Origin of the sequence: Brevibacillus sedimenti (assembly GCF_020923495.1) — a bacterium.
Lineage (GTDB): Bacteria > Bacillota > Bacilli > Brevibacillales > Brevibacillaceae > Brevibacillus > Brevibacillus aydinogluensis.
In genome coordinates this window covers 1,142,501-1,197,733 of sequence record NZ_CP064048.1, presented here as the reverse complement: position 1 = coordinate 1,197,733, position 55,233 = coordinate 1,142,501, and the positions used below count along the sequence as shown (strand labels likewise).

The 55,233-nt window shown below is 55.3% G+C and carries 63 protein-coding genes, 2 tRNA genes, 1 other RNA gene, 1 pseudogene and 2 other annotated features (2 of these 69 only partly in view); of the genes and pseudogenes, 19 read left to right on the top strand and 48 right to left on the bottom strand.

Annotation, left to right across the window (positions count from 1 at the left end):
- The 5 genes from IRT44_RS05690 to IRT44_RS05670 form a co-directional block, all read right to left on the bottom strand.
- Nucleotides 1-80, bottom strand: the start of a protein-coding gene (locus IRT44_RS05690) for a small, acid-soluble spore protein, alpha/beta type (protein WP_029098035.1). 103 nt of this gene lie to the left of the window's left edge; 80 of the gene's 183 nt are visible here — the first part of the coding sequence; the start codon lies at nucleotides 78-80; its stop codon lies beyond the left edge, outside the window.
- Nucleotides 81-251: 171 nt separating this feature from the next.
- Nucleotides 252-524, bottom strand: coding sequence for a biofilm formation stimulator Veg (gene veg / locus IRT44_RS05685; protein ID WP_029098036.1), 273 nt, complete (start codon nucleotides 522-524; stop codon nucleotides 252-254).
- Nucleotides 525-787: 263 nt separating this feature from the next.
- Nucleotides 788-1,690: a 16S rRNA (adenine(1518)-N(6)/adenine(1519)-N(6))-dimethyltransferase RsmA gene (gene rsmA, locus IRT44_RS05680; protein WP_230077605.1), complete on the bottom strand. Its 903-nt coding sequence runs from the start codon at nucleotides 1,688-1,690 to the stop codon at nucleotides 788-790.
- Nucleotides 1,687-2,241, bottom strand: a complete 555-nt coding sequence (gene rnmV / locus IRT44_RS05675) for a ribonuclease M5 (RefSeq protein WP_171567358.1) — start codon at nucleotides 2,239-2,241, stop codon at nucleotides 1,687-1,689. The genes rsmA and rnmV overlap by 4 nt, the downstream gene beginning before the upstream one ends.
- A 151-nt stretch (nucleotides 2,242-2,392) precedes the next feature.
- Nucleotides 2,393-3,478 (bottom strand): resuscitation-promoting factor, encoded by a 1,086-nt coding sequence (locus IRT44_RS05670; RefSeq protein WP_230077604.1) that lies wholly within the window; start codon nucleotides 3,476-3,478, stop codon nucleotides 2,393-2,395.
- Nucleotides 3,479-3,539: 61 nt separating this feature from the next.
- Here IRT44_RS05670 and IRT44_RS05665 point away from each other — a divergent pair, with 61 nt between their 5' ends.
- A complete protein-coding gene (locus tag IRT44_RS05665) occupies nucleotides 3,540-3,920 on the top strand; it encodes a hypothetical protein (protein WP_230077603.1) in 381 nt (126 codons plus the stop codon).
- A 5-nt stretch (nucleotides 3,921-3,925) separates the two neighbouring features.
- On the opposite strand, the gene IRT44_RS05660 is transcribed toward IRT44_RS05665, so the two are convergent.
- Nucleotides 3,926-4,705, bottom strand: coding sequence for a TatD family hydrolase (locus IRT44_RS05660; protein WP_171567361.1), 780 nt, complete (start codon nucleotides 4,703-4,705; stop codon nucleotides 3,926-3,928).
- A 20-nt stretch (nucleotides 4,706-4,725) separates the two neighbouring features.
- Nucleotides 4,726-6,756, bottom strand: coding sequence for a methionine--tRNA ligase (gene metG, locus IRT44_RS05655; RefSeq protein ID WP_212132618.1), 2,031 nt, complete (start codon nucleotides 6,754-6,756; stop codon nucleotides 4,726-4,728).
- Nucleotides 6,757-6,800: 44 nt separating this feature from the next.
- Nucleotides 6,801-7,054, bottom strand: a binding site (T-box leader).
- 446 nt (nucleotides 7,055-7,500) lie between these two features.
- Here metG and IRT44_RS05650 point away from each other — a divergent pair.
- The gene (locus IRT44_RS05650; protein WP_029098042.1) at nucleotides 7,501-7,752 is read left to right on the top strand and encodes an AbrB/MazE/SpoVT family DNA-binding domain-containing protein; all 252 of its coding nucleotides are present in this window, start codon (nucleotides 7,501-7,503) and stop codon (nucleotides 7,750-7,752) included.
- 472 nt (nucleotides 7,753-8,224) lie between these two features.
- On the opposite strand, the gene rsmI is transcribed toward IRT44_RS05650, so the two are convergent.
- The 12 genes from rsmI to IRT44_RS05590 all read right to left on the bottom strand — a co-directional run bounded on the left by rsmI (nucleotide 8,225) and on the right by IRT44_RS05590 (nucleotide 16,953).
- Complete coding sequence (gene rsmI / locus IRT44_RS05645; protein ID WP_212132619.1) at nucleotides 8,225-9,109, bottom strand: 16S rRNA (cytidine(1402)-2'-O)-methyltransferase; 885 nt, start codon at nucleotides 9,107-9,109, stop codon at nucleotides 8,225-8,227.
- Nucleotides 9,106-9,411, bottom strand: coding sequence for a GIY-YIG nuclease family protein (locus IRT44_RS05640; protein ID WP_171567364.1), 306 nt, complete (start codon nucleotides 9,409-9,411; stop codon nucleotides 9,106-9,108). Before IRT44_RS05640 ends, rsmI begins: the two co-directional genes overlap by 4 nt.
- Nucleotides 9,362-10,129 carry a tRNA1(Val) (adenine(37)-N6)-methyltransferase gene (locus tag IRT44_RS05635; protein WP_029098045.1) on the bottom strand — a complete coding sequence of 256 codons (768 nt, stop codon included), beginning with the start codon at nucleotides 10,127-10,129 and terminating at the stop codon, nucleotides 9,362-9,364. The genes IRT44_RS05640 and IRT44_RS05635 overlap by 50 nt, the downstream gene beginning before the upstream one ends.
- Nucleotides 10,130-10,243: 114 nt before the next feature.
- Complete coding sequence (gene yabA, locus IRT44_RS05630) at nucleotides 10,244-10,609, bottom strand: DNA replication initiation control protein YabA (protein WP_171567365.1); 366 nt, start codon at nucleotides 10,607-10,609, stop codon at nucleotides 10,244-10,246.
- Between the two features lie 49 nt (nucleotides 10,610-10,658).
- A complete protein-coding gene (locus tag IRT44_RS05625; protein ID WP_171567366.1) occupies nucleotides 10,659-11,474 on the bottom strand; it encodes a PSP1 domain-containing protein in 816 nt (271 codons plus the stop codon).
- Nucleotides 11,475-11,477: 3 nt separating this feature from the next.
- A complete protein-coding gene (holB, locus tag IRT44_RS05620) occupies nucleotides 11,478-12,458 on the bottom strand; it encodes a DNA polymerase III subunit delta' (protein ID WP_171567367.1) in 981 nt (326 codons plus the stop codon).
- A 10-nt stretch (nucleotides 12,459-12,468) separates the two neighbouring features.
- Nucleotides 12,469-12,915: a YaaR family protein gene (locus IRT44_RS05615; protein WP_171567368.1), complete on the bottom strand. Its 447-nt coding sequence runs from the start codon at nucleotides 12,913-12,915 to the stop codon at nucleotides 12,469-12,471.
- Nucleotides 12,916-13,005: 90 nt separating this feature from the next.
- Nucleotides 13,006-13,335, bottom strand: coding sequence for a cyclic-di-AMP receptor (locus IRT44_RS05610; protein ID WP_029098050.1), 330 nt, complete (start codon nucleotides 13,333-13,335; stop codon nucleotides 13,006-13,008).
- A gap of 140 nt (nucleotides 13,336-13,475) precedes the next feature.
- A complete protein-coding gene (gene tmk, locus IRT44_RS05605; RefSeq protein ID WP_171567369.1) occupies nucleotides 13,476-14,117 on the bottom strand; it encodes a dTMP kinase in 642 nt (213 codons plus the stop codon).
- A gap of 7 nt (nucleotides 14,118-14,124) precedes the next feature.
- Entirely contained in the window at nucleotides 14,125-15,612 is a 1,488-nt protein-coding gene (locus IRT44_RS05600) for an aminotransferase class I/II-fold pyridoxal phosphate-dependent enzyme (protein ID WP_230077602.1), read from the bottom strand.
- 105 nt (nucleotides 15,613-15,717) lie between these two features.
- A complete protein-coding gene (locus tag IRT44_RS05595; protein WP_171567371.1) occupies nucleotides 15,718-15,894 on the bottom strand; it encodes a sigma factor G inhibitor Gin in 177 nt (58 codons plus the stop codon).
- A 48-nt stretch (nucleotides 15,895-15,942) separates the two neighbouring features.
- On the bottom strand, nucleotides 15,943-16,953 hold the full coding sequence (locus IRT44_RS05590; protein ID WP_230077601.1) for a Rossmann-fold NAD(P)-binding domain-containing protein: 1,011 nt from the start codon (nucleotides 16,951-16,953) through the stop codon (nucleotides 15,943-15,945).
- 427 nt (nucleotides 16,954-17,380) lie between these two features.
- Between IRT44_RS05590 and IRT44_RS05585 the strand changes: the two genes are divergently transcribed.
- Nucleotides 17,381-17,899, top strand: a complete 519-nt coding sequence (locus tag IRT44_RS05585) for a hypothetical protein (protein WP_230077600.1) — start codon at nucleotides 17,381-17,383, stop codon at nucleotides 17,897-17,899.
- A 4-nt stretch (nucleotides 17,900-17,903) separates the two neighbouring features.
- Here IRT44_RS05585 and IRT44_RS05580 read toward each other — a convergent pair whose 3' ends face one another.
- The 10 genes and pseudogenes from IRT44_RS05580 to hmpA form a co-directional block, all read right to left on the bottom strand.
- Nucleotides 17,904-18,170 carry a pro-sigmaK processing inhibitor BofA family protein gene (locus IRT44_RS05580; RefSeq protein ID WP_171567375.1) on the bottom strand — a complete coding sequence of 89 codons (267 nt, stop codon included), beginning with the start codon at nucleotides 18,168-18,170 and terminating at the stop codon, nucleotides 17,904-17,906.
- Between the two features lie 3 nt (nucleotides 18,171-18,173).
- Complete coding sequence (locus tag IRT44_RS05575; protein WP_171567376.1) at nucleotides 18,174-18,410, bottom strand: DUF2508 family protein; 237 nt, start codon at nucleotides 18,408-18,410, stop codon at nucleotides 18,174-18,176.
- Nucleotides 18,411-18,425: 15 nt separating this feature from the next.
- Nucleotides 18,426-19,400 carry a CPBP family intramembrane glutamic endopeptidase gene (locus IRT44_RS05570; protein ID WP_171567377.1) on the bottom strand — a complete coding sequence of 325 codons (975 nt, stop codon included), beginning with the start codon at nucleotides 19,398-19,400 and terminating at the stop codon, nucleotides 18,426-18,428.
- Nucleotides 19,401-19,508: 108 nt separating this feature from the next.
- Nucleotides 19,509-20,105: a recombination mediator RecR gene (recR, locus tag IRT44_RS05565; protein WP_171567378.1), complete on the bottom strand. Its 597-nt coding sequence runs from the start codon at nucleotides 20,103-20,105 to the stop codon at nucleotides 19,509-19,511.
- A 13-nt stretch (nucleotides 20,106-20,118) separates the two neighbouring features.
- The gene (locus IRT44_RS05560) at nucleotides 20,119-20,430 is read right to left on the bottom strand and encodes a YbaB/EbfC family nucleoid-associated protein (protein WP_212132622.1); all 312 of its coding nucleotides are present in this window, start codon (nucleotides 20,428-20,430) and stop codon (nucleotides 20,119-20,121) included.
- Nucleotides 20,431-20,463: 33 nt separating this feature from the next.
- Nucleotides 20,464-22,160: pseudogene (dnaX, locus tag IRT44_RS05555) on the bottom strand (DNA polymerase III subunit gamma/tau).
- Nucleotides 22,161-22,285: 125 nt separating this feature from the next.
- A complete protein-coding gene (locus IRT44_RS05550; protein ID WP_171567381.1) occupies nucleotides 22,286-23,719 on the bottom strand; it encodes a PAS domain-containing sensor histidine kinase in 1,434 nt (477 codons plus the stop codon).
- 199 nt (nucleotides 23,720-23,918) lie between these two features.
- An RNA gene (gene ffs, locus IRT44_RS05545) (signal recognition particle sRNA large type) lies at nucleotides 23,919-24,184 on the bottom strand.
- Nucleotides 24,185-24,254: 70 nt separating this feature from the next.
- A complete protein-coding gene (locus IRT44_RS05540; protein ID WP_171567382.1) occupies nucleotides 24,255-26,000 on the bottom strand; it encodes an HD-GYP domain-containing protein in 1,746 nt (581 codons plus the stop codon).
- Nucleotides 26,001-26,247: 247 nt separating this feature from the next.
- Nucleotides 26,248-27,468 (bottom strand): NO-inducible flavohemoprotein, encoded by a 1,221-nt coding sequence (hmpA, locus tag IRT44_RS05535; RefSeq protein ID WP_230077599.1) that lies wholly within the window; start codon nucleotides 27,466-27,468, stop codon nucleotides 26,248-26,250.
- A gap of 262 nt (nucleotides 27,469-27,730) precedes the next feature.
- Between hmpA and IRT44_RS05530 the strand changes: the two genes are divergently transcribed.
- Both IRT44_RS05530 and IRT44_RS05525 read left to right on the top strand, forming a co-directional pair.
- On the top strand, nucleotides 27,731-28,039 hold the full coding sequence (locus IRT44_RS05530) for a DUF4870 domain-containing protein (protein ID WP_171567384.1): 309 nt from the start codon (nucleotides 27,731-27,733) through the stop codon (nucleotides 28,037-28,039).
- Nucleotides 28,040-28,176: 137 nt separating this feature from the next.
- Nucleotides 28,177-28,407, top strand: coding sequence for a hypothetical protein (locus IRT44_RS05525; protein WP_230077598.1), 231 nt, complete (start codon nucleotides 28,177-28,179; stop codon nucleotides 28,405-28,407).
- Between the two features lie 383 nt (nucleotides 28,408-28,790).
- Here the strand turns inward: IRT44_RS05525 and IRT44_RS05520 are convergent.
- Nucleotides 28,791-28,882, bottom strand: a tRNA-Ser gene (locus IRT44_RS05520).
- A gap of 142 nt (nucleotides 28,883-29,024) precedes the next feature.
- On the opposite strand from IRT44_RS05520, the gene IRT44_RS05515 reads away from it, so the two are divergent.
- Complete coding sequence (locus IRT44_RS05515) at nucleotides 29,025-29,759, top strand: pseudouridine synthase (RefSeq protein WP_171567386.1); 735 nt, start codon at nucleotides 29,025-29,027, stop codon at nucleotides 29,757-29,759.
- Here the strand turns inward: IRT44_RS05515 and tadA are convergent.
- Together tadA and IRT44_RS05505 are read right to left on the bottom strand one after the other, a co-directional pair.
- A complete protein-coding gene (tadA, locus tag IRT44_RS05510) occupies nucleotides 29,756-30,235 on the bottom strand; it encodes a tRNA adenosine(34) deaminase TadA (protein ID WP_212132637.1) in 480 nt (159 codons plus the stop codon). The genes IRT44_RS05515 and tadA overlap by 4 nt on opposite strands.
- Nucleotides 30,235-30,831 carry a nitroreductase family protein gene (locus IRT44_RS05505; protein ID WP_230077862.1) on the bottom strand — a complete coding sequence of 199 codons (597 nt, stop codon included), beginning with the start codon at nucleotides 30,829-30,831 and terminating at the stop codon, nucleotides 30,235-30,237. The genes tadA and IRT44_RS05505 overlap by 1 nt, the downstream gene beginning before the upstream one ends.
- Before the next feature lie 130 nt (nucleotides 30,832-30,961).
- On the opposite strand from IRT44_RS05505, the gene IRT44_RS05500 reads away from it, so the two are divergent.
- From IRT44_RS05500 to IRT44_RS05475, 6 genes are all read left to right on the top strand, one after another.
- Entirely contained in the window at nucleotides 30,962-31,465 is a 504-nt protein-coding gene (locus tag IRT44_RS05500) for a DinB family protein (protein ID WP_230077597.1), read from the top strand.
- A gap of 166 nt (nucleotides 31,466-31,631) precedes the next feature.
- On the top strand, nucleotides 31,632-32,132 hold the full coding sequence (locus IRT44_RS05495; protein ID WP_171567388.1) for a ribonuclease H-like YkuK family protein: 501 nt from the start codon (nucleotides 31,632-31,634) through the stop codon (nucleotides 32,130-32,132).
- A 249-nt stretch (nucleotides 32,133-32,381) separates the two neighbouring features.
- The gene (gene glcT, locus IRT44_RS05490) at nucleotides 32,382-33,239 is read left to right on the top strand and encodes a glucose PTS transporter transcription antiterminator GlcT (protein WP_212132628.1); all 858 of its coding nucleotides are present in this window, start codon (nucleotides 32,382-32,384) and stop codon (nucleotides 33,237-33,239) included.
- A gap of 147 nt (nucleotides 33,240-33,386) precedes the next feature.
- Nucleotides 33,387-33,884, top strand: coding sequence for a PTS sugar transporter subunit IIA (locus IRT44_RS05485; RefSeq protein ID WP_171567390.1), 498 nt, complete (start codon nucleotides 33,387-33,389; stop codon nucleotides 33,882-33,884).
- Between the two features lie 330 nt (nucleotides 33,885-34,214).
- Complete coding sequence (gene nagE, locus IRT44_RS05480) at nucleotides 34,215-35,657, top strand: N-acetylglucosamine-specific PTS transporter subunit IIBC (RefSeq protein WP_171567391.1); 1,443 nt, start codon at nucleotides 34,215-34,217, stop codon at nucleotides 35,655-35,657.
- 107 nt (nucleotides 35,658-35,764) lie between these two features.
- On the top strand, nucleotides 35,765-36,679 hold the full coding sequence (locus IRT44_RS05475; RefSeq protein WP_171567392.1) for a DUF7916 family protein: 915 nt from the start codon (nucleotides 35,765-35,767) through the stop codon (nucleotides 36,677-36,679).
- 64 nt (nucleotides 36,680-36,743) lie between these two features.
- Here IRT44_RS05475 and IRT44_RS05470 read toward each other — a convergent pair whose 3' ends face one another.
- On the bottom strand, nucleotides 36,744-36,938 hold the full coding sequence (locus IRT44_RS05470; RefSeq protein ID WP_171567393.1) for a hypothetical protein: 195 nt from the start codon (nucleotides 36,936-36,938) through the stop codon (nucleotides 36,744-36,746).
- A 62-nt stretch (nucleotides 36,939-37,000) separates the two neighbouring features.
- The gene (locus tag IRT44_RS05465; RefSeq protein ID WP_171567394.1) at nucleotides 37,001-37,219 is read right to left on the bottom strand and encodes a helix-turn-helix domain-containing protein; all 219 of its coding nucleotides are present in this window, start codon (nucleotides 37,217-37,219) and stop codon (nucleotides 37,001-37,003) included.
- 164 nt (nucleotides 37,220-37,383) lie between these two features.
- On the opposite strand from IRT44_RS05465, the gene IRT44_RS05460 reads away from it, so the two are divergent.
- Complete coding sequence (locus tag IRT44_RS05460) at nucleotides 37,384-37,740, top strand: helix-turn-helix domain-containing protein (protein ID WP_230077596.1); 357 nt, start codon at nucleotides 37,384-37,386, stop codon at nucleotides 37,738-37,740.
- 105 nt (nucleotides 37,741-37,845) lie between these two features.
- Nucleotides 37,846-38,382: an ImmA/IrrE family metallo-endopeptidase gene (locus IRT44_RS05455; RefSeq protein ID WP_212132630.1), complete on the top strand. Its 537-nt coding sequence runs from the start codon at nucleotides 37,846-37,848 to the stop codon at nucleotides 38,380-38,382.
- A gap of 128 nt (nucleotides 38,383-38,510) precedes the next feature.
- Here IRT44_RS05455 and IRT44_RS05450 read toward each other — a convergent pair whose 3' ends face one another.
- Entirely contained in the window at nucleotides 38,511-38,843 is a 333-nt protein-coding gene (locus IRT44_RS05450) for a winged helix-turn-helix transcriptional regulator (RefSeq protein ID WP_171567396.1), read from the bottom strand.
- A gap of 105 nt (nucleotides 38,844-38,948) precedes the next feature.
- Between IRT44_RS05450 and IRT44_RS05445 the strand changes: the two genes are divergently transcribed.
- The 4 genes from IRT44_RS05445 to IRT44_RS05430 all read left to right on the top strand — a co-directional run bounded on the left by IRT44_RS05445 (nucleotide 38,949) and on the right by IRT44_RS05430 (nucleotide 41,854).
- The gene (locus tag IRT44_RS05445) at nucleotides 38,949-39,101 is read left to right on the top strand and encodes a hypothetical protein (RefSeq protein ID WP_230077595.1); all 153 of its coding nucleotides are present in this window, start codon (nucleotides 38,949-38,951) and stop codon (nucleotides 39,099-39,101) included.
- A gap of 172 nt (nucleotides 39,102-39,273) precedes the next feature.
- A complete protein-coding gene (gene pdaA, locus IRT44_RS05440; RefSeq protein WP_171567398.1) occupies nucleotides 39,274-40,065 on the top strand; it encodes a delta-lactam-biosynthetic de-N-acetylase in 792 nt (263 codons plus the stop codon).
- 976 nt (nucleotides 40,066-41,041) lie between these two features.
- Nucleotides 41,042-41,275: a hypothetical protein gene (locus tag IRT44_RS05435; protein ID WP_230077594.1), complete on the top strand. Its 234-nt coding sequence runs from the start codon at nucleotides 41,042-41,044 to the stop codon at nucleotides 41,273-41,275.
- Between the two features lie 6 nt (nucleotides 41,276-41,281).
- A complete protein-coding gene (locus IRT44_RS05430) occupies nucleotides 41,282-41,854 on the top strand; it encodes a hypothetical protein (protein WP_230077593.1) in 573 nt (190 codons plus the stop codon).
- Nucleotides 41,855-41,929: 75 nt separating this feature from the next.
- On the opposite strand, the gene IRT44_RS05425 is transcribed toward IRT44_RS05430, so the two are convergent.
- The 13 genes from IRT44_RS05425 to guaB all read right to left on the bottom strand — a co-directional run bounded on the left by IRT44_RS05425 (nucleotide 41,930) and on the right by guaB (nucleotide 54,235).
- Nucleotides 41,930-42,535, bottom strand: a complete 606-nt coding sequence (locus IRT44_RS05425; protein WP_230077592.1) for a hypothetical protein — start codon at nucleotides 42,533-42,535, stop codon at nucleotides 41,930-41,932.
- A gap of 50 nt (nucleotides 42,536-42,585) precedes the next feature.
- Nucleotides 42,586-43,206 (bottom strand): hypothetical protein, encoded by a 621-nt coding sequence (locus IRT44_RS05420; protein ID WP_230077591.1) that lies wholly within the window; start codon nucleotides 43,204-43,206, stop codon nucleotides 42,586-42,588.
- Nucleotides 43,207-43,294: 88 nt separating this feature from the next.
- Complete coding sequence (locus IRT44_RS05415; protein ID WP_230077590.1) at nucleotides 43,295-43,768, bottom strand: hypothetical protein; 474 nt, start codon at nucleotides 43,766-43,768, stop codon at nucleotides 43,295-43,297.
- A 305-nt stretch (nucleotides 43,769-44,073) separates the two neighbouring features.
- A tRNA-Arg gene (locus IRT44_RS05410) sits at nucleotides 44,074-44,150 on the bottom strand.
- Nucleotides 44,151-44,240: 90 nt separating this feature from the next.
- Nucleotides 44,241-45,521: an isocitrate lyase gene (gene aceA, locus IRT44_RS05405; protein ID WP_171567399.1), complete on the bottom strand. Its 1,281-nt coding sequence runs from the start codon at nucleotides 45,519-45,521 to the stop codon at nucleotides 44,241-44,243.
- 16 nt (nucleotides 45,522-45,537) lie between these two features.
- Nucleotides 45,538-47,148: a malate synthase A gene (gene aceB / locus IRT44_RS05400; protein ID WP_230077589.1), complete on the bottom strand. Its 1,611-nt coding sequence runs from the start codon at nucleotides 47,146-47,148 to the stop codon at nucleotides 45,538-45,540.
- Nucleotides 47,149-47,243: 95 nt separating this feature from the next.
- Nucleotides 47,244-47,396, bottom strand: a complete 153-nt coding sequence (locus IRT44_RS05395; protein WP_230077588.1) for a hypothetical protein — start codon at nucleotides 47,394-47,396, stop codon at nucleotides 47,244-47,246.
- A 192-nt stretch (nucleotides 47,397-47,588) separates the two neighbouring features.
- Nucleotides 47,589-48,878: a serine--tRNA ligase gene (gene serS / locus IRT44_RS05390; RefSeq protein WP_171567402.1), complete on the bottom strand. Its 1,290-nt coding sequence runs from the start codon at nucleotides 48,876-48,878 to the stop codon at nucleotides 47,589-47,591.
- A 109-nt stretch (nucleotides 48,879-48,987) separates the two neighbouring features.
- Nucleotides 48,988-49,217: a binding site (T-box leader), on the bottom strand.
- A 113-nt stretch (nucleotides 49,218-49,330) separates the two neighbouring features.
- Nucleotides 49,331-49,921: a pyridoxal 5'-phosphate synthase glutaminase subunit PdxT gene (pdxT, locus tag IRT44_RS05385; protein WP_171567403.1), complete on the bottom strand. Its 591-nt coding sequence runs from the start codon at nucleotides 49,919-49,921 to the stop codon at nucleotides 49,331-49,333.
- A gap of 10 nt (nucleotides 49,922-49,931) precedes the next feature.
- Nucleotides 49,932-50,816: a pyridoxal 5'-phosphate synthase lyase subunit PdxS gene (gene pdxS, locus IRT44_RS05380; RefSeq protein WP_171567404.1), complete on the bottom strand. Its 885-nt coding sequence runs from the start codon at nucleotides 50,814-50,816 to the stop codon at nucleotides 49,932-49,934.
- 105 nt (nucleotides 50,817-50,921) lie between these two features.
- Complete coding sequence (locus IRT44_RS05375; RefSeq protein ID WP_230077587.1) at nucleotides 50,922-52,226, bottom strand: D-alanyl-D-alanine carboxypeptidase family protein; 1,305 nt, start codon at nucleotides 52,224-52,226, stop codon at nucleotides 50,922-50,924.
- Between the two features lie 180 nt (nucleotides 52,227-52,406).
- Nucleotides 52,407-52,583 carry a hypothetical protein gene (locus tag IRT44_RS05370; protein ID WP_230077586.1) on the bottom strand — a complete coding sequence of 59 codons (177 nt, stop codon included), beginning with the start codon at nucleotides 52,581-52,583 and terminating at the stop codon, nucleotides 52,407-52,409.
- 191 nt (nucleotides 52,584-52,774) lie between these two features.
- On the bottom strand, nucleotides 52,775-54,235 hold the full coding sequence (guaB, locus tag IRT44_RS05365; protein ID WP_230077585.1) for an IMP dehydrogenase: 1,461 nt from the start codon (nucleotides 54,233-54,235) through the stop codon (nucleotides 52,775-52,777).
- 169 nt (nucleotides 54,236-54,404) lie between these two features.
- On the opposite strand from guaB, the gene IRT44_RS05360 reads away from it, so the two are divergent.
- Nucleotides 54,405-55,233, top strand: the 5' portion of a protein-coding gene (locus IRT44_RS05360) for a YaaC family protein (protein ID WP_230077584.1). It continues 176 nt past the right edge of the window; 829 of the gene's 1,005 nt are visible here — the first part of the coding sequence; it begins with the start codon at nucleotides 54,405-54,407; its stop codon lies off the right edge, out of view.

Below are 55,233 nucleotides of genomic sequence, written 5' to 3'. Positions count from 1 at the left end.
TTTACCGTGTCGTAAAACCCCAGCTCTTTGGCCAACTCCATCTTGAACGCTTCAGACATGATGCCTCGTCTGCGACCCATAACATCCTCCCTTTCTCGTTGACAGCCTTAGTATGCGCGAGGTCGGACAAAAAAACCCCGGCCATCCTCTCGATTCAGCCGACACAACGATGGCGCCGAATGGATATAATATCGAGTACCAAGCCAGGGAACAGCAGGAGAAAAAAACAAAACAGCAGAGCCGCCAGGGCCCTACTGCTGTACAAAAGTAATACGAATGTGCTCGTTGTCACGGCACACTGTCAATTCTACTGTCTCCGTCAAGATGTCAGCATAGCTGTATGAAACTCGCTCAAACAATTGGTCGTCATCAAGCTTTACTACGAATACAGAGGGGTATGTTTCTTCGAGGATGCCCGTCCGTTCGACGGTTTTGCGGCGACCGCCATTGGCTTTCAGCAGGATGCGTTCGCCAATGTGCTCGTCTAAACTGCGTTTAATGTCAAGTAACGCGTTTCTTGCCATTATCTCATCCACCTCGCTTGATTCCATTATAACAGCCTATGCTTATTTTGTCAAAGAAATAAAAAATTATAGCAACCAACATCAACTCTTGTCAACGGTGTTTTTTTCGTGAAATCAGCAGATTTTTGTCACATGGTTTGTCCAAAAAAACCACGTCCGGCTACTAAAATTCCTAGCCGCTTTCGTCCTCTGATTATCATTTTCCCAAATGGTTGAGACTGTCCCAAAAATACCAAACGCCCCTTGTATCCAAGGGGCGTTCCTCATGGTCGATGCGTAAGAAGATTGCTGCGGCCAATGGCGTTGGCGAGCCGGGCAAATTCCTCGATGCTCAGCGTCTCACCGCGGCGGCCGGGGTCGATGCCCAGCTCAACCAGCAGTCCAACCACGTCTTCTTTTTGCGTTTTGTCAAACAAGCCGTTCATCAGATTGTTCAGCAGTGTCTTTCTCCGCTGCGCAAAACAAGCCCGCACCACGCGGAAAAACAGCGCTTCGTCGTCCACCTCGACAGGCGGCTGCTTGCGGATCGTCAGCTTGATTACAGCCGAGTCCACATTGGGCCGGGGAATGAACACGCTGGCCGGCACCACCATCGCCACTTCCGTCTCCGCGAAAAACTGTGCGGCGACGCTGAGCGAACCGTAGTCCTTTGTACCCGGCTTGGCTGCGATTCGATCCGCCACCTCTTTCTGGATCATCACCACGATATGCTCCAGCGGCAGCCGTTCCTCCAGCAGCTTCATCAGAATGGGCGTCGTCACGTAGTACGGCAGGTTGGCCACGACGCTCACCTGTTCGTAGCCGGCCAGCTTGTCCGCCAGGAGCGCCCGCAGATCCAGCTCCAGCACATCCCCGTGCACCACTTCCACGTTTTCATAGGGAGCCAGTGTTTCCGCCAGGATGGGCAGCAGCCGTTGGTCGATTTCGACCGCCACGACACGGCCGGCCGCTCTGCCCAACTGTTCGGTCAGCGCACCGATGCCAGGGCCGATCTCCAATGCCCCCTTCCCCTTGTCCAGTTCGGCCGCTGCCACGATGTTGTGCAGAATGTTGGTGTCGATCAAAAAGTTTTGTCCCAGGCTTTTTTTGAACGAAAAGCCGTACTTCTCCAGGATTTCCCTGGTCCGCGTTGGCGTGGCGATATCTTTGCCGACGGCTCGGGTCATGGCTGCTCCCCTCCTTCGTCAATGGCCTTCATCGCGGCGAGAAACTCCGCCCGACTGATTTGAAAGGCGTTCAGGCGTTGCAGCATCTGTTTGGCATTGGCGTACCCGATGCCCAGCCGTTCACCCAGTTTGATGCGCCGCTGTTTGGAATCCGGACCCGAGGTCAACCCGTAGGCGATCATGTCGTCGGGCGTGATCTCCCCAGCCTGATCCGCCATATCGGTACGCACCTCGGAAAGCGCGCGAACGATCACTTCGGGAGAGGCGTTTTCCACGCCGATGTCCCCTTTTTTCGTCCCGTCTTCCTGGGTGATAAATGCGTGCTTGCAGCCCGGCACCGCCCGGCTGATGATCTTGCGGATTCTCTCCCCCTGATAATCGGGGTCGGTAAAAATAATAACGCCGCGTTTTTGCTGGGCCAGGCGAATCTTTTCGATCGTTTTCGCGTTGATGGCAGACCCGCCCGTCTCGATCGTGTCCGCCTGCACGGCCCGCTTGATGGCGGCCGTGTCGTCCCGCCCTTCCACGACGATGACTTCTTTGATCTTCATGTCGCTGCTCCCGCTTTCCTACCGTGTTGACATGGTATTAGTATACCAAAATCACGTACTGTTTCTGTGCGTGCGGCTGAAACGTTTCCGTTCCCCGCCCGTCATAATGGTAAGACGGCAAACAGAAGACAGGAGCGCAGGCTCCTGTCCATTAAGGCTTGTGTGGTCCGATAATGTAAACCGTGCGATTTCGCTTGCGGCCGAATCGGATCGCTTCCGCTTCTGTGCTGACAAACACGTCAATCTTGTGACCTTTTATCGCACCGCCTGTGTCCTCTGCGCGACGATACCCGATTCCGTCGATATACACCCACCATCCCAGCGGAATGACTTTGGGATCGACGGCTATGGTATGCCCGGCTTCTGCCTTGACACCGGTAGCCGTGCGGCCATAACCCGGCGATCCGACAGGCTTGCCTCCCCCTGCCGGAGAGTAGGCGGTCAAGGTAACCCCGTTCAGTACCTTTTTCGGCCGGAACACTTTGCCACCGCGGGAGACCAACCCCGCTGCGGCAACGACCCGTTTTGACGTGTCGGCTTGAACGGATGCGGCCGTTCCTACCGCGACAATACGGTCTTTTTTCGGTGTGATGACATCTCGTTTTACCAGTTCACGGGATACTTGTTTTCCGTTTTCCGTAACCAGTCTGTAGTGCGCGATGACTTTCCCTTCCTGCCCGCTTTGCAGTACGCGGGTCTGTCCCTTTGTCAGAGAAGCATCGCCTTTGCGAATTTCCTGATATGGTACGCGCTCCTTAACCTTGACGATCTGTTCGCTGACCCGCGTGACAAAGATCGTCGAGTCTTTGGAGAGAGACGCTGTCAGTGCCGGTTCCACCCGGTCCTGTTTGCCCAGTGTAATGCCTGCGTCCTTCAAGACACCGGCCACATCACGGCTGAGCGTTTGCACGAGTTTTGTCTGCCCGTCCACGTGGACAGGGATTGCCCAGCGTGTATGTAAGGTGATGTTTATTCCGTCGGAAATTTTGGTGTCTGCTTCTGGCTGCAAGTTATCGTTATCTGTCACCGCAATCTGTCGTTCTTCCAAGAACTCTTTAACGGTTTTCGCCTTGGTCGCCACCTTTTTGGTGACACCGTCCAAGGTAAACGTGACCTGCTTCGGTTGCTTTGCTTGGGCAGATAAATAGCCAATCATGGGCACCAGCACCAGAGCGAGACAGCCCAGTATGGCAATTGCTCGCTTCTTTTGCCGTTCCCATATCGTGCGTAACTCCATTTCCCACACTCCTTTTTCCTGGAAAAGCACGAGGCTTTTCCCGTCTGGTCAGGCAAGGGTGATGAAATCGCACCAATATTTTGGAAATTGGCCAGTTCTGAACAAGGTCGGTCTTGATTGTATGCTACTTTCTCCGGTTTGTCAAATTACCCCCTTCCTAGAACCAAATAATCGCTACCAGCCTAGCAAAAAGCTCATGGCGAATGGAAGCACGTTTGTGTCGAGCAGTTCTGTCGAGAGAAATGGAATCGTTCGACACATGGACTATGGTATGCAGGAGAAAACTGCGGGAGAACCTGGCTTGGCAGAAAATACTCGGCCACCTGCCGGAAAAACGCCGCCGGATGTGCGCAATCAACAAGCCGGAATTGGCAAAAAAGCCCTTTTGCGATGCGCTGATGCGCGTTCACAGAAGGGCTTTTGTCATAATAATGAGCTTTGAAGGCGCTATTCGGTACGGGCTTCCAGCCGGAACAGCCGGCGGGCGTTCTCGGCCGTGATCCGGGCCATTTCCTCGCAGGACAGACCGTGGATGTCGGCCATCGCCTCGCAGACGTAGCGGACGTATCCGCTCTCGTTTCGCTTGCCGCGATACGGATGCGGGGTCAGGTACGGGCAGTCGGTCTCGATCAACAGCCGATCGAGCGGCACCTTGGCCGCCACCTCTTTCGGCTGCTTTGCGTTCTTGAATGTGAGCGGACCGCCGAACGAGATGTAGAAGTTCATGTCGAGCGCCATTTTGGCCGTCTCCCAGCTCCCGGAAAAGCAGTGCATGATGCCGCCCACTTCAGCCGCCTTCTCCTCCCTCAGAATCGTGATGACGTCCTGATGAGCGTCCCGGTTGTGAATGATGATCGGCAGGCCCAGCTTTTTGGCCAGGCGAATCTGCTTGCGGAACACCTCCGCCTGCACATCCCGCGGCGAGGTGTCCCAGTAGTAATCCAGACCCATTTCTCCCAGTCCGACCACTTTCGGGTGGCGGCTCAGCTCCTCCAGCCACTCCAGATGCTCGTCTTTCATGTCCTTGGCGTCCTGCGGGTGCCAGCCGACCGCGGCATAGATGAAGTCGTAGCGCTCTGCCAGCTCCAGGCAGGTGGGGATCGTCTCGGCGTTGAAGCCGATGTTGACGATGGTGCTCACGCCGTTTTCCCGCGCGCGGGCAATCACCTCTTCTCGATCCTCGTCAAACTCCCGGGCATTGAGGTGTGCGTGCGTATCGAATAACACGGGATCTACCTTCCTTTCCCCTACTTTACGACCGCTCCGTTCGGCATGCTCGGGTCAACGGTCGCCAGCGTCAGTTGATCGCCTGCGGACGCGGCCAGGATCATGCCCTGCGACAGTTCGCCGCGCAGTTTCACCGGTTTCAGGTTGGCCACCAGGATCACCTTTTTGCCGATCATTTCTTCCGGCGTGTAGTACTTGGCGATGCCGGAAACCACCTGGCGCTTCTCATAGCCAAGGTCCAGCTGGAGTACCAGCAGTTTGTCGGCGTTGGGGTGTTTCACGCATTCGACGACTTGCGCCACGCGCAGTTCCACTTTGGCAAAATCGTCGATCTTGATTTCCTCTTTTACGTCCGCCGGTTTTTCGGCTGCCTGTGTTTCGGTTTGGTTCGCGGTTGTCTCGTTCACAGACACTTCTCCTTTCAATGCTTCCTGTTTTCGCTTGTTCTCTTCTGCCTGACGGCGCGCTTCCGCCGTGGATTCGTCGATGAACGCCAGCTCCGCCTGCACGTCCAGACGCGGGAAGAGCAGCTCCTTGCGGCTGACCGTGCTGCCGACCGGCAGACCTCCCCAGACGCCAGCCGACTCCCAGGTCAGCGCTTCCGGCTTGTCGAGGATGCCCAATTGGTCCCAGATTTTCGCCGGGGCTTTTGTCATGAACGGCTGAATCAGGATGGAGGCAATGCGGATGCTTTCCGCCAAATTGTACATGACCGTAGCCAGGCGGCCCCGGGTCTCTTCCGATTTGGCCAGGTTCCACGGCATGGTCTCGTCGATGTACTTGTTGGTCCGGCCGATCAGCTCCCAGATGTGGGCCAGTGCATTGCTGAAGCGCATTTCGTCCATGTGCTCCTCCACCAGTGCTTTCGTCCTGGTGGCCAGTTGGATGAGGCTGTCGTCCGGTTCGCCCGCCTCCTGCGGAGCAGGCACGATGCCGTCAAAGTATTTTTCAATCATCGTCGTGGTGCGGCTCAGCAGGTTGCCGATGTCATTGGCCAGGTCATAGTTGAGCCGTTGGATGAAAGCCTCCGGCGTAAAGACCCCGTCCTGACCAAAGTTGATTTCCCGCAGCAGGAAATAGCGCACGCCGTCGGAGCCGTAGCGGTCGATCAGGAGCTTCGGATCGATCACGTTGCCTTTAGATTTGGACATCTTTCCGTCCGGCATCAGCAGCCAGCCGTGGCCAAACACTTTTTTGGGCAGAGGCACGTCCAGCGCCATCAGCAGAATCGGCCAGTAGATGGTGTGAAAACGGAGGATATCCTTGCCCACCAGATGGACGTCTGCCGGCCAGTATTTGCGAAACTTGCTGTCGTCGTCAGACAGGTAGCCCAACGCGGAGATGTAGTTGGTGAGCGCGTCAATCCAGACGTAGACGACGTGCTCGGGATCGTTCGGCACCTTGATGCCCCAGTCGAAGCTGCTGCGAGAGACGGAGAGGTCCTGCAGTCCCGGCTTGAGGAAGTTGTTGATCATTTCATTGCGGCGGGACTCCGGCTGGATGAAGTCCGGATTTTCCTCCAGGAACTTCAGCAGCTTGTCCTGATACTTGGACAGGCGGAAGAAGTAGTTTTTCTCCTTCACCTTTTTCACTTCGCGGCCGCAGTCCGGACAGAAGTAGCCTTTGTCCGTCTTGCACTGCGTCTCGGTCCAGAACGCTTCGTCCGGCACGCAGTAGTAGCCCTCGTACTCACCCAGGTAGATGTCTCCCTGGTCCAACAGCCGTTTGAATACTTTTTGCACGACTTCCTTGTGGCGCGGCTGAGTCGTCCGGATAAAATCGTCGTAGGAGATGTCCAGCTTTGCCCACAAATCCTTGATCCAGTCGACAATCGGGTCGATAAATTCAAGCGGCTGCTTGCCGTCTTCGGCCGCACGCTCCTGCAGCTTTTGCCCGTGCTCGTCCGTACCGGTCAGGTAGTAGACATCGTAGCCGCGCAGCCGTTTGTAGCGGGCCATGGCATCGGCTGCAATAGTGGTGTAGGCGTTGCCAATATGCAGTTTGTTGCTCGGATAGTAAATCGGCGTGGTAATGTAGTACGTCGGTTTCATGCAGCAAAACCCTCCTGACATACAAAAAATAAAAGCCCGCCCCAGATTGGGACGAGCATACTTCTCGTGGTACCACCCAAATGCTCCGCCTTCTCACGAACAGCGGACTTGTCGAGTCAGACTGCTGCTGACTCACCCGTAACGCAGGTTTGCGTCGCGAACTACTTGGCGCCGGAAAAGGCGGTTCATCCGCGAAACTCAGGGGCCATGTTCGGCTTGATCGCTTATACCGGATCGCAGCTACCCCGGCTCTCTGTCATAAGGATGGCAAGCCTACTCTTCCCGTCATGGTCGTTCGCTATGAAATACCTGATTCATCCTCTATTGTACACAACCGCCTCGTTTTGTAAACCACCCGCCTGCAACTTTGCGGAAGGACAGACGGAGCTTGAATAGACGGGACCAGGTTGAGGGGGAAAAAGGAATCGGTAGAAAAAAAAGCCACATTTGTCGAATCACCTCTCTATCATTCGACATAAGGTGTCGAATTCGACCTTCCATGCTTCCAGTTACTTTTTTCCAATAATTCGATGCACATTAAGATAAAGCGCACCCAAACAATGGTCCTGTCATATCTACTAAATTCGCACCAGATGCAAATTCAAAGAATTGTAAAATTCATATTGACACCTTTGGGAATCGCTGGTATGATGGGAACAACGGAAATTGTCGAATATTGACGATTTATGATCCGATTTGCACAATAAACGACACTGGGCAACATTGTGAGAGGAGAGACGATTTATGATGAAATCGACGGGGATTGTACGTAAGGTGGACGAGCTGGGCCGCGTGGTGATTCCGATCGAACTGCGCCGCACCCTGGGCATCGCCGAAAAAGACGCGTTGGAAATTTACGTGGACGGAGAGCGCATCATCCTGAAAAAGTACGAGCCTGCTTGTATTTTCTGCGGTAACGCTGACCGTGTTTCCTATTTCAAAGGCAAAATCATTTGCCAGGACTGCCTGAACGAACTGCCTGCGGTCAAGCGCTAATCGTCCGCTCAACCATATAGCGCCGCTTTTCGTTGAGCAGATTGCTGCCATAAAAACGAAAAAGGCCGGGGATGACTCCCCGGCCTTTTTAGACTGAAGACAAAATGTACTTCGTTATTAATGAGATTCCGCAAGGAAACCATTCCATCATTGTCAGGCCGAAAGGCCTGCATATTGATCAACCGAAGGTGGAGATAAAGTACAGGCATGGAGTGATGGGCCAAGCGAGCTCCTTTGACGACCTGCTCAGCGGAAAAACGAAAGACGCGGGAAAAAACAGGGGGCACAAGTCTCACTTCATTGAAATACCCAGATGTTTGCCCCCTGCCCGCGTCGCGTTTTTGAGCGGACATCTTCCACTTCTTTGCTGGTCGTCAAGAGAGCGAGCGGGCCCGATCACCCATGCGCCACGGACTTTGTCTACACGCTGAAAGGTCGGGGATGACCCCCCGGCCTTTTTTCATGCGTGCGATCACGCTTGCGGATCGCGGTGGTATTCATTGTAGACGTCCCGCTTTGACAGGCCGCGATCCTCTGCTGCCTGTTTGATCGCTTCCTTTTTGCTCATGCCTTGCTCGCAGTAGCGGTCGACATGCTCCCGGATGTCAAGCGGCTGCCACCAGGCCGCTTCTTCTTCCGGAACGACCGGCTCGCCGCGGTATCCTTCCACGATCAAGCAGTACTCGCCTCGCGCCTCCCCCGCCGCCAGCAAGTCAATCAGATCGCCCAGCGTGCCGCGGGCAAACTCTTCGTAGCGCTTGGTCAATTCCCGCGCCAGCACGGCACGGCGATCGCCCCAGGCTTCCCGGATGGCCTGGAGCGTTTTCACGATACGATGGGGCGCTTCGTAAAACAGCAGCGTCTCCGGATAGCGCTCCAACCGCTGCAGTTCTTCCCGGCGCGCTTTGTTCTCGCGCGGCAAAAAACCGCAAAACACGAAGCGGTCTGTCGGCAGGCCGGAAGCAATCAGCGCGGTCAGCGCGGCGTTTGCGCCGGGGACAGGAATTACGGGAAAGCCGGCCGCCACAGCATCCCGCACCAGATCGGCCCCCGGGTCGGAGATGGCGGGCAGTCCGGCGTCACTCACCAGAGCAATCCGCTTTCCTTCCGCCAGCCATTGCAAGAGACCGCTGCCGCTGGCCTCCTTGTTGTGCTCGTGGTAGCTGACCGTCCGCTTCTCAATCTGAAAATGGTTCAGCAGCTTGCGGGTTTGCCGGGTGTCTTCGCAGGCGATCACATCGACAGTCCGCAGCGTTTCCAGACAGCGAACCGTGATGTCGTCCAGGTTGCCGATGGGCGTGGCCACCAGGTAGAGGACCCCTGTATGTTCGTCGGTGAAACTGCGCTGGACGTTCATGACGTACGACCACCTTCCTCGATCAGTTCTTCCTTTTGCGAGCGGGTCAGGCGTTTGATCGCTTCCTCCCGCCTGATTCCCCACGAGCGGTCCGTTCCTTCTTCCCAATACATCAGCTCCACCGGCCCTCGGCCCCGCGTGTACTTGGCCCCTCTGCCCTCATTGTGCTCCCGGATGCGGCGGGCCAATTCCGTGGCATACCCGGTGTAATAGGTCCCGTCCACGCAGCGCAGGATGTAGACAAAGTGGCTTTTATGCGAGGGAATCTCGCTTTCCGAAATAGATTTCCTGCAGTTCTTCACAGTATTCCTCTCCGTTTTCGTAGACAATCAACGGCGGCTGAATGCGTAGTTCCGGTCTGCCGTTGCGCATTCCCTCGATCAGCAGCATGTTGGGCTCAGCGTCGCGGCGCGGGTAGACCAGCCGCATCCGTTTGGGCTCGATACCGTACTGGCGCATCAGTGTGATAATGTCCACCAGTCGCGTCGAGCGGTGCACCAGGGCGATTTTCCCGCCGTTTTTCAGCAATTGGCTGCCCACCCGAATGACGTCTTCCAGCGACAGCAAGATTTCGTGGCGAGCGATGGCAAAATGTTCGCTGACGTTTTTCTCGCCGCTGGTGGCCGGCATGTACGGCGGATTGCAGGTAATCAGGTCAAACTTGCCGTGCCCGAACAACTGCACGGCGTCCTTCACATCGCCGTGGTGCATCGTAATGCGCGATTCCAGCCTGTTCAGCTTGACGTTTCGACTGGCCATGTCATACAGCCGCTCCTGGATTTCGATGCCTTCAAATACGGCTTCCGGCGACCGCGTCGTCATGATCAGCGGGATGGCGCCGTTGCCCGTGCACATGTCGAGCACCCGTCCCCGTTTGGGCACCGATGCAAAGCGGGCCAGCAGCACCGCATCCATGGAAAAGCAAAACACTTCACGGCTTTGGATGATTTTCATCTCATGGGTGAGCAGGTCGTCAATGCGCTCCGTCTCGTAGAGCGGCACGTTGATTTCCGGTTGCATCCGTTGTTCCAAACTCCTTTTTTCACTATCAGTCTCAAACGGCCTCTGCCCGTTGTCTGCAAAAAGCGACCTGCCGCAATGCTCAGGTCGCTTCGGTACAGGCCGTGTATCCTGTTATTTGTGAACACCACCGCTGAGGAAGGAGAGGCAGAACAAGCAATCTCCTTCTTTGCGCAAGCTGCCGAAATGAACGTTGCAAATGTGAAAACCTTCCGCATACAGCCGCGCCAGATTGTCATAGCCTTCTCCGACCACTTTCTTTTTGGCGGTTTCCTGCTTGTGTGTTTCTTTTTGTTTCGGCGGCGGACTGGCTGGCTTCTTGTCCAGCCGATTGCGAAGGTGTTGGTTCTCCACGAGTAATTGGGCGTTTTCCTCCATCAAGACAACAATGACGTCTTTCAGTTCGCCAATTTCCCGATACAGATCGCCAATTCGTTCCTCGATGCTGGCCATCTTGACGAAGATTTCCCGTTTGTCCACTTGCTCACCTCATCCCCGCTACCCAAATCTAACCTGCTCTGTCCTCTCGTCAGTCAAACGTCGGATGACCTACGACAATCTCATCGAGCGCAAATTCGATGGTGTGCTTGTTTTCCAAAAGCTCTACCTGAACGGACTGGTCGAGCACGTTGACGGAAACGACACGCCCCTCGCCCATCGGCGTGGTTACCATCGCGCCAATGTCCGGCATTTCATCCCGGGTGCTTTCGTAGTTGTCGTTTTCGTATTTCAAGCAGCACATCAACCGGCCGCAGAGACCGGAGATTTTGGCCGGATTCAGCGAAAGGTTTTGGTCTTTTGCCATCTTGATCGACACCGGCTCGAAGTCGCCCAAAAACGTAGAGCAGCAGAGCAGCCGTCCGCACGGGCCGATGCCGCCCAGCATTTTCGCTTCGTCGCGCACGCCGATCTGGCGCAGTTCGATACGAGTGCGGAAGACAGAGGCCAGGTCCTTGACCAGTTCGCGGAAATCCACCCGCCCATCCGCAGTAAAATAAAAGATGATTTTGTTGCGGTCAAACGTGTATTCCACGTCGACCAGCTTCATCTCCAGATTGTGTTCCTTGATTTTGGTCTGACAGATGGAAAACGCGTTCTTGGCAGCCTGTTTGTTCTCCTCCACCTGCTTGGCATCCCGCTCGTTCGCCATCCGGATTACCTTCTTCAGCGGCAGTACGACATCCTTATCGGCCACTTGCTTGCGGCCGATCACCACTTTGCCGTATTCGACCCCTCTCGCGGTTTCCACGATGACATGCGAATCCTTTTCGATCGGCAGTCGGTCGGGGTCGAAGTAATATATTTTGCCCGCTTTTTTAAAGCGGACGCCCACAACCTCGTACAAAGGTTATCCCTCCTGGATTTGAAGAACCAACCGCTCAAGGGCCAACTGTGCGTTGGCGTTTCGCTCTATCCGATTTTTCGTTTCCATGACCAGATCGATCCCATGCAAGAGCTCGGATTTCGTCCAGACCAGGGCTTGTCCTTGCAGCACATCCTGTTGGTCGCTGTTGATGAGATGGGCATGCCTGTCTACTTGCACGTACAGGATATCGCGCAGCCAAAGGATGAGCAAATCCAAAAAGAGGGGCAGTTCCTCCTTTATTTTGTCGCTTTTTTGCAACAAATCATGAATGGTATAGAGTGCAGCAGCATTGCGCTGTTTGCACTCCTGCACCAATTGTATCACTACATTTCTCAGCTGTGCAAACCAATCTGCCTGGCTGAGCGCACGAGCTTCTTCCAGATTTGTCGTGATATAGGAAGCTGCCCGAGCGATCCCGGCCGGCACGCCTTCTGTTTGCAGCTGCTCGGCGATGACGTCTGCGGACAGCGGCGTAAACGAGACAATCTGGCAGCGCGACAGAATGGTCGGCAGCATGGCGTGACTGTGTTCCGTCAAAAGCAGCGCGACCACTCCAGCCGGCGGTTCTTCCAAAAACTTGAGCAGACTGTTGGCAGCCTGGACGGTCATCCTGTCCACGTGCTCGACGATGTACACTTTGTGGGTCGATTCCACCGCCCGCATCGCCATTTCCTTTTGCAAGGCACGGATCTGGTCGATCTTGATCGAGGCCCCGTCCGGCTCGATCAACAGCACGTCGGGATGGTTGCCTGCCTCGATGCGCCTGCATGTGAGACAGGCCCCGCAGGCGTCCGCCTCCCTTTCTGGACAAAAAAGAGACTTCGCCACATGCAGGGCCATCCGTTTTTTTCCTGCACCTTTGGGGCCGGCGAACAGGTAGGCGTGCGCCAGCCGCCCGTTTTGCAGACTATGATGCAGCAGTTCCGCTGCACGCGGCTGCTGCGCAAACATCTCCCATGTCATCTTGTTCCACCTAAAAGTACAAGTTGATCAGCATGCCGCGAATTTCGCCGATGCGGGCCAACAGGTCGATCATTGGCGCCTGATCGCTCAACAGTTCGTCGGCAAGCTTGAGCAGTTCCGCGTCCACTTCCTTGACAATCTTGTACAGCCGGCTGCGACCCCGGCGGTTTACACCCCGTCTGTCGTCCAGCGCGATGCCGTGCTTGACGGCCTCTTCCATAAACTGCTTGACCAGATTTTTATAATGGTAAAAGTCGCGGATGGAGCGGGAACGGGCCAGAATCTGTCCCTGTTTGTCTATGTCCTGCAAAAGCCGGGTCAGCCGCTCCTGCGACATGCGTTGGTCTTCGCCTTTGATCAATTCCCCGAAATTCGCCTTTTCCACCTGCGGCCCTTTGCGCATGTCGGCCGCTTTGAGCAGATCTACCTTTGGCCTAAGCCCTTCTCCGATTTTCATGCCGCTCCCTCCGTCCCTGTCCGATCGTGTTTCTTCCTTACAGTATAAACGAAAGCAGGCTGAAAAAGGAGGGGGCTCTCCATCTGACGCCTAGAACGAATGGAATTGCTCGACGTCCAGCACAAACACGGCGGCACCGCCCACCTGCACCTCGAGCGGATACGGCATAAACGAATCGACGGCATTGCTCAACGGCGAGACAGGTGTGACCATCTGTTTGCGGGACTTGCAGTGCTGCTGAATGATCTCGATCACTTCCGGCACGTTTTCGTCGCTCGTTCCGATCAAAAACGTCGTGTTGCCGGCACGTAGAAAGCTTCCCGTACTGGCCAGCTTTGTAGCGCGAAATCCTTTTTTCACCAACTGCTGCGACAGACGACCACTGTCTTTGTCCTGAACAACAGCAACCACCATCTTCATCGGCTCTCACCCTTTCCGCACGCATATGGTATCTGGGGGTACCTGTCTTTCTTCATTGTATGAAGGAAGGCTGGACGGTGTAACGATATTCTTCTTAATCATAGTATACAGCATGTACGTACCCGGACGGTACCTAAACCTTACAGACGCGCCTCCAGCGCAGCCAGCGCCTCTTCAAAGACGCGCTCCATCGGCTGTTCCGCGTCAATGACGACAAACCGCTCGGGAAAACGTTCCATCACCAGCCGGTAGCCTTCCCGCACTTTTTCGTGGAACCGCAGGTCTTCCATGTCGAGCCGGTTTACCTCCCGCCCCTTGGTCGCGTTAATGCGGGCCAGGCCTACTTCTGGCCGCACGTCGAAAAACAGCGTCAGGTCCGGCATGCAGTCCTCCACGGCAAAGCGGTTGATGGCAAACACTTCGTCGATTCCCAGGCCGCGTGCATACCCCTGGTACGCCAGGCTGCTGTCGATGAAGCGGTCGCACAAGACGAGCTTCCCCGCTGCCAGTGCCGGCAGCACCTTTTCCACCAAATGCTGCCGCCGTGCCGCCGCGTACAGCAGTGCCTCCGTCCGCTTGTCCATGGTGACGTGCTCCGGATCGAGGATGATCGACCGGATTTTCTCCGCGATCTCGATGCCGCCCGGTTCGCGGGTAAGGATCACGTCCCGTCCCCGTGCCCGCAGTTCGTCGCAGAGGCGGGCGATGACGGTAGACTTGCCCGCTCCGTCGCCTCCCTCGACGGTAATAAACCGGCCTGTTCCCTTCGTAGCCACACACATGCTCCTTTCACTCTTGTTGTCTTTCATCAATTACCCGTATCGTTTGCAGCCGGGCATCCTGCACCCCGTGGAAGCGGGTCTGTCCCTTGCGAAGCTCCAGCAAAAGCTCCAGCAAATCGGCATCAATGCGCTCACCTGGCACCAGCAGCGGGATTCCCGGCGGATAGGGGATCACCATTTCTGCGGCAATCCGGCCAAGCGCCTGTTCCAGTGCCACCGTCTCGCAGGGAGCGTCTATCGCTGCGTGCATCGGCATCGCCTGTTCGCGCAAAAAGCTGGAAGCCACCACACCCGGCTCCACCATACGCACTTTTCCCGATCGTCTCTCGGGGGAGACGGATTCCAGCAGCCTGGCCAGTGCGTCGAGATCGTCCGCTGAGGTCCCGGCAGAAGCCGCCAACAGCACGAGTCCGTTCTCGGCCAGTTCGGGATAGATGCCTTGTTCTTCCATCAGCCGCATCAGTTCAAAGCCGTCCGCGTCGGCGGTGCGCAGCACCAGCAGCAGTTTGAGCGGGTCCCATGTCGCACAGACGCTGTTTGGCACTGGTCCCGCCAGCTCCACCCACGAGACGCGATCCAGCCGTTCGCGAAGCTTGTCCAACTGCAGCAGCAGCCGTTCCCACTCCCGGGATGCTTCCATCACCAGGTGACGGCGCGCCAGGTCGAGCGAAGCCATCAGCAGATAGGACGGGCTGGACGACTGGATCATCGCCAGATTGCGCGCCAGACGTTCCCGGTCGATCCGCTCGCCCTGGATATGCAGCATGGACGACATGGTGAGCGCTCCGGTCATTTTGTGGGTGGATTGCACGGCGGCATCTGCTCCGCTCTGCATGGCCGAACAGGGAAACGCAGGATGAAAGCCGAAGTGGGCCCCGTGTGCTTCATCGACGAGAAGCGGCACACCAAACCGGTGGACGGTCGCCGCCATCTTGGCCAGATCAATCCCCATGCCGTAGTAGGTGGGGTTGGTCAAAAAAACCGCTTTGGCATCGGGATGGGCCTGCAGGGCGCGTTCCACGTCCTCCCGCCGCAGTCCGACGGCAGTGCCGGTCGCCGGGTCCACCGCCGGCACGATGTACACCGGCGTTGCCCGGGCCAGGATGATGCCGTGAAATACGGATTTGTGGCAGTTGCGCTGGACGAGAATCTTGTCTCCCGGACGGCAGACGGTCATGATCAGCGCGATGTTGCCCGCCGTGCTTCCGCCGACGAGAAAACGCGTCTCCTCCGCGCCAAACGCTTCCGCTGCCAACGCCTGCGCCTCGGCAATCACACCATCCGGCTGATGCAGGTCGTCCATGCCGGTAATCTCCGTCATGTCCAGTTCGAGCACAGGCCCGAACCGCTCCCTGCCGTGATGGTCAAAACTTCGACCCATCTTGTGACCGGGCACGTGAAACGGGTGGGGACGGCGCATGGCGTGCCGTACCAACTGTTCGTATAAGGGTGCCTGCCGCTGCCTCTCCCAGAAGTCGGCGCTTCTTTCCCGCACGGTCATTCACGTCCTTTTTTCAGAGTACCTCTTATTGTAACACGATTTGCACCCGCAAAACGGAAAAAGGCATCGGGGGTGTCGATGCCTTTTGGCCGAACGTGTCTAATCCGTGAGCCAGATGCGCCGCATCTGATGAATAAAGAACGTGTATTTTTTATCCTGTACATCCGTGTTGACCATTTCCTGTTCGCATTGCTGGCAGATAAACTGCTCACAGATGGCGATTCCGTCCGTCCGTTCTTCTTCACAGACGATACATCGCTGAGCAACTCTTTCCATTGTACAAACGCCTACCCTTTTCCTCAATCTACCAACCATTATACCCCATTATAATCCACTCCATTCCCAAACGTTCGTCTTTTCCCCGATGGTTCGGTAGATCATTTGCAGCGCCTCCGCTTCCGGCAGCGGAAAGCAGCCGCAGGCATCGACGACAATGGGTTGGCGCATGTGCCTGATCAACTCGGACAGGGGGAGTTCCATGAGTTCGGGGTCAGGCGAAGCGACGACCAGCAGATCGGCTTCGGCAAGCGCTGTTTGCCAGGTGGTGCACCGCTCCCCCAGGGTACCTTTACCGTTCGGAATTTGCTCGTCCCGAGGAACGTACAGCCGCACCTCTTTGTCCGCCATCCAGCCTGGCGGCATCTGCTTCCACAGGCTCGGCGGCCCCCACAAGGCGACGCGGCGCACGTTCGTCTTTCGCATGACAAAGCGACACTGGCGGACCAGCCATCTTCGCAGCGCTGCCCGCTCCATTCGCTGCGGGTCCAACCAACCCTGTCCGATGCGGCTGTCCATGCCCAACGCACGCGCGACCGTTTGCAGACGGACGCCGCGCCGGTCACAGCTCTCTCCCAGACGGAGGTAAAACCGCTCCTTCCAGGCCAGATACCGCGGCAGCTGGCGGATGACCTCCTCCGCTTCGCGCATCCCGCACACCATCGCGACCACGTCATGCTTCGCCAGTTGGCGGCTGATGATGCGGGTCCAGGGGCTGCGGAGATTACCGCCGACCAGCGCCCGCTCGCCGCCGGCAAAGCGATACAGACGGACAACTTCCCAGCCGGGATGCCGGGCAGCCAGTGCTTCTGCCGCTGTGCCCGCAACCCGGTCGCCGTATACGAGCAACAGTCCGGGACGGTCCCACTCGGCCAGGCTCGTCGACAGCCGTCCTGTATCCGACTCTCTTGCGATCAAAAAACCGCACGCCCCGTCCGCTTGTTTACGGTCTTTGGCCGGCACGACGGATATGCCGATTTCCTCCAATTCGCCCGCCAGTGTGTCAGGGAACGGTGCCTCTGACACCTGTACGATCACTTTCACATCTGTGCTGGACACCTCATGCACTGCCTCCTCTTTTCGCCGCCTGCTCCTGTTCGACCGCGCCTGTAAGCCCCGGCCATGCCTTTTGATTACGCGTCAGTCTGACGGGGAGAGACGGCCGGCGCGTCAGCATCTGCAGCGCAGTAAACAGGTAATTGCCAAGGCGGCGGTTCCAGTTCCTCCCTTTTATCGTGCCCATAAATCAGGGGCCCATGACGTAACGGGCTCTCCGCACCGGCAGCGTCGCGAATCGCCGCACACGGGCAAACGCGCGTCCGGTTGACAGCTTTTCCGGCGCCAGTAGATTGTGCGATAATCATCTCAGCGGGAAAAACATAGGGAGAACCCTGCCCCTGTCCATTGGACAAAGCCAGGTTCTCCCCAGACACGGATCGGGTCTAGCCCGCTTGTACACATGTAATCGCAAGAGGTCATAGACAAGATGAAAGAGCAAACCATTTACAGCTACAAACTGCTTCGCCGCTTTCGCTGGCGATTGGCGGGCTGGCTGTTCCAGCTCCTGCTGATCTGCCTGTTTCCGCTCGCCGCCTCTGTCTGGCTGAAGATTCCGGCTGATCGCCTGGTGGTGACGCTGGCCGTAATTCCGGCCATCGCCGCAGGTCATCTCTGCCTGTTCCGGCTTTACGCCGGCCTGCGCTCACACCACCCGCATACCACGCCGGACCTGCTCGTCTCTCCCTGGTGGGGTGCCGGTTCCCGCCATCCTGTTCCGCTCCGGGCATACCGTGGAGCGGAGGCGACCGTCCTCGCCGGCAGTCTGTTTTTGGCCGCCGCTGTCTTCGTCTGGGTGCCGCTGCCGTACGGAATGGCGCTGCTCTGGGGGACAGCCGTGCTGGGCTTGCCCCGGCTGCTGGCGCTTATCGCTTCACTGCGCCAGCCTCTGCACTGCCGGGTCAAGTACGAAAGCGGCAGTGTCGCCTTTTTGCTGACTGACGGCTAACCGCCTACATCACCCACAGCTTGATGATGATCAGCGCGGCCAGACCCGGCAGCCGCAGCAGCCCGGTCAATAACGCCGTTACCGGATTAATCGGGATGTGGAAGTCGGCCAGTTCTCCGACCAGATTGGCGAAAAACAGCAGCACCGCGCCAATGACCAACTGCATGGCGACAAACCCCGCCCAGCGGATCGGCCCCATGACCGACCTGCTGGCGGCAATCACCAACAACAGACCTGTGACAATCAAGGCGATGACCCATCCCGTATTCATTACTCATCCTCCCTGCGCGTGCCGACGTTCCCGCTCCCGTTTTGCTTGCGCGAGCAGGAACATGTAACGTTTTTCCGTCAATTGCAGATAGTAAATGGCATCCTCCAGCCCGTCGTCCGGTTCGCTGATATCCATGAGATGACGGGCGTGCTGCCAATCCAACCGCGCGCGGTCGACAGCTTTATCCAGCGCCTCCGGCCCCCAATGCACGGCCGCTCGCGGTTTTCCCCACAATCTCACTTCTCCCACGCCCCTTCAGTGAAAGTAGTGCAGCACACCGGTCAGATTGTTGATCACATGCAGCACGACAGCCCCCCAGATGGACTGAAACCGATGCCGCAGGTAGCCCAGACACAGGCCGATGACAAACAGCGGAGCCAGCAGGGCGACATCCACATGCATCAACGCAAACCAGAGGCTGCTCAGTACAATGCCGACAAACGCTCCCAAACGCTGAACCAGAATCGTCTGAAACACACCGCGGAACAGCAGTTCCTCGGCAATCGGCACCAGGATGCCGATGACCAGCACGGATGCAGCGACGGCCCAGATATCGCGGTCTTTGGCCTGAATGATTCCCTGTTCGATTTGCCGCTCCCGCTCCGAGTCCAGCGACAGGTGGAACCAGTCAGCCAGCGGGGTGGTGACGACCGCATCCAGCACCCACATGATCAGCAGAAACATCACCGCCAGCACGGCAATCATGCGCCCGATGCGGCGGGGACGGCACACGCCGATCTCGTCCATCCGGCCATGAAACCAAAGCGGCACCGCGATCAGGATAAACAGTTGAAGCGACGCCGACTCAAAAAAGCTGCCGACCGAGCCCTCGACAAACAGAGGGTACGGCAGTATCAGGCCGTACAGCAGCAGCGTGCAGGCGTGAAACACCTGCAGCCAGGCGACGACATGCAGCAGATCCGACCACGTCGGTGCGTCGTCATTGAGCAGCCAGGCCGTCCGCTGCCTGTCCCGCCAGACGTTGACAGCAAAGCCGATAGCCGCGACAAAGCTGATGACCACCACAGCCAGCACCGTCAGCGACAGCCACAGTTCAGGAACCTCCGCAGTCGACACGATCCACCGGCCATCCGGTCCGCGATCAAAGCGGAGCATCATCAATTCGGCGGCAAACACGATCCAGTATCCGACAAACAGCGGGATCGCCCAAGGCGCAGACCTGCGCTTCTCCGTCCCGCCCCGCAGCGACATCCCCGGTCCTGTCAGCATCTCCTCACACTCCTACTTCAATCTATGTCTTGTCCGGACAAAAAAGTCCTCCTGCTCCCATCTCCTGCAAACACAAAAAAGACAGGGAGTCCCCGTCTTTTTCTTGTCCTACAATTCCCGGCGACCTTCCAGGGCTTTTGTCAGCGTCACCTCGTCGGCGTACTCCAGATCGCCGCCCACCGGCAGTCCGTGCGCAATCCGCGTCACGCGAATGCCGAACGGCTTGATCAGCCGGGAGATGTACATGGCGGTGGCCTCGCCCTCGATGTTCGGGTTGGTCGCCAATATCACTTCTTTTACTTGATCGTCGCTCAACCGCTTCAAGAGGTCAGGGATGCGGATGTCCTCCGGCCCGATGCCGTCCATGGGAGAAATCGCTCCGTGCAGGACGTGGTAGTACCCGTCGTACTCCCGCGTCTTTTCCATCGCCACCACGTCCTTGGGCTCCTGCACGACGCAGATGACGGAAGCGTCACGCCGCTTGTCCCGGCAGATGTGGCAGGGGTCGATATCCGTGATGTTGTTGCAGACGGAGCAGTAGTGGAGCTGCCGTTTGGCGTTGACCAGCGCTTTGGCCAGATCCAAAACGTCGTCCTCTTTCATGTTGAGCACGTAAAACGCCAGACGGCTGGCCGTTTTCGGCCCGATGCCCGGCAGTTTCATAAAGCCTTCGATCAGTTTTGATACCGGTTCGGGATAAAACATCGGCTCGTACTCCTTAGAACAGACCCGGGATGTTCAATCCTCCGGTGAATCGGCCCATTTCCTTGGCGATCATCTCATCGGCCTGGCGCAACGCATCGTTGACGGCGGTCAGCACGAGGTCCTGCAGCATTTCCACGTCATCCGGGTCGACCACTTCCGGCTTGATCGTGATGTCGACAATCTGCTTGTGGCCGTTTGCCTTAACGGTAATCGCACCGCCCCCTGCAGAACTTTCCACCACTTTTTCCTTCAGGGCCTCTTGCGTCTTTTGCATTTCTTCCTGCATCTTTTTCACTTGTCGCATCATTTGTTGCATGTTTTTCATCGGGGTGTCCTCCTTCTTTTTTGCCGGTTCAGCTTATTCTTTCACTTCAATCAGTCCCTCACCGACCAGCCGAATCGCCTCGGCGACAAACGGGTCCTGCTCTTCCTGGGCGGGCTGTTCTTCCTGCCCGGCCTGCTGGCTCACGCTCTGCCACTCCTCCTCCATCACGGAGAGCAGCTGCAGCGGCCGCCCCAGAACACCCAGCATCACCCGTTCCACGACGCCCTTCAATTCCGGCTCCATGGTCTTCTCACAGTGAATGGGACTGGTAAAGGTGACGACGACAGCGTCGCGGCCGGCAGCAGCGGGCTGGCCGTTCACCAACCAGGCTTGGTATTGAATCTTGATTTTTTTGACATCGGCCAAAATCTGGCTCCACTGCCCGCGCACCTGCCGCGTCAGCGCTTCGTCCACCGCCTTGGCCACCTCCCGCACCTTGTTCATCGGCGTGCGGGAACTTCTCGCGGCCGCAGCCGGACGGCGCGTTTCCGCCCTGCGCGGCTCTTCCGTTCGCGGCTGGGCGCTCACGTGCGCCTGTCCCTGCATCAGTTGGGCCAGCCGCTCTTCCAGTGTGCGGACCCGGTTGGCCAGTGCGGCCAGCTCTGCTCCTCCGGCTGCGGCTGCCTCCGGCGCAGCGGCAGCCTCTTTGACCGGCTGGCACAGTTTGACCAGCGTCAGCTCCACCAGTACGCGGGCGTACGTGGACCACTTCAACTGGGCCAACGCCTGATTGCAGATTTCGATCGCGGCGTACACGTCGGGCAGGGCGTACATCCCGGCCACCTGGGCAAACTGGTCGTCCAGCATCGTCCGCTCGACGATCTCTTCCAACTGCGGCGCGGTCTTGAACAGCAACATGTCGCGGTAGTAGTAGAGCAGATCCTGCAAAAACTGTTCGGGATCTTTTCCCTGCACCATCACCCGGTCAAAATGCTCCATCACCCGGGACACGTCACGTTCAGCGACGTATTTGGCCAGAACGGAAAAGTGCCCCTGTGAGACGGTGCCGGTAATCTGCATGATGTCAGCAGCCCGAACCTCGTCTTTGCTGTAGCTGATCGCCTGGTCCAGCAGGCTGAGTGCGTCCCGCATCCCCCTTCGGCCATTTTGGCGACCAGGTGGAGGGCCTGCGGTTCGACCCGCACTCCCTGTGCCTCGCAGATGTATGTGAGCCGCTTCACCATTTCCTTTAGGGGAATCCGGTGAAAATCAAACCGCTGACAGCGCGAGATAATCGTCGCCGGCAACTTGTGGGGCTCGGTGGTAGCCAGAATAAAGATGACGTGGGAAGGCGGTTCCTCCAGCGTCTTCAACAGCGCGTTGAACGCCTCCGTCGTCAGCATATGCACTTCGTCGATAATATACACCTTGTACCGGACGTCACTGGGGGCGAACCTGACCTTGTCGCGGATGTCGCGAATTTCCTCGACACCGCGGTTGGAAGCGGCGTCAATCTCCAGCACGTCGGTAACGGAACCGTCGGTAATGGCCCGGCAGGTGGGGCACTGGTTGCACGGCTCTCCGTCCTGCGGCTGTTCGCAGTTCACCGCTTTGGCCATGATTTTGGCTGCACTTGTCTTGCCCGTACCACGGGGACCGTTGAACAAATAAGCGTGGGACAACCTGCCTTCACGCAACGCGTTGCGCAAAGTGGTCGTCACATGCTCTTGTCCCACCACGTCTTGAAAGGTTTGCGGTCGGTATACGCGATACAGCGCGGTATAAGCCATGATGGTGTGACACTCCAATCTGCACAGTCCTCTTCCGAATCCTAACTATTATACACCATCCGCCCTTGCTCTTACAAAGAAAACGCCCCGTACGGATGACGGGACGCCGGGCCGGATAACCGTTGTCAGAGATACGGGAGCAAGATGTGAAAAGTGGTGCCATATCCTTTGGACGAAACGCGGATTTGGCCGCCAATGTCGTGAATGATTTTCTGACATACGGAAAGACCCAGCCCCGTTCCCTCCTCCTTGGTCGTAAAAAATGGATCAAAAATTTTGTCGATGATGTACAGCGGAATGCCCGGCCCCGTATCGTGGATGTCGATGCTGACCTTGTCCCCTTCCGGATCGATGTGATGGGAAATGTGCAGCGTCCCCTTCTCCCCCATGGCCTCGATGCCGTTTTTGCAGATGTTGATGAAGACCTGTTTGAGCAGTTCCGTGTCCCCCACCACCAGCGGAAGCTGTCCCCGCGAGGAGAACTTTACGTCGATGCCGAACAGAAGCGCCTGCGACTCCACGATCGGGAGAATCTCCTCAAACACCGTGTTTAAATCGACCAGGGAATACTGGACGTCGCGCTGCTTGCTCAGCAGCAAAAATTCGCTGACCAGCGAATTGATCCGATTGATCTCCGTCAGCATGATTTCCGTGTAGGTACGCTCCCGCTCCATGCCGTTGTCGCTGAAGGATTGCAGGAACATCTGCAAAAAGCCCTTGATCGACGTGAGCGGGTTGCGGATCTCGTGAGCCGTGCCGGCGGCAATCTGTCCGATCATCGCCAGTCGCTCGTTGCGCTCGATTTTTTGTTCAAACGAGCGCAGGTTGGTAATATCCTTGAACAAGACGAACGCGCCGACGGTATTGCCGGCCTCGTCCTGAAGCGTGTGGGCGTCCACGATTAATTCGTAGCGCTGGTTGTCGTTTGTCCAGGACGTGGCGATATTGTGAAGCTTCACCCCGTCGAGCAGTTCCCGCTTAATCAGGCGATGCTCTTCAGGTATGCCGGCAAACACATCGTCCACGTGCCGGTTGAGCACATGCAGCCGCTCCATTCCGAGGAGCTTACAGGCCGCGTGGCTGGCTTCGACGATCTGTCCCTGCTTGTTGAGCACGAACAATCCCAGGCTGGTATCGGTAGTCAGTTTTTCCACAAGCCGCTGTGACAGCCCGTAATCCGTCTCTTTGGTCAACTGATACAGGTGAACCAGATACAGCAGCTCCTCCTCTGTCTGCTGCCCCAAAATCATCGCCGGTGTTTTACCGCTTCTGCCCTGCCTGTCACGCCATTCCACTTCTGCGGGCATATCTGTCTCCGCTTCCCGGCGCAGCAGATCCTGATACAGTTGTTCGATCGTGCCCCGGTACGGCAGCAGGACGTGAAACGGCTGGTTCACGAGTTCTCCGCGTTGGTATCCGGTAACGCGAAGAAGCTGTTCATTCACTTCCACGATACATCCCGTTTGCGTCACCAGAAATACGGCCGTCGGGAAGTATTGCAAAAATTTCGTCAATCGTTTGGACGAACCGGCGAGATGTAACGAGAATGATGCACTCACAGCTTGTCCCCCCCTGACCCTTGACGTTTTTACAGGCAATCATCGCATTCTGCACATTCCTACACATTCGTCACCCTATCAGGAATGCCCTGCCTGTACAGAATGATTCTGGAAGGAAATGTTTCGCTAGAGATCGTCAGAAATCAACAAAAAATGGCCTGTTCCTCATGAACAGGCCACTTGATGTTCTTCGAGAAGACCGTGCACCTATCTTCGATACTCCCCATCCAAGCGTTACATATGGGGGCAGCTCAGACCAGGCTCCCCTGCGGCACACGCGATGATCCACTTATGGCTGCTTCCTTCCGGACCTGACCAGGTTCATGGGTTCGCGTTGCACAGGACCCGATCCTCAACACCGCCGCCCATATGGCAGCCTTACATGAGAAGACCTCTGATAGGAATTCGACCCTGCTATTGCGGATTGCAGGTTACAGGGCACCGCAACCTCCCCGTCTAGCACGGCACATTTAGCATACCAAAGAACCGGAATGATCGCAAGGCAAAAAGCCATCCATAACAGGAAAGCGTCCCCTCACGTGACGTGGGCTGCCGCTTTCTGCACTTCATGCCCGGCGTCGGATGAAATCATGCTGGCGGCAATCGCCTGATACGCCCGGCAAAACGCCCGGACAATCTCCGGATCGAATTGAGTGCCGGAGCAGCGGACAATTTCCGCATACGCTTCTTCTGCTGTCATCGCCTTGCGGTAGGAACGCGTTGAAGTCATGGCGTCAAAGGTGTCGGCGACGGCCAAAATACGCCCCAGCAGGGGGATATCCTCCCCTTTCAGTCCGTCCGGATACCCGTATCCGTCCCAGCGCTCGTGATGATGACGGACACCGGGACTGACGTGGGCCAGGCTCTCGATCCTCTCCACGATGTCGGCTCCAATGGTGGTGTGCAGCTTGATCAGTTCGTACTCCTCGTCATTCAGCTTGCCTTCCTTCAACAGCACCCGGTCGGGAATGGCCACCTTGCCGATATCGTGCATCAGCCCGGCATAACGCAGATCGTTCCGGGATATGGTTTGCTTTTTCGCATCATCCAAATAATCGTAGATAAGCAGCGCGTACCGGGTAACCCGCTCGCTGTGGCCGGCCGTGTACGGATCTTTCATCTCCACAGCCAGGTAAAAGCTGCGAACAATCTGGTCCATCCCCTTCTGCATGTACTCCCGTTCCCTTCGGATCAGAGTGTCCAACTGCTCGGCCATCTGATTAAATTTGTTTCCCAAGCGCGCCATCTCTTCCATTCCGTCCACCGGCACGCGAATGGAAAAATCCCCTTTCTGCAAAGCCTCCGTCGCTTCGACAAGGGTGGAAATCGGCCGGTCCATCCACCGGGCGACCAGCCGGGTCTCCATAGCGGCAAACAGCACCACCAATAACGTGACGATCAGCAAAATCAGCTCCAGACGGCCGAGATGACGGTCAATCACTTCGGCCGGCAGCAGTTCCACGTAGGTGTTTCCCGTATGCGGGGAGACGTATCGAAAGAGATGCACCATCCCGTTCAGCCGGCTGTCATACCGCACTTCCTCCGTTAGGCCCGCATTGTGCACCTCTCTTACATCTGCATAAGACTCCACCAGCAGCCGCGCACCCGAGGACTCCGGTTCGACCTGAATCAGCGGGTGCCCGTCGGAGGTAAACACCAAAAGCGTACAGTCGTGCCGCTCGGTGTCTGTTTTCAGCCACCTTTCCAATAAATCGGGCTTCCATTCTGCCACAAGCACGGCGAACGGCCGCCCCTGCTCGTTCGTTACCGCCTGCACCGCGTACAGCCGAGACGGATCGGCCCCCGCTTCCGCTCCAAGCAGCAGCCGGGGAGCGATGTGCCACGCCTCCAGTGTGTCGCGGTACCATGACAGACTGCGGACATTTCCGTCCATCCATTGCTCGTCGGTAAACAGGGAGAGACGTCCACCATCGACGGCGAGCAGATGAACATTGCGGACAGAGGGATTTCTGCGTTGAAAGTCCCGGAACAGCTTCTCCGCCGCAGCCGTTTGTGCGCTGCGCGGCAAAAGCGCCAACTGTCCCTCCGTGCTGCGCACGGCTGGTTCGTTGGCCAGCCGTTGGACGCTGTCCAGCAAGAGCTGGGCATACAGCGAAAACTGCTCGTCCGTGTGACGCAAACGCTCGCGAATGCTGGTGGCGTACTGTTCGTACACCACCGTTCTTGCCGCGTCGTAATTGACAAAGCTGACGACGAGTATCGGGATCAGGCACAAGCACAGCAGTGCTGCAAATAAGCGGTCTCTTACCTTTGTAAACACGGGCCTCCCCCTTGCTTCTTTCCCGAGGTGGACGGGCACAAGCTCCCTCCTGCTTCGTGCACGCTGTGAATCTCCAACCGACTGGGAACAATGCCCATATCTATGACATTCTTTACCTACCACGGGGAAGCAGCGCCTAAACCTCTTTCAGGGGTTTTTGCAGAAAAGTTTCCTCCCTATGCTTTCATGCAGTCACACAGCAAAAAATCCTCCGTAAAATACGGAGGATTTTGGCGATCATATTCGATTACTCGCTCAGACTGCCCTTTGGCCCGAAGAATTCAAAATGGATGCGTTCTTCCGGCACGCCCCAGTCTTTCAGCGCCTGGTAAACGTTTTTCATGAACGGCACCGGTCCACAGAAGTAGAAATCGGCATTATTGTCGGGCAGAATCGACTGCAACCACGGCAGGTCGATGAAGCCCTCCTTGTCAAAACGGCGCTCAGCCCGGTCTTCTTCGGTCGGTTCCGAATATGCTGCATGGAAAGTCAGCGCTTCGTGCTTATCGGCCAGCGCGGCCACGTGCTCCTTCATCGCGTGCACCCGGCTGTTGCGTGCAGCGTGGATAAAGTGAACCCGTCGCTGCGGCTGCCGCTCTACCAGCGTATTCAGCATGCTGATCATCGGCGTGAGACCAACGCCTCCGCTCAACAGGACGACCGGCGTCTCTTTTGACGTATCCAGGACGAAGTCACCTGCGGGCGCGCTGATCGGCAGCACGTCTCCCTCCTTAATGTGGTCGTGCAGGTAGGTGGAGACGATCCCCGCCGGCTTGCCATCTACGGCATCTTCCCGTTTGACGCTGATCCGGTAGTAATCCTTGCCCGGGCTGTCCGACAGGCTGTACTGACGGATGTGCGTGTAGGTTTCACCCGGGATATCCAACTTCACACTGATGTACTGCCCTGGCTGGAATGGCGGAATAAGGCCGCCGTCCTGCGGTTTCAGGTAGAAGGAGGTAATCACGTCGCTCTCTTTTACTTTTCGGTCCACGACAAAGTTGCGGAAATCCCGCCAGCCGCCGGGCAACTGCTCCGCTTCCCGGTACAATTCCTCCTCCACGTTGATGAACACGTCGGCAATAACGCCGTACGCTTCCGCCCACGCGTTGATAATCTCGTCAGTCGCCGCGTCGCCGAGCACGTCCTTGATCGCCGCGAGCAGGTTTTTCCCGACGATCGGGTAGTGTTCCGGCTTGATGCCCAAACTGCGGTGTTTGTGCGCAATTTGCTTGACGACCGGCAGGATGGCTTCCAAATTCTCAATGTTGGCCGCCGCCGCATAGACGGAGTTGGCCAGCGCGGTCTGCTGCCGCCCCTGTTTTTGGTTGGCGTGGTTGAAAATGTTCAGCAGTTCCGGATGGTTGGTAAACATCAACTGGTAAAAACGTGTCGTAATCGTCCGGCCATGCTCCTTCAGGACGGGAACGGTCGACTTGATGATGTCTATCGTATGTTGACTCAGCATGTTCGCTCCTCCTTGATGATACCGTGATGGTTCGTGTCGCCTTTAGTATAAGGCGCTGTGATTTTGTTCACTGTGATTGCAATCACATCGCCGGTGGAGGTTTTGTGAACACCTGTACCGAGCATGTGTAGCCGTCCTGCGCTGTCCTCCGTCTGCGGTCAGACGTGCCGATCGCGCTTGCGTCGGTTGGAGGGTTTGGTAATATGAGGTACAATAATTATGGGGGCAGTCATAACGCTTCTCAATACAGGGAGGTAGCAGAATGGATCACAAGGGAGTCAAGGCGATCACCCATGCCAGTTTGTTCTTCGCGCCAATCCTGGTGCCGCTGGTTGTCTGGCTGCTGATTCAAGACCGGCATGTAAAAAACATCGCCTTGCAGGCATTGCTGTTTCATGTCATCATGAGCATTCTTTTCTCCATTTCCCTCTTTCTGTCGTTTTTCGTGATCGGCATTCCGTTCGTGCTGGTATTCGGCTTTATGATCCTCTACTATCCGATCAAGGGGATCGTTTACGCGCTGCAGGACAGACCGTTTCGCTATCCGGTCATCGGATCGCTGATCGGGTAGACGAATACCATAACACAAGGCGGGAGTGAGCAATTCACTCCCGCCGCTTCGTTCTCGGCAACGAACAAATGACCTGTTGTATAATTATTACATATTTGGTGATGTAATCATGTTGGAAAAGAGGTGGAAGAATCAACATGAAAAAAGCTCATTGGTTTACACTGATGGCGTTCATCTTGGTTTGTTCCCTGCTTGTCATCATGATGAACAGCAAGCAATCACATGTTGTTCCAGAGATCACATTGAAAGTCGGAAACGATGATATCAGCTCGACATTAAAGTCAAGAACATTGGAAGATCCAGCAGATTTTGAAGATGCGTCACTGTTCCGAGCGATCATGAATGATCCCGCGATAACGATTCCATAGGTCAAGCTTGGTGAGACCGTACATATTTCGCTTCATCCAAAACCAAAATCATTTGAAGTAAGGGAGAGCATTCTTCTTACGGATGGCGATTTTAAATATAAACGTCAACCAGCGCAGCAACAGCCAGTAACGCTTAATTTTAATGATAATGAAAATGAAGCAACATTTACTCTGAATGAAAACGTCTTTGCCCTCTTAAGTTCTAACAGTCAAGATTATCAACCGGGCGGGACCATCCGAGGTTTTCGCCTGGTATGCAAATGGGAAGACCGCACACAGGAATATGCATTTGTCATCAAAACGGATGCCCACAAACCTTCCACTGCCAAGTAAATCAAAAAGCACAGGCTGGCTGCCAACCTGTGCTTTGCGTACGATTTGTATGGCGGAGAGAGTGGGATTCGAACCCACGCACGCCTCACGACGCCTAACGCATTTCGAGTGCGTCCCCTTATGACCACTTGGGTATCTCTCCACTGTATGCTAGAAGCAAAATTAACTATAGCAAAAGATTGCCCAATGCGCAAGAGTAAATCTCTACCACCCCTTGATTTGCCGTCAGCGTTGGGCCAATATAGTAACAGCACAGCGAAAACGAGCAGAAACGGGGAATTCAATTGAAGCGAGAGCGTTTGGACAAGGTCCTCGCCAACATGGGCTTGGGGACGCGCAAGGAAGTGAAACAACTGGTAAAGCAAGGGCTGGTGGAAGTAGACGGCTCCGTCGCCACTGACCCCGGCATGCACGTGATACCGGAAACGCAGGAGATCACGGTCGAGGGGGAGCCGCTCAACTACAAACGCTGGCTGTACATCATGTTGAACAAGCCGCCCGGCGTCGTCTCTGCCACGGAAGACAACCTGCACATGACGGTGGTGGATCTCCTGCCGTACGAATGGGGCCACAAGGTACACCCGGTCGGCCGGCTGGACATCGACACGGAAGGACTGCTGCTCCTGACCAACGACGGACAGCTCTCCCACAATCTCCTGTCGCCAAAGAAAAAGGTGGAAAAGGAGTACTTCGCTCGCATCCAGGGCCGCGTCACCGACCAGCACGTGGAGGCGTTCGCCCGGGGCGTCGAGCTGGAAGACTTTACGACCCTGCCGGCCAAGCTGGAGATACTCTCTTCCGGCGACGTCTCGGAAGTCCGGGTCACGATCATGGAAGGAAAATTTCATCAGGTGAAGCGCATGTTTGCCGCATTTGGCCTGCAGGTGGTCTACCTGCAGCGCGTCCGCATGGGGCCGCTCCATCTCGACACGACGCTTTCCCCCGGGGAATACCGGGAATTGAGCGAGGAAGAATTGGAACAGCTTCGCAGCCATATCCAGAAGAACAGCCCGGTTTAATCCTGACCGGGCTGTTTTTTCATCCGCAGACCGCGAAAAAAGTCTTTCAGCATCTGGCCGCATTCCTCCGCCAGCACCCCTTCCACGACCGGCACCTGGTGGTTGAATCGCGACTCATCCAGCAAGTTCATCAAGGTGCCCGCGCATCCTGCCTTCGGATCACGGGCCCCGTACACCACCTGCTCGATGCGGCTCTGCACAATCGCTCCTGCACACATCGGACACGGCTCCAGCGTCACGTACAGCGTGCAGCCGATCAGCCGCCAACCGCCGAGCCGGGCGCTTGCCTCCCGAATGGCAATCATTTCCGCGTGCAGGGTGGGATCTTTTTTCGTTTCCCGCAGATTGTAGCCGCGGCCGACGATTTCCCCGTCGCGAACGATGACCGCCCCGATCGGCACCTCGCCGATGGCCGCTGCCTTTTTCGCTTCTTCCATCGCGGCTCTCATGTATGTCTCGTGTTCCTGCATCTCCATCACGTGCGTCCAAATACTCCTTTAAACACAGTCTCAGACAGTTCCCGACGCCCCGACGGTTTTTCCCGCTCCTGCAATTGCTCGGGCAGCGCGTCCTTTTCCCCTTGGTAGCCAATCGCGATGACCGCGTGCAGCTCGTATTCGTCCGGCACTTTCAGCACCTCGCGTGCCTTGTCCGGATCAAAACCGCCCATTGCGTGGGCAATCAGGCCGCGCCGTGCTGCTTCCAGAGCCAGGTATCCCCATGCCGCACCGGCATCAAACGCATGCGCCAGGTTGTTCACTCCTTTGGCATTGACCGTTTTGGACAAAATCAGCGCCAGCACCGGCGCTTTTTCGCACCAGACGCGGTTGCCGTCGGCGATGAACGGGTAAAAGCGCTCCCTCTCCTCTTTGCTGCGGGCCAGGATAAACCGCCAGGGCTGTTCGTTGTTGGCCGACGGTGCCCAGCGCGCCGCTTCGAACAGGCTGAACAAAACCTCGTCGGGAATCGGGTCTGACTTGAACGAACGGGGCGACCAGCGATTGAGAAATACCGGGTCCACCTCGTAGGATGCTTTCCGGTATTCTGCCACCTGGGGCAGGTACTGATTCATCATGGTTCGCAAACCTCCTTCATAGTTTTTCATTTTTATAGAATAGGGCTGGATAAAATCAGCCAACCTGGCGTATAATGGGAACTGAAGGGAACACATGTTCCTAGTACTATTGGAGGGAGGGTTTTTCATGTTTTCAAGCATTTCCACTTTTCTAAAGGTATGGGAAGACGAGGCACAGATGACCCAGCGCATTCTCGACGCCTGTACCGACGATTCCCTGCAGCAGCGCGTCTCCGCTGATGATCGTACGCTGGGCAGGATTGCTTGGCACATCGTGTGCACCGTGCACGAAATGATGTCCCGCACCGGCCTGCAGTTTGAAGCGGTCAGTGAGCACCAGCCCGTGCCGTCCTCCGCGCGCGACATTGCCGAAGCGTGGCGCAACACCAGCACTTCCTTTGTCGAAGCCATCCGATCCCAATGGAGTGACGCCACCCTGCAGGAAGTGCGCGAGATGTACGGCGAGCAATGGTCCAACGGCTATACGCTGCAAATGCTGATCCTGCACATGGTCCATCACCGCGGGCAAATGACCGTCCTCATGCGCCAAGCTGGTCTGCGTGTGCCGGGCACATACGGACCCGCTCGCGAAGAGTGGAGCAATATGAGCATGGAGCCGCCTGCCCTGTAATCGCCCATTCAGTCCGCCGCCTCGACCGTCTCACTCGGCAGTTTCGGTAAGCACGCAGCATTCCGCGCGAGGATTTGTCTCTTCCATTCACATACTCTCTTCGTGTTTACATACATTAACAGTGTAAGCGCACGTATGTATACAACCTCTGTGAGGGGGGATGTGAGTGGGAGTAACCCCTGTTAGCCCCGTCCTGTTCGACCGATTTTACAGTCCAACAATCGGCCTACTGGACAAGGCAGCCGTTTTTTCCAACATCGAGCAAACCGTATCCTCGACAGCCGGGACGTGCGAAATCATTGTCGGCGCCGACTCGAAACTGCGGAACCGCAGCACGTCCTTTGCCATCGTCATCACGCTGATCCGTCACGGTCGCGGCGGCAATTTTTTTTACCACACGTTTCAGGAACGACATTACGCTTCGCTGCAGCAGCGCATTTTCCAGGAGGCGATTTACGCTGTGGGGTTGGCTTCCGAACTGCGCCACTATCTGCGTGAACGCAATATCGACATCCCCATCAGCCTGCATTTCGACATCGGCAAGAACGGTCCCACCCGCAAGTTTATCCAGTCTTTGCTAAGTCTGGCAAAATCAAACCACTTCCGGGCGGAAATCAAACCATACGCGTACTGCGCTTCCTCCATTGCAGACAAGTTTACCAGATAAGAAACATCTGTTGCAGAACGCTGCCCCAACCTTGCCGTTTTTTTGGACGGCAGGAACGATTTCGCTTCGCCCGCGTCTTTTCCCTGCATGATTGACAACGGAAAGCCAGTGCGTTATCATGAAATTGACAATGAAGCGTTTTCACATAAGCGTGTTACTGGTAATGCAGGCATGAGCTGAGAAGATCTTTTTTTCACCCAAAAAAGGTTTTTTCAGCTCTTTTTTGTTGGTAAAGGTGGGTGGTAACGGGTGTCTCGTGAAAAACCGTATACGATCACACGCGTCCTCAACCACAACGTGGTCCTCGTCGAAGAACCCGACTCCGGCCAGGAGATTGTGCTGTTCGGAAAAGGCATCGGCTTCGGCACCAAACCTGGGAACACCATCCTTCCCCACGATGCACGTGTCGAAAAACGCTTCCGCTTGGAAAATGAGAGCCACCAGCAGCAGTATCAAACCCTGCTCAGCCAGATCGACCCGGCCGTAGTGGGGATCGCAGAAGAAATCATCGCCCTGATTGCCAAGGAAATCACGCCGCACGTAAACGAACACGTCCATGTCGCCCTGCCGGACCACATCCAGTTTGCCATCTACCGCCTGCGCAACGGCATGGATATCGTCAACCCGTTCCTGTTTGAGATCCAGACCTTGTACAGCAAGGAATACGCGTTGGCCAAACGAGCGGCCGAGATGATCAAAACGGCGTTTTCCCAAGAGATACCGGAGAGCGAGATCGGCTTTCTGGCCCTGCACATCCATTCGGCCGTCAGCTCCATGCCGGTGAGCAAAACCGTTCAATTTACCAACATCATCGCCGAGCTGGTCGGCATCATCGAGGAGCAGACGGGCAGATCCATCGATCGCAACTCGATTGATTACGTCCGCCTCATCACACATCTGCGGTTTGCCTGCGAGCGCATCCGGCAGCAGAAATCGATTTACAATCCGCTGTTGGACCGGTTGAAGGAGACCGCTCCAGAGGCCTACGCCGTGGCCGAAAAATTGGCCCGGCACATCTCGAAGCGGCTGGACATGAACGTGCCCGACGATGAGATCGGTTACATGGCGATGCATGTATTTCGGCTGACCCAGCAACCATACGAATGAACAGAATACCTTACCTGCGTGTTACTAGTTCGACTAGGCATGAGCGGTGAGAGCATGCGGACATGGCAAACGATGCCGCATTGTTTCCCCGTTCATGCCTTTTTTCATACACCTTATTTTATACAGCAGACGCAAAAGGAGGAGCTTATGTTACGCAGTTTGTTTTCCCGCAAAAAAAAACAGCAAGAAGTGACGATCCTGGCCCCCTTGACGGGCGTGATGGTGCCGTTGAGCGAAGTGCCTGACCCGGTCTTCGCACAGCAGGTTGTCGGTGACGGCGTAGCAATCGACCCGACTGAAGGGGTGCTCGTCTCTCCCGTAGACGGGAAAGTGACCCATTTGTTCCCCACCCATCATGCGATTGCCCTGACCAGCGACAACGGTCTGGAAATTCTCCTCCACATTGGCATTGATACAGTGAAGTTGAACGGAGAAGGATTTACGCCGTTCGTGTCTGTCGGCGATCAGGTAAAAGCCGGCGACAAGCTGATCGAGTTTCAACTGGATACAATCCGGCAGGCAGGCTGCGCAACAGTGACGCCTGTTGTCATCACCAACGGCGATGTGGTCGCCGAGAAACAGGTGATTGCTCCGCCCAACGTGCATGCCGGTCAGGAACCGGTGATGAACGTCGTAGTAAAGTGAGGCACCGCATAATGTAGTTTCAGGTAAGCATCACGGGGAATGGCGGGCTGCACGCCCGCCCCCTGTTGGTAAATTGTTCCGCCCAGTCCCGCTCGACCGTCACGCTGAACCCATATTGCACTCTGTCACGGCAACAGAGGCATCCCGTCAGCGGGAAGGCAGAACCGCATCACAGGTTTCGCCAGCTTCGAATTGCAAACGCTTACAAACCGCGATTCTCCCTTCGTCAGATGAGTCACTCTCCGGCCGTGTCCTAATTATCGCTCCTAATTGAACGTACTCCGGAGAGCGGCTTTCTGAATATCACTTTCATCCAAGGAGGTTTTATCCATGCTTGCTTTCATGCAAAGGCTCGGGAAAGCGCTCATGCTCCCTGTAGCCGTACTGCCTGCCGCGGCGCTGCTGGTGTCCTTTGGTCTTCTCGACTACGAGAAGAACATCCCGCTCGGCTCCGCAGTGGGTGGTTTTCTGAACACGTACGTCGCTCCCTTCCTCAATGCCGGCGGTACTGCGATTCTCGGCAACCTGGCCTTGATTTTTGCGGTGGGTGTCGCCATCGGTTTTGCAGGTGACGCGATTGCCGCCCTGGCGGCGGTCCTGGCCTACCAGGTGCTGGTGGGAGTACTGGCCAAAGTGCCTGCCGCCATGCCCTTCATCGATGACAAGGTGGAACTGAACATGGGCGTACTCGGCGGATTTCTCGCCGGCGGCGTCGCCGCTTACTGCTACAACAAGTACCGCGACATCAAGATGCCGGATTGGCTCGGTTTCTTCAGCGGCAAGCGGTTTGTGCCGATCGTGACCTCGCTGTTCATGGTGGTGATCGGGATCATCATCGGCTGCATCTGGGGGCCGATCCAATCCGTACTGGACGCCTTCGGGAACTGGGTTGTCGGACTGGGCGGCATTGGCGCGGCCATCTTTGGCTTCTTCAACCGTCTACTCATCCCGTTTGGCCTGCACCACGTGCTCAACGCCATCGCCTGGTTCCAAATCGGCAGTTTTACCGATCCCGCCGGAAATGTGGTTCACGGCGACCTGTGGCGCTTCTTTGCCGGTGACAAATCGGCCGGCATGTTTATGACCGGCTTCTTCCCGATCATGATGTTTGCCCTGCCGGCAGGTGCTTTTGCCATTATCCACACGGCAAAACCGGAAAAGCGGAAAACCGTCGCCGCCATCTTCCTTAGCTCAGCCCTTGCTTCCTTCCTGACAGGGATTACGGAGCCGATTGAGTTTGCGTTCATGTTTGTGGCTCCCGTCCTCTATGTGATTCACGCTGTCCTGACGGGCATTTCCGGCTTTGTTGTGTACGCCTTGGGCATCAAACACGGCTTTGGCTTCTCCGCGGGCCTCATCGATTACCTGGTCAACTTCCACCTGTCGACCAACGCGCTGTTGATCATTCCGGTCGGCCTGGCCTTTGCCGCGGTGTACTACTTCCTCTTCCGCTTCCTGATCGTCAAGCTGAATCTGAAGACACCGGGCCGCGAAGACGACGAAGAGGAGACGGCATCCCACGCGTCCGGCAGCGATGCGATGCACGAAAAGGCACAAAAAGTGCTGGCCCTCATTGGCGGCAAGGACAACATCGTCAGCGTGGACGCCTGCATTACCCGCCTGCGGCTGGTCTTAAAGGATGACAAGGTCGTCGATGAAAAAGGCCTGCGCAGTCTCGGGGCGGCCGGCGTGATGAAACTGGGGCAGGGCAGCGTGCAGATCGTCTTCGGTCCCCAGTCGGAAGCGCTGAAGGACGAGATCAAAAAGATGTAAACCTGTCGTCACCGCTCGCCTGACGGCACGATTCCACCCGGCAGCGCCCTGACGTGCCGGGTGGACTGCTTTATAACGGCACAATATTTGTTACTGGGAGGAAGACGATGAAACGATTGTTGGACTGCACAGCTTCCGATTTCTCACGGATGACCGGGCAGGATGTAAAGCGGGCAATCAAGGCCTCTGAAGGGCGAGTGCTGGTAGCCGAAGTGATCTCCTCCGTCTCCCCACTCTACCCCAGTGTTACCAATGCAGAATTGGCCGCCGCTTTTGGTGCCGACATGATCCTGCTCAATCTCTTTGACGTGTTTCAGCCGCACGTGGAAGGACTGACCGCTGCGCCCGATGAGACGGTACATGAGTTGAAACGGCTCATCGGACGGCCCGTCGGCCTCAACCTGGAACCAGTCGACCCACAGGCCAGAGCGGCAGAACAACTGCTCCCCCTGCCCCCAGGGCGGCTGGCCTCGGCGGAAACCTTTGTCGAGGCAAAACGGCTCGGTTTTGACTTCCTCTGCCTGACCGGCAACCCCAAGACCGGAGTGACCAACCGGGAAATCAGGCAGGCGATCCGCACCGCCCGTGAAGTCATGGGCAAAGACGCCTTGATCATGGCCGGGAAAATGCACGGCGCTGGCGTAGCAGATGAAGCCGGTGGCAATTTGATAGAAGAGCAGACGATTGTCCAGTTTATCGAAGCAGGGGCGGACATCATCCTGCTCCCCTCGCCCGGCACAATTCCCGGCATCACGCTTGATGCGGCCAAATCCATGGTCGATCTGGCCCACCGCCACGGCGCATTGGCCCTATTGGCCACCGGCACCAGTCAGGAAGGGGCAGACGAGGCGACCATTCGCCAGATCGCGCTGAACAGCAAAATGGCCGGGGCCGATCTGTATCACATCGGCGACGCCGGTTACAATGGCATCGCTATCCCGGAAAACATCATGCACTACTCCATCGCCGTGCGCGGAAAACGGCATACCTATGTGCGGATGGCCGCATCGGTCCTGCGGTAACGCCAGACAGCACAACGAAGCGGTTTCCCCCGTGGGCTCGTCCGTTTGGGGAAACCGCTTTTTCTCACGGCACCTGCCCGGCAATCGGGGCGGTCAGTGCCGCGTCGCTCTCCCTTTGCAGTTCCCGCTCAAACGACTCCAAGCGACGAAGGAAATCCTGACAGGCAGAAACGCTTTGGGGCTCCATCATCGCTAGCTCGTATGCCAGTGTCCTTTTCCAGATTTCCAACTGCCGCATGTTGGCTTCCCGGACTTCCACCTCTTTCCCCCCTGACCGATCTCTTGCCATATCGCTCTGTGATCTGTTTGTCTCTGTATTTGTCATATCAGCAAAATCAAGCACTGAAACAAGTCGCGCAGTTCGCATTTCAGCTTTCTGGCCAACACCGGCAGGTGATTCGCCTTGAAGTCGTACTCGCCCTTTTCGTATTTCAGATAGGTAGACGCGTTCTTGAAGCCCAGTGATTCCGCCATGTCCTGCAACGTGATTCCCGTTTCGAGCCGTCGCCTTGCGATGAATCCCAGATTGACTTTGTTCAATCAGCATCCCCCTTTATTTGCCAAATTAGCAAATCTTTAACCATTATAATACCGTTTCAATTTTCACAAAGTCAACACGTTCTTTGTTAAATTAACAAAAATTGTGTTTTCCGTTATGGAAAATTGTTAGAATAATTATTGCCATAGCGGAAAGGTTGTGACGAATGATGTCAACAGTCGGTCAACGGATCAAATGGCTCCGGGAACAAAAGCGGTGGTCCCAAATCCAATTGGCCGAAAAACTGCAAATTCACAACACGGTGCTCTCACGGATTGAGTCGGGTGAGAAAAAGAGTGTGGACAACCATCTGCTCTCGAAAGTTGCCGATGTGTTCAACGTCTCCGCCGATTTCCTTCTCGGCAAGACGAATGACCCGACGCCCTCATGGGGAACCCGGAAAAATCCGGAGGAGCATATTTCGTTCTTTGACTTGGAGGGATTGAGCCCATCCGAGATTGAAGAAGTGAAAAAGCACATCGACTATTTGCGGTGGAAAGCCCGACAGTCGGACAAACCATGACCGGCAGGGGCAGGACGTGTCTTACCAAACACTGTCCCGTGCACGGCGTTTTCTTTTCGCACAATACCGAACATATGTTCTATTTCTTGCAAAGGAGGAATGCACATGCTCCGCGATTACAAACAAACGGAACTGGAAAAATGGGTGGGCGCTTTTTATGCCAGACTGGGGATGCGACATGCGGGAGATTTGCGCGAGGAAACGGTCGCCGAAGCCCTCGGCATTGAGCTTGTGTACCGTCCTTGTCCATCGATGCGGTACGAAGCCGGCGGCTATCGCTGCATCACGATCAATTCCGCCCTGCCCCGGCCAATCCAGCGTGAGCAGTTTTTTCATGAGCTGGGGCATATATTGCGCGGACATACCGGGAAACAGCTGGAGATGAGAAAATCGTTCCGCGACCTGCAGGAGGCCCAGGCTTCGCAGTTTCAACTTTACGCGGCTCTGCCGTTTTTCATGGTATCCAGGTTGAGACTGACCGACTGCCAGACTCATCCGGCCTGCTTGCTGGCCCAGGAGTTTGGCGTAACCCGGCAGCTGGCGGAAAAGCGGCTCGCTCAGATTCGCCGCCGCATCATCAGCGAACGCCTGCACCGCCAGTTCGTCGCCCGCCTCCACGGCAGGGGCCCGCGTCCGGCTTGAGATATGCGGCGCAGCCGAAGCACGTCCGAACAGTCCCTTGCAGGGAACGGCCTCGCATTGAACGATGCGGTCCTTTCCAAGCAAATCAGCGCCGTACACAATGTCCGGCGCTTTGTTCGTAAGTCCGTTCAGTTGACTGTTTTCTGATCCAGTTCGATCCACTCTTGTGCCCATTTCTCGATGCCTTTGATGATCGGTTCCAGTGCGCGTCCTTTATCCGTAAGCGAATATTCCACCCTCACCGGAGCGGAATCCGTATAGACTTCCCGATGCACCAGTCCTTCCTTCTCCAGATCCTTCAGCCGTTCCGACAAAAGCCTGCCGCTGATCGGAAGCGCCTCTTCAATTGAACAAAAACGCTGCGGTCCCAAAAGAAGCTGGTGCAGGATCAGCCCTGTCCAGCGTTTGCTCAGCAGATGCATGGCTTTTTCAAACTTCGGGCACAGAGAAGACTGTTTCATGGAAATCACCCCATTCTCCATTCAGTATATCGCTCTTTTTTCCTTGCATCAAAATCTGGCCCGCAACCATCCTAGTGAATGGAAACATACGGAGGTGAGTGCTGCATGCCCGATCAAAAAGAGAGAGCCATGGCCATTTTTGAAGTGGAAGACAAGATTCCGGTCGGTTCCATAGACAAGACCCGAGCCGAAATGCCCGATCGCTCCGAACAATATCCCATTCCGGCCCCCCGTCCCGTCCCCTGGGAGGAGGCCTGAGCACATCCGGCCTTCCCGCTCCATAGTGGCAGGGAAAGGCCGTTTTGTGTGGGTTGCCAACCTGTTTTTTCCAAAAGCGCCTGGTCGCGGCAGGCACATAACTTGCCAACGTTGATGGGACAATATCGCTAGGTAAAGGGAAGCCTATTGTCACAAAGGAGGGCAGGTTACCATGAAGCGCCTTACCATTTTGTCCGCTGTCTTGCTGCTCGTAACCATCGTGTTGGGGCATGCGGCTGCCCATCCCGATACGGCGTACCACTTTGGCTTTAAAAAGAGCAGGGACGGCAAACTTCCTTCCATTGACCAGGAAGGATTCAAATCCGTTGTGGAGAAGCACGGGGCTATCTTTTTGGGAGATACGACCAAAAAAGAACTGTATCTGACCTTTGACAACGGGTACGAAAACGGCTACACCGCGCAAATATTGGACACGCTCAAGGCCAAAAAGGTGCCGGCCATCTTTTTCGTGACCGGACATTACGTAAAAGACCAGCCCGACCTCATCAAACGGATGGCAGCCGAAGGGCATCTGATCGGAAACCACTCCTGGAGCCACCCCGACATGACGAAACTTTCCAACGAACGCATCCGGGAAGAGCTGGAGAAGGTACAGACGGAAGTAGCCCGGATCACTGGTCAAAAAGAGATGCGCTTTTTGCGTCCGCCAAGGGGAATTTTCAGTGACCGCTCCCTTGCGGCCTGCAAGCAGCTGGGCTATACCAGCATCTTCTGGTCGATTGCCTACAAAGACTGGGACACCAAGGTGCAAAGAGGCTGGCGGTACGCGTACGACAGCGTCATCTCACAGCTTCACCCGGGTGCCGTCATCCTGCTGCACGCCGTCTCCCGCGACAACGCAGAAGCGCTGGGTGCAATCATCGACGAGGCGCGCAAACGGGGGTACGAATTCAAGAGCCTGGATCAGCTGGTTCCGCACAATCCCTCGACACCTGTTCCGTAAAGCGGCCTGCCAGCAAAGGGCTGATTGCCGCCTGTCTCAAGCACAAATACGCCCATACAGGGGTTGCACCCATGAAAAAGCCGTCTCCCATCAGAGAGACGGCTCAGATTGAAGACAAACTGTTTATTTAGTAAGCGTCCACAAGAAAACGATTTTCATAATTTCCAGGCCGGAAGGCCTGCACATTCATCAACCGAAGCTGAAGACAACGTACATCGCATGGAGGGATGGGCCAAGCGAGCTCCTTTGACGACCTGCTCAGCGGAAAAACGAAAGACGCGGGGATAAACAGGGGGCACAAGTCTCACTTCGTCGAAACACCCAGATGTTTGCCCCCTGCCCGCGTCGCGTTTTGGAGCGGACATCATCCACTTCTTTGCTGGGCGTCAAGAGAGCGAGCGGGCCCGATCACCCATGCGCCACGGACTTTGTCTACATGCTGAGCCGTCTCCCATCAGAGAGACGGCTTTTTGCCCAGGTTCGCTTTCGTTTCAGCATCTTCACGTTTTTCTTTATAACAATCCATGCATAGCTCGTTGTTGTTTTCAATTTCATACTCCGTCAGACGAACCCGACATACTCGACATTGTCTTTCGGTTAATACCAAATTCAATGAGTATACCCCTTTCTTCTCACGGTCGTCATTGTCATTGACATTGTATCCCATAATGAGGGGAAATGAATCCGCTCGATGTTAAAATTGTGTGAATTATTAAATAAGTATTATTCCCATTTATTTACAATGGATTGGTGTAGATCCTTTCAATTAATTCGTGGATGGGGGTTGTTATTTCCCTCAAATTTCCTCCTACATGGTTGAAATGAGATCTCATGAATTCCGCAAAGAAAGGGGGAGACCATCTTTACACATGTTGTAGAAGTATTCACGGATGACCTATCGTTAATTGCCTTTCAGGTGATCTGTCTGTTCAAAGAACACGCTGTACCCTTTGTCGAAAGGAACATTATCAGGGACATGGAAGCGCTGCGCGACTACAAACAGCTAAAACTCAACCTGGTTCCGTCGTTCATCTTGGCCGGCAAAGTGTATGACGGATACAACCCTTTCCTGTGGAGTCGATTGCTGCATCAACATTTCCACATTTCCGTCCCGCCCTCAGACTTGAAGGTGATCATGCCAATCAACCGTCATTGGGACGATGAGTTTGCCAGAATTACGCAACCAAAAATTTTAGGTTTAGGAGTGTGAAGCATTATGACTGTTTGCCCAGGACAAAAAGGTTATCCGAAAAAACCGAATTATTCCGATTTCTATGACCGCTATGCATCATATGCTGAAGAAGCGGCAAATCAAATCGGCATTCCGACAGAAGTGGTTTTGTGCCAATGGTTCCAGGAATGGGGAATTCCAATTAATAACCCTGCATTTCAGACATCAACTATGGGACGAACAACTGAAAAAAATAAATCTTGTGGTTCATTCCCGATTTTTGCATCACTGACTGAGGGTACTATTGCATACTATGAACAAATCAAAAAACGATACAATGGGGGAAAAGACGCATACGATAACATTTTTGGGGAAAAAACAAATCTTAGAGGCGCATATGAAAATGGTTTTAAAGGCGGCCTGAAGGCTTCCAATGTAAAAACAGATGATGGCAAAACACTTAAATCTGTTACCAGTCAAAACTTTAGCCCAGGTGCATATGCCGTCAACGAAATGCTGGGATCGTCCAAATGGAATGCGGGCCACTATATGCTCTCCACCGATTCCTATCCCGGACGCAGACTCAATATCATCTTGAATAACTCTGGTTGGTTATAATCTGAAAGCTGGGTATACCGAGAGTATACCCAGCTTTCGTTTGTTATCAATCATGTTTCATCGCGACAATTGGCTTCACTCAGTCGTTAGTTCCATACCCTCTATTACACCGTTTACGGTACCGATCCAGAAGGATGGACGATAATGAGTGTACGTTATATGAAATGTTTCTTTCCCGGTGATATAAAATGCTTGTAATATTTCATGAGTTTCAGGGTCTTCATGGGGGTTATACGCGTAGATTTTTGGAAACCTTTTTTCAAAGCTGCTTACCTTATCACCAATCCCAAACCCGTAGTTGGTTTTGGTTTTTTCTTTATCGGTGGGGGCCGTCACGCTGATTCTAACGACCCCACCCACTTTCTCATCCGATGAGCCATCGGAGAAAAATGAAACATACATGTTCAGATCCTTATAATACCATTGCGGAAAGGGGGTAGAATGTTCGATCCCTTTCTCCGTGGGTTCTCCTAACTTTTTGAGCACCTCTTCCTGCGTATCATCCAGATAAATTCCCGCAATCGATATGCTTCTTCGGTCGAGGGGACCCGGCCCCATTTCCTCTGCTTCCCTGATGATCTGAATATTCGTCGGAGAAGGTTCACCCTGGGTTGCATAATTGGCGGGTACATACGTGCCCAGGATTACACATAAGAGTAAACTGAGACCATTGCCCAGCATATTTATCCTCCCTTTTGTTCCAACTGACCACATGCTGATTACAACTGGTGTTATTCAGTTGTTAGCTCCATAACCTCTATTGCATCGTTTACAGTATCGATCCTGAAGTATGGAAGATACTGAGTGAATTCACTCTTTGGACCGGTAATTTTATATATCTCTTGGCCGGTTATATAAAATGTTTGGGAGATTTCATGAGTTTCAGGGTATTCAAGGGGTTCATACGCGTAGATTTTTGGAAACCTTTTTTCAAAGCTGCTTACCTTATCGCCAATCCCAAAGCCGTAGTTGGTCTTGGTCTTTTCTTTATCGGTGGGGGCAATCACTAAGATTCTCACGACCCCGCCCACTTTCTCATCCGAAGAACCATCGGAGTAAAATGAAACATACATGTTCAAATCCTTATAATACCATTGCGGAAAGGGGGTGGAGTGTTCGATCCCTTTCTCCGTGGGTTCGCCTAGCTTTTTAAGCACCTCTTCCTGCGTATCATCCAGATAAATTCCCGCAATCGATATACTTCTTCTGTCGAGGGGACCTGGGCTCATTTCCTCTGCGTCCCTGATGATCTGAATATTCGTCGGAGAAGGTTCACCCTGGGTTGCATAATTGGCGGGTACATACGTGCTCAGAATTACACACAACAGTAAACCGAGACCATTTCCTAACATATTCATCCTCCTGTTCCGTCTACACAAGTGGGCTACAGAGCACATAAAGGAGGAGGACGCTGCTGCATCCCCTATGCTCCTGCCTATCTTACTTTTCCTCTACGCTGTCCACTTTCCACACTTTAGACGCTTTGTCACTTTTCGTCGTTCCTTCCGCTAACGTCAACTCGATTTTCACGGACGCACCTTTCCCTTCATCTCGCTTGAATAGGATGACCGCCTTGGTCTTATCGCTATTTACCAGCAAGACTGGCATCATATCTCCAACCTTTTGATGCTCAGACATCGCCGAGAGCAATGCTTCGTAAAAACTGCTCTTTTCCTGTTCACTCATTGTCGCTGTAAAATTGGAGCGATCAGCATAGTCATACTGCGTCCAACCACGATCATCAAACGTAAAAGTCTCTTTGGCACTCTTCCAGGCCTTCTCAATCTTTTCATTTGTTTCTTTGGAGCGGTGTATTTTCATTTTGTCTGCTTGCTTTACGTCTGCTGTCATCTTCGATGCATTTGCGTCTTCTGCTCCGTAGAAGCTCCCTCCAGCAAGCCGACAACCATCCATGCACGCTTTTTCACAAACAGACACCCCACACTGTTGTTTTAAATTGAAGAGGCATCAGAAAATCCGCTTGAACTACCACCTGTAGTGTTTTTGCTGATCTTCCGGCGCCCCATAAGAATCCTGAATCCCCAGAATTTACCGATCCATCTATACATATGACGATTCAGCTTTACGATCGTTTCATAATATTTTCCATACAGTTCAGAGTGCGAATAATACTCAGTGCCACGCCTAAGAACCAATTTCCTGTCTTACTCTCCACATAAAAAGAAAAAAACCTTGGATTCCCAAGGTTTTTCATGGAATGGCGTCCCCGAGAGGACTCGAACCTCCGACACGCAGTTTAGGAAACTGCTGCTCTATCCAGCTGAGCTACGAGGACGTATTGCACCTACTCTAATTAATTATATGAGGGAAGTCGATTTTTTGCAATTGGGAGGACCAGGGATGATGCCCTGGTCCTGACGTTTCATCAGCTATGGGTAAACTGTTCTTCCTCCGTGGAGCCTTTCAAGGCCGTGGTCGACGAGGTGCCGCCGGCGATCACCTGGGCCACTTCGTCAAAGTAGCCGGTGCCGACCTCGCGCTGGTGGCGGGTCGCGGTATATCCGTATGGCTCGCTCGCAAACTCCGCCTGCTGCAGCTCGGAGTAGGCGGCCATGCCGCGCTCGCGGTAGCCTCGGGCCAGCTCAAACATGCTGTGGTTGAGCGAGTGGAAGCCAGCCAGGGTGACGAATTGAAACTTGTACCCCATCTCGCCCAGCTCATCCTGAAAACGGGCGATCGCAGCTTCATCCAGCTTCCGTTTCCAGTTGAACGACGGGGAGCAGTTGTACGCCAGCAATTTCCCCGGGAATTGTGCGTGAATGGCTTCAGCAAACCGGCGCGCTTCCTCCAGATTGGGCTCCGAGGTTTCGCACCAGATCAAATCGGCGTACGGCGCGTAGCTGAGGCCGCGCGCGATAGCCGCATCCAGCCCGCCGCGCATGCGGAAGAATCCTTCGGGTGTGCGCTCGCCGGTGAGGAACGGCTTGTCGCGGTCGTCGATGTCGCTGGTGATCAAAAAGGCTCCGTTGGCATCCGTACGAGCGATGATCACGGTCGGTACGCCCATCACATCAGCGGCAAAGCGGGCTGCGATCAGATTGCGAATGGCCAACTGCGTGGGAATCAGCACTTTTCCGCCCATGTGGCCGCACTTTTTCTCCGAAGCCAGCTGGTCTTCGAAGTGAACGCCGGCGGCTCCCGCTTCGATCATGCTTTTCATCAGTTCAAACACGTTGAGCGGTCCGCCAAAACCAGCTTCCGCATCAGCCACGATCGGCGCAAACCAGTAGATGTCACCTGTCCCTTCCGCCTGCTGGATCTGGTCGGCGCGCTGGAACGCCTGATTGATCCGCTTAACCACGTGAGGAACGCTGTTGGCCGGATACAAGCTCTGATCGGGGTACATCTGCCCGGCCAGGTTGGCGTCAGCCGCTACCTGCCAGCCGCTCAGGTAGATGGCTTTCAAGCCGGCTTTCACCTGCTGAATTGCCTGGTTTCCGGTGAGGGCACCCAGCGCCTTGATGTGGTGTTCCGTGTGGAGCAAATGCCACAGCCGCTCTGCCCCCATCCGTGCCAACGTATGTTCAATCTGCACCGAACCGCGCAGCCGGACGACGTCCTCTGCCGTATACGGGCGGACAATCCCCTTCCAACGCTCCGCCTTCCAGCTTTCCTCCACCTGTCTGATTGCCTCTTGCTTGTTCATCCTCTTCCACTCCTTTTTATTCAAGATAGCCATAGCCCGGGATGGTCAAGAACTCTTCGAATTCGTCTGCTGTCACCAGCCGCAGAAACAGTTCGCCCGCCAGCTGGAATTTGCCGCTCTCGTACCGTTCCTGGCCGATGGCTTGTTTCAAGGCTTGCAGTTCCTCACTCACCCACTGTTTGACCAGTCCGGCGGTAATCTTCCGCCCGTCCGGCAGCACGCCCCGGCGGTGGCGAATCCACTGCCAGACCTGGGCGCGGGAAATTTCCGCCGTGGCCGCGTCTTCCATCAGGTTGTTGATCGGCACCGCGCCGTGGCCGCGCAGCCAGGCTTCGATGTACTGGATGCCGACGCTGATGTTGGTGCGCACGCCCTCTTCCGTAATCGGCCCTTCTGGCACCGCCAGCAGGTCGGCAGCCGTGACCTGCACATCCTCCCGCTTGTACCAGATCTGATTGGCTTCCGGCATCAAGCGGTCAAACACTTCCATCGCTACCGGCACCAATCCGGGATGGGCCACCCAGGTGCCGTCATGGCCGTCGTAGGCTTCCCGCTCCTTGTCGGCCCGCACCTTGGCCAGCGCTTCTTCGTTTTTGACCGGATCGTTTTTGACCGGAATTTGCGCCGCCATTCCCCCGATGCAGGGCGCCTGCCGCCTGTGGCACGTCTTGACCGCAAGCGTGGTATACGCCCGCATGAACGGCACCGTCATCGTCACCAAAGCGCGGTCGGGGAGGATGACATCGGGCTGGTTGCGCAGTTTTTTGATGTAGCTGAAAATGTAGTCCCAGCGGCCGCAGTTGAGTCCGGCGCTGTGCTCACGCAACTCGTACAGGATTTCATCCATCTCAAACGCGGCCAGAATCGTTTCGACCAACACTGTCGCCTTGATCGTGCCGCGCGGAATCCCCAATTCGTCCTGAGCAAACAGGAAGACGTCGTTCCAGAGACGGGCTTCCAGGTGGTTCTCCAGTTTGGGCAGGTAAAAGTACGGGCCCGAGCCTTTTTCCAGCAAGACATGGGCGTTGTGGAAGAAATACAATCCGAAGTCAAACAGACTGCCGGAGAGCGGCTGCCCATCCAACAACACGTGTTTTTCTTCCAGATGCCAGCCGCGCGGACGGACGATCAGCACAGCCGTTTTTTCCTTCAGCGCGTACTGCTTGCCTTCCGGGCTGGTGTAGGTAATGGTGCGCCTCACCGCATCGCGCATGTTGATTTGTCCCTGGATCGTGTTGGTCCACGTCGGCGAGTTGGCGTCTTCAAAGTCGGCCATAAACATCCGGGCTCCCGAGTTGAGCGCGTTGATCACCATTTTGCGGTCGCCGGCCGGACCGGTAATCTCCACCCGGCGGTCCTGCAGGTCGGGCGGCAGGGGAGCCACCGTCCAATCAGCCTTGCGAATGTGGGCGGTCTCAGGCAAAAAATCGGGCAGCTTCCCGCAGTCAATCTCCTCCTGCCGTTTGATCCGCTGTTTCAACAGATCCCGCCTCCGCTCGCCAAAGGCCCGCTCCAGTTTGATCAAGAATCGGATCGCGTCGGGAGTGAGAATCTCCTCATACTGCGGCGACAGCGCGCCGGTGATCGTCACTTCGGCTGGGTAATGGTTGGTGTGCAACGTAGTCAAAACAGGTTCCTCCTCTCCTGAACCAAAACGTTATTATGATACAGAAGAAAATTTAATCAATCTATTATAGTACAGTACTACCAAAAAAAATGGCCTTAATCCAGATACCCGCTGCCGCTGCAGTGGCTGCAGCTTACACAGCCGTCACCTTGGCAATGATGGCACACCACCCCGTGCTCGTCATAGCCCGCTCCGCCGCAGTGCGGACAATTCTGTTCGCCGTTTCCTTCACACCGAAAGCAGTTCATTTCCGTTCCCTCCACTCCTGTATTAATACAATAATCAACTTTCTTGCCGTTATTATATAACAGTGGTTCGTACAACGCAACACCATTTTCAAAAAATTCCGCTGTTTTTGTTACATAAAAAAACCGGCTCCCCATCCAAATGGACGTGAGAGCCGGTTTTTTCTATGCTGACTGTCTGTATGCTGTACGTCGTCAGCGGCTTTCCTTCGGCACGATCTTTTCCATTCCGCCCATGTACGGACGCAGTACCTCCGGAATGACAATGGAGCCGTCTTCCTGCTGGTAGTTTTCCAGCAGGGCGGCCACGGTGCGGCCGATTGCCAGACCGGAGCCGTTGAGTGTATGGACGAACTCCGGCTTGCTCTTCGCGTCGCGGCGGAACCGGATGTTGGCCCGACGCGCCTGGAAGTCCTCAAAGTTGGAACACGAGGAGATTTCCCGATACGTATTGTAGCTGGGGAGCCATACCTCCAGGTCGTACTTTTTCGCGGCGGTAAACCCGAGGTCGCCGGTGCACATGTTCATCACGCGGTACGGCAGGCCGAGGAGCTGCAGCACTTTTTCCGCGTTTTTCACCAGCTTTTCCAGTTCGTCGTAAGAGTCTTCCGGTTTGACGAACTTCACCATCTCCACCTTGTTAAACTGGTGCTGGCGAATCAGTCCGCGCGTATCGCGGCCGGCCGATCCGGCTTCGGAACGGAAACAAGCGCTGTACGCGGCGTAATAGATCGGCAGGTCGGCTGCATCGAGAATCTCGTCGCGGTGAATGTTGGTCACCGGCACCTCCGCTGTCGGGATCAGGAAGTAATCCGGCCCATCCAGTTTGAAGGCATCCTCCTCAAATTTGGGAAGCTGACCGGTGCCGGTCATGCTGGTGCGATTGACGATGTACGGCGGCAAAATCTCTTCGTATCCGTGTTCGCTGGTATGCAGATCCAGCATGAAGTTCATCAGCGCCCGCTCCAGACGCGCTCCCAGCCCCTTGTAAAAGACAAACCGGCTGCCTGTTACCTTGGCCGCCGCTTCAAAGTCGAGGATGCCCAGATTGGCAGCCAGCTCCCAGTGCGGCTTTGGCTCAAACGTAAAATTGCGCGGTTCGCCCCAGGTCCAGGCCACTACGTTGTCTTCTTCCGACGTACCGATCGGCACGCTCTCGTGCGGCAGATTGGGCAGGCTCAGCAAAATCTGCTCCAATTGTTCGTCCAGCTGGCGCAGTTCTTCGTCCAGCGCCTTGATGCGCTCGTTCACCTGTTTCATTTCGGCGATCAGGTGGTCGGCGTTTTCTTTGTTGCGCTTCATGATCGCCACTTGTTCGGAGACCGTGTTTCGCTTATTTTTCAACGATTCTGCTTCTTGAATGACCTGGCGCCGCTTTTCATCCGTCTCGGCGAACTGGTCGAGCGCGGAAATGTCTTCGTTGCGATGTGCCAACCGGCGTTTTACCTCTTCCAAATTGCTGCGCAAAACTTTCACGTCAAGCATGTAATTCCCTCCTAATCTCTATGATTCCTTATTCTGGAAAGAATAGTTGTCCAGATGTGAATGGCGAAAGCGCGTTCCTGCGGGACAGTAAAAAACACTCGTCCCCTCTGTAAGGGACGAGTGCTGTATACCCGCGTTGCCACCCTTGTTGGCAAATGCGTTTGTCCGTCTCCATCCGCATTTGCCCGCTCTCATCCGTCGTAACGGGACGGTTACCGGGCAAAGTTTGAAGCTTTGCCACTCCGAGGTGGATTCCCTTGCACGCCGGATCGGTTTTCACCCGCCACCGACTCTCTGGGCCTGGCTTATGCAAAGTACTGGCCTCATCATCGCATTCAATATTCGATACATCTATTGTTAACTGTACTACAGGTTCTATACCTGTGTAAAGGAGGCGGTTGACAAAAAAACCGGCACCACGTGCGGTACCGGTTTTTTGTGTGAGTGCGGGATCAGGCCTGAACTTTATCGGCCCGGTACTCCTTCACCATGTCAAAGAAGAATTTGTGGATGCGCGCATCCTCCGTCAGTTCCGGGTGGAAGGCAGCCGCGAGGTAATGGCCTTGGCGGGCGGCGACAATTTTGTCTTCGTACTTCGCCAGCACCTGACCGTTTTCCCCCAGTTCCATAATGTACGGCGCCCGAATAAAGACAGCCGGAAAATCGGGAGCGATGCCCGCCACGGGCAGATCGACTTCAAAGCTCTCCTTTTGACGTCCAAACGCGTTGCGCTCCACCTTCATGTCCATCAGACCGAGGTGGCAGTCATCCTGGCCGTTGATGCGGTTGGCCAGCAGGATGGCGCCGGCACATGTGCCAAAAATCGGTTTTTTGGCTTGGCCAAACTGGCGGATGGCTTCCATAAAGCCGTATTTGTGCATCAACTTGCTGATTGTGGTGCTTTCCCCGCCGGGGATCACCAGACCGTCCAGATCGTTGAGCTCTTCCACTTTTTTCACCGGGACCGCTGTTGCACCGACTTGTTCCAGCATGCGGATGTGTTCGGCTACAGCTCCCTGCAGGGCAAGTACGCCAATTTTCATGTTGTTCACCTTACCAGCCGCGCTCTTGCATGCGATCTGCTTCGCGCAGTTTGGAGATTTCGATACCCGGCATAGCCGTACCCAGTCCTTTGGAGACGCGGGCAATCAGATCGTAGTCGGTGTAGTGCGTCGTCGCTTCGACGATGGCGCGGGCGTATTTCTCCGGATTCTCCGATTTGAAGATACCGGAGCCGACGAACACGCCATCTGCCCCAAGCTGCATCATCAGTGCAGCGTCGGACGGCGTAGCCACACCACCGGCTGCGAAGTTGACAACCGGCAGCTTCCCGTTTTTATGCACGTATTCCAGAAGTTCGTACGGTGCACCCAGGTTTTTCGCTTCCGCCATCAGTTCGTCGTAGGACATGCTTTGCACTTTGCGAATCTGTGCCTGCATCGTGCGCATGTGGCGAACCGCTTCCACGATGTTGCCCGTACCCGGCTCCCCTTTGGTGCGGATCATGGACGCGCCTTCACCGATGCGGCGCAGCGCTTCGCCCAGATCGCGGGCACCGCAGACAAACGGAACCGTAAAGTCTTTTTTGTTGATGTGGAACATGTCGTCGGCAGGAGTGAGCACTTCACTCTCGTCGATGTAGTCAACGCCCATCGCCTCGAGCACGCGTGCTTCAACGAAGTGGCCAATCCGTGCCTTGGCCATGACCGGGATGGATACCGCTTTCATCACTTCTTCCACGATGCCCAGGTCAGCCATGCGCGCCACTCCGCCGGCCGCGCGAATATCAGACGGTACGCGTTCCAGTGCCATAACGGCAACGGCACCGGCCGCTTCCGCGATCTTCGCTTGTTCGGCATTTACGACGTCCATGATGACGCCGCCTTTTTGCATTTCAGCCATACCTTTTTTAACGCGGGACGTTCCTACTTGTACCATGCTTTTTGCCTCCTACCCATGTGGACTCTAGATCTGCACGTTTTTGTGCAAACGTTGTCGTAATATTCACCATTGTAAACGAAGTGTGATTTTCGACACAACCACTTATTTGCCGGTGACGCTGCTGAAAATGTTACTAATAAATTGGATGATGCTGCGGAAGAACAGGCGAATCCAGCTTGCTTCCTCTACGTCTTGTCCAGCCACGAGGTCGACGCCCCCCTTGGTCACGTCTTCCGGCTGCAGGTAGTCGCTGTCCTTTTCTCCTTCTTCTTTAAAGACCACTTTCCCGATGACCTGTCCTTTCGTCAGCGGCGCATTCAGATCCTGGAAGGTCACGACCGGCGTAAACTTGGTGTCCTCGCCAATTTTGGTCAGGACGTTTACCTCTTTACTTGTTACAGCTGGTACGGTCAGGTCCACACCGTTTTTCACCGGCGCGGTTTCAAAGCCTTTCACTGCGGCTCCCTTCTCCACCTTTTTGGTCAGCTTGAAGTTGCTGAAGCCGTAGTCAAACAGCTTTTTGGTTTCTTCAAAGCGCTTCAACTCGCTGCTGGTCCCCATGACGACGCTGATCAGGCGCATATCATCCCGTGTTGCCGTACCGGTGAAACAGTATCCCGCCGCCGACGTATAGCCGGTCTTCAAACCATCTACCCCCGGATAGTAGCTGAGCAGTCCGGGAAGCATCCAGTTGTAGTTTTTCTTTTTGATCACGTTTGGCATACCTTCACGGAACGCCAGCTCCGGAATTTTGGAGTATTCCAACGCTTCCGGGAAATCGCGAATCAGCGCGCGGGCCAGGATCGCGGAGTCCCGTGCGGACATCATGTTTTCCTTTTGTTCGGATTGCGGTGCATACGGCCCCAGATCTTCAACGGGCAAACCGGTCGACGTCACGAACGAGGTGTTTTTCATCCCCAGTTCCTTGGCCTTTTTATTCATCATTGCCACGAAGTTGGCTTCGCTGCCGCCCACTTTTTCCGCAAGCAGCACGGTTGCGTCGTTGGCGGACACGATCGCCATGGCCTTGTACAGATCCTTGACGGTATGAGACTCGCCCATGTTCAGGTAGACGCCTGCGGAGTCCGGCATTTTGGCGATGTAAAAGGCGTATTCGCTCACCTGAACCTTTTCGTCCCACTTGATTTTCTTTTGTTTAATCGCTTCCAGCACGAGGTACTCGGTCATCATCTTGCTCATGCTGGCCGGCGGCAGCGGTACATCCGGATTGCTGCTGTACAGCACCTTGCCCGTGGACGCTTCCACCAGAATGGCCGATTTAACCGCCAACTGCAGGTTGGGCTGTGCAGCTCCTGCGCCGTCAGACAAGCCGCCCCACGCGGTCAAAAACACAGCGACAGAAAGGAACAGTCCCATCAATCGCCTCGTCCATCTTTTTTGTTTCATTTGCTTTACTCACTCTCCCGTTTCTGTCGTTCTTCGCCACGATTGGCATGAGCACACAAGTGTAAGTGTACCATACAAGCAGGGCTTCCTTGAAGGTTGTTTCGACCTGTTTGTCCGTGTTGGAGACTGGAAAAAAACCCACTCTCCAATCTTATATAGACGAAAAATCGCGGTGCAAGGTTATGAACGCTTCACAAAAACAGCAACGTTCCACTCACCTTCTATTTGTAAAGGCGAGTCTGCTTTTTTCTGTCCGAAAGCGATCCGGTACACCATTTCTTCGTATTGTTGAAACAAGACAAGGTAAGCCGCATCATTGCCCGACTGCGCCTGTTTTACGAAGGCAACAACGTCCATTCAGTTTCACTCCCTTCGACACTTAATTAGACAAATCACCCAGGTGTTTGGCTTTCGAGCTTACGTTTTCCAAATTATCTGTTTAATATTGGCAGATTTATAGGTTACACAGTTTCGTTTGCACAGAAAAATGCACCCCCTGCTGTAGGGGGTGCATTTCACAATCGTGAAAGGGTTTTTCGTCAATCGCCCTAGGAGATGGAGTAGTTGGGCGCTTCTTTGGTAATCTGCACGTCGTGCGGGTGGCTTTCCCTCAGACCGGCACCAGTGATGCGGACAAACTGGGAGTTTTCGATCAGCTCCCGAATGGTTTTGGCCCCGCAATAGCCCATGCCGGCACGCAGCCCGCCAACCAATTGATAAACTACGTCAGCCAGCGGACCTTTGTACGGAACGCGGCCTTCGATGCCTTCCGGAACCAGTTTTTGTTCGTTTTCCTGGAAGTAGCGGTCCTTGCTGCCCGCTTTCATTGCACCGATCGACCCCATGCCGCGGTACACCTTGAACCGGCGGCCTTGGTAAATTTCGAATTCGCCGGGGCTTTCCTCGGTTCCGGCGAACAGGCTGCCGATCATGATGGCCGACGCGCCCGCGCCGATCGCTTTTGTCAGGTCACCGGAGTATTTAATGCCGCCATCGGCAATAATTGGAATATTGTACTCTTGGGCAACGCGCGCACAGTCGTAAATGGCGGTAATCTGCGGTACGCCGATACCGGCTACGACACGCGTGGTACAGATGGAGCCGGGTCCAATCCCTACCTTAACCACGGAGGCACCTGCTTCGATCAGGTCGCGGGTTGCCTCACCCGTAGCCACGTTACCCGCCACGATGGTCAGGTCCGGATAGGCTTGTCTCAACTTCTTCACGGTGTTGATGACGTTGATAGAGTGGCCGTGTGCGGTATCCACCACCAGTACGTCTACGCCAGCCTTCACCAGCGCATCCGCCCGTTCAAACGTGTCGGCTGTCACACCGACTGCCGCACCGCAAAGAAGACGTCCCTGCTTGTCTTTTGCAGCGTTCGGGTACTGGATCGCTTTCTCGATGTCCTTGATGGTAATCAACCCTTTGAGAACGTTATTTTCGTCCACCAAGGGCAGTTTCTCGATCTTGTGTTTCTGCAGGATGGCTTCCGCCTGCTGCAGCGTCGTTCCGACAGGAGCCGTTACCAGATTTTCTCTGGTCATGACTTCTTTAATGGGAGTGGAAAAGTCGTGCACAAAACGAAGGTCCCGGTTGGTAAGAATCCCAATGAGGTGGTTCTGCTCATCGACGATGGGGACGCCGGAAATGCGGTATTTGCCCATGAGCTGGTCCGCATCGGCGACGGTATGGTCCGGAGTCAACGAGAACGGATTGGTGATGACGCCGCTTTCTGAGCGCTTGACGCGATCCACTTCACTGGCTTGTTGTTCAATGGTCATGTTTTTATGGATAATCCCGATACCGCCTTGACGAGCCATGGCAATAGCGAGCTTAGATTCTGTCACCGTGTCCATGCCGGCACTGATCAGGGGAATGTTCAAGGTAACGTTTTCGCTCAGCTTCGTCGTGATGTCGACGTCCCGGGGAAGCACTTCCGATTTGGCCGGAATGAGGAGAACGTCATCAAACGTCAAACCTTCTTTCACGAATTTGTCTTCCCGCACAATAATAAGCTCCTTTCGCCAAAATATTTATCGCCAGTGTAACAAACGGCTTAATTTACTGTCAAGGAAAGCTTGTATCGTTCGGGTATGCCGTCAATTATCCAGATAAATCAAAAAAAATACCAAGAAAGCGTTACCATTTTACGAAAGTTAACCAAAGGTGATGACGATGCAGGATGCATGGACCACACTGCGCTTGCTGGAAACGGAGCCAGCCGCGCGCAGGTATTTGTCCCACTGCTACCAATCTAGGGGGCTGCCGCACCCCGACCGCCTGGCGTTCCAGCAGAGCACCCGCTTTTTATACACCTGGCAGCAGGCGCGGCAGTTTTACGAAACGGCTCATGGCGCCTCGCTCTCGGTTCGCCCGCTGCTGCTGTTTTACGGGTATGTGCATCTGCTGAAAGGATGGCTGATTACCTGCGACCCTGACTATCCGCAAAACAGCCGCGTGCTGCAGCACGGCGTGACCACGCGCAAGCGGAAGCGCGGAGTATACCATCTGTTGGAGGATGAAGTTCGGCCGCAAAAGGAAGGATTGTTCGCACACCTGGCCCGTCTATTCGCTCCTACGCCCCTCAATGATCGGTACTCGCTGGATGAACTGTTTGCGTCCTTGTCGGAGTTGAGCAGTTCGTATGCAGTCGTTACCGGAAGAAAATCGCCGTGGGTCCGCCTTGACCTGGGCATCGTAACGCCACACGATGACCAACAGGGAACCGTGTATCGAATAGCGTTCCCCACCGGTTCTGACGGGCCGCTGGCATATTCTCCCGAGACGCTTCGACAGTATATTCGACGGCTTGTTCCCGACGGCTGCGACGCTTTCCTGTTTGAATGGGCAGACAGCATCGGCAGGGAAGCGGTTGTCACTTCGGCCGCTCTTTCGGAATGGGAAAGGCACCCGCTGTTTTCTTTTCATCACGGCTCCCTGTTTTTCTGGAACGGTGCGCCGGAGACACTTCCTCTGCCAACCTGGGCCAGCCACTACCTGATTT

Coding starts and splice junctions, on each gene's coding strand:
- veg (WP_029098036.1), bottom strand. CDS start 524: ATGGCAAGAAACGCGTTACTTGACATTAAACGCAGTTTAGACGAGCAC.
- rsmA (WP_230077605.1), bottom strand. CDS start 1,690: ATGACCCGAGCCGTCGGCAAAGATATCGCCACGCCAACGCGGACCAGG.
- rnmV (WP_171567358.1), bottom strand. CDS start 2,241: ATGAAGATCAAAGAAGTCATCGTCGTGGAAGGGCGGGACGACACGGCC.
- IRT44_RS05670 (WP_230077604.1), bottom strand. CDS start 3,478: ATGGAGTTACGCACGATATGGGAACGGCAAAAGAAGCGAGCAATTGCC.
- IRT44_RS05665 (WP_230077603.1), top strand. CDS start 3,540: ATGAAATCGCACCAATATTTTGGAAATTGGCCAGTTCTGAACAAGGTC.
- metG (WP_212132618.1), bottom strand. CDS start 6,756: ATGAAACCGACGTACTACATTACCACGCCGATTTACTATCCGAGCAAC.
- IRT44_RS05650 (WP_029098042.1), top strand. CDS start 7,501: ATGATGAAATCGACGGGGATTGTACGTAAGGTGGACGAGCTGGGCCGC.
- rsmI (WP_212132619.1), bottom strand. CDS start 9,109: ATGAACGTCCAGCGCAGTTTCACCGACGAACATACAGGGGTCCTCTAC.
- IRT44_RS05635 (WP_029098045.1), bottom strand. CDS start 10,129: ATGCAACCGGAAATCAACGTGCCGCTCTACGAGACGGAGCGCATTGAC.
- holB (WP_171567367.1), bottom strand. CDS start 12,458: ATGACATGGGAGATGTTTGCGCAGCAGCCGCGTGCAGCGGAACTGCTG.
- IRT44_RS05615 (WP_171567368.1), bottom strand. CDS start 12,915: ATGAAAATCGGAGAAGGGCTTAGGCCAAAGGTAGATCTGCTCAAAGCG.
- IRT44_RS05610 (WP_029098050.1), bottom strand. CDS start 13,335: ATGAAGATGGTGGTTGCTGTTGTTCAGGACAAAGACAGTGGTCGTCTG.
- tmk (WP_171567369.1), bottom strand. CDS start 14,117: ATGTGTGTGGCTACGAAGGGAACAGGCCGGTTTATTACCGTCGAGGGA.
- IRT44_RS05595 (WP_171567371.1), bottom strand. CDS start 15,894: ATGGAAAGAGTTGCTCAGCGATGTATCGTCTGTGAAGAAGAACGGACG.
- IRT44_RS05585 (WP_230077600.1), top strand. CDS start 17,381: ATGAAAGAGCAAACCATTTACAGCTACAAACTGCTTCGCCGCTTTCGC.
- IRT44_RS05580 (WP_171567375.1), bottom strand. CDS start 18,170: ATGAATACGGGATGGGTCATCGCCTTGATTGTCACAGGTCTGTTGTTG.
- IRT44_RS05570 (WP_171567377.1), bottom strand. CDS start 19,400: ATGCTGACAGGACCGGGGATGTCGCTGCGGGGCGGGACGGAGAAGCGC.
- recR (WP_171567378.1), bottom strand. CDS start 20,105: ATGTTTTATCCCGAACCGGTATCAAAACTGATCGAAGGCTTTATGAAA.
- IRT44_RS05560 (WP_212132622.1), bottom strand. CDS start 20,430: ATGAAAAACATGCAACAAATGATGCGACAAGTGAAAAAGATGCAGGAA.
- hmpA (WP_230077599.1), bottom strand. CDS start 27,468: ATGCTGAGTCAACATACGATAGACATCATCAAGTCGACCGTTCCCGTC.
- IRT44_RS05530 (WP_171567384.1), top strand. CDS start 27,731: ATGGATCACAAGGGAGTCAAGGCGATCACCCATGCCAGTTTGTTCTTC.
- IRT44_RS05525 (WP_230077598.1), top strand. CDS start 28,177: ATGAAAAAAGCTCATTGGTTTACACTGATGGCGTTCATCTTGGTTTGT.
- tadA (WP_212132637.1), bottom strand. CDS start 30,235: ATGGAGATGCAGGAACACGAGACATACATGAGAGCCGCGATGGAAGAA.
- IRT44_RS05505 (WP_230077862.1), bottom strand. CDS start 30,831: ATGAATCAGTACCTGCCCCAGGTGGCAGAATACCGGAAAGCATCCTAC.
- IRT44_RS05500 (WP_230077597.1), top strand. CDS start 30,962: ATGTTTTCAAGCATTTCCACTTTTCTAAAGGTATGGGAAGACGAGGCA.
- IRT44_RS05485 (WP_171567390.1), top strand. CDS start 33,387: ATGTTACGCAGTTTGTTTTCCCGCAAAAAAAAACAGCAAGAAGTGACG.
- nagE (WP_171567391.1), top strand. CDS start 34,215: ATGCTTGCTTTCATGCAAAGGCTCGGGAAAGCGCTCATGCTCCCTGTA.
- IRT44_RS05475 (WP_171567392.1), top strand. CDS start 35,765: ATGAAACGATTGTTGGACTGCACAGCTTCCGATTTCTCACGGATGACC.
- IRT44_RS05460 (WP_230077596.1), top strand. CDS start 37,384: ATGATGTCAACAGTCGGTCAACGGATCAAATGGCTCCGGGAACAAAAG.
- IRT44_RS05455 (WP_212132630.1), top strand. CDS start 37,846: ATGCTCCGCGATTACAAACAAACGGAACTGGAAAAATGGGTGGGCGCT.
- IRT44_RS05450 (WP_171567396.1), bottom strand. CDS start 38,843: ATGAAACAGTCTTCTCTGTGCCCGAAGTTTGAAAAAGCCATGCATCTG.
- IRT44_RS05445 (WP_230077595.1), top strand. CDS start 38,949: ATGCCCGATCAAAAAGAGAGAGCCATGGCCATTTTTGAAGTGGAAGAC.
- pdaA (WP_171567398.1), top strand. CDS start 39,274: ATGAAGCGCCTTACCATTTTGTCCGCTGTCTTGCTGCTCGTAACCATC.
- IRT44_RS05435 (WP_230077594.1), top strand. CDS start 41,042: ATGGAAGCGCTGCGCGACTACAAACAGCTAAAACTCAACCTGGTTCCG.
- IRT44_RS05430 (WP_230077593.1), top strand. CDS start 41,282: ATGACTGTTTGCCCAGGACAAAAAGGTTATCCGAAAAAACCGAATTAT.
- IRT44_RS05425 (WP_230077592.1), bottom strand. CDS start 42,535: ATGCTGGGCAATGGTCTCAGTTTACTCTTATGTGTAATCCTGGGCACG.
- IRT44_RS05420 (WP_230077591.1), bottom strand. CDS start 43,206: ATGTTAGGAAATGGTCTCGGTTTACTGTTGTGTGTAATTCTGAGCACG.
- IRT44_RS05415 (WP_230077590.1), bottom strand. CDS start 43,768: ATGGATGGTTGTCGGCTTGCTGGAGGGAGCTTCTACGGAGCAGAAGAC.
- aceA (WP_171567399.1), bottom strand. CDS start 45,521: ATGAACAAGCAAGAGGCAATCAGACAGGTGGAGGAAAGCTGGAAGGCG.
- IRT44_RS05395 (WP_230077588.1), bottom strand. CDS start 47,396: ATGAACTGCTTTCGGTGTGAAGGAAACGGCGAACAGAATTGTCCGCAC.
- serS (WP_171567402.1), bottom strand. CDS start 48,878: ATGCTTGACGTGAAAGTTTTGCGCAGCAATTTGGAAGAGGTAAAACGC.
- pdxT (WP_171567403.1), bottom strand. CDS start 49,921: ATGAAAATTGGCGTACTTGCCCTGCAGGGAGCTGTAGCCGAACACATC.
- pdxS (WP_171567404.1), bottom strand. CDS start 50,816: ATGGTACAAGTAGGAACGTCCCGCGTTAAAAAAGGTATGGCTGAAATG.
- IRT44_RS05375 (WP_230077587.1), bottom strand. CDS start 52,226: ATGAAACAAAAAAGATGGACGAGGCGATTGATGGGACTGTTCCTTTCT.
- IRT44_RS05370 (WP_230077586.1), bottom strand. CDS start 52,583: ATGGACGTTGTTGCCTTCGTAAAACAGGCGCAGTCGGGCAATGATGCG.